Origin of the sequence: Nonomuraea turcica, from assembly GCF_030718205.1 — a bacterium.
Lineage (GTDB): Bacteria > Actinomycetota > Actinomycetes > Streptosporangiales > Streptosporangiaceae > Nonomuraea.
The window spans coordinates 1-57671 of sequence record NZ_JAUZQF010000016.1 but is presented as its reverse complement, the minus strand read 5'-3'; the positions used below and the strand labels follow the sequence as shown (position 1 = coordinate 57671).

Here is a 57671-nt window from a genome sequence, read left to right as displayed (position 1 = left end):
CGCCGGGCCCAGCGGGCGCGCCACGACCGGCGGGGCCATGCATGCCGGGGCCGATCGGCCCGTGTCCAGGACCGCCGACGCCGGGGCCGCCAGGTCCTTGTGCTCCTGGGCCTGCCGGGCGCCCCTGCGCGCCGGGGCCACCCTGCGCGGCGGGGCCACCCTGCGCGCCGGGACCGCCCTGGGCGCCAGGGCCACCGTGGGCGCCCGGCCCGCCCGGCCCGGCGGGGGCCTGGCCGACAGGAGGCTTCGGGGCGGCGAACGGATCGGGCAAAGCAGCCTCCTGCGCCATGAGAGCCTCGGCCGTCAGCGCCGGCATCTCGCTCGTCGGGGTGTCGGCGACCATGCGCAGCAAGGTCTCCGCCTTGGCAGCGTGGAGCCGCTGCCGATAGTCCTTGTTGAGCAGCCCGTTCAGCACGGGCCGCAGCTGCCCCGCCTGCGTGGGCGGATCGGCGCTCTCGGTGAGCAGCGCCGCCAGCGTCTCCGCGATCGTGGACCGCTCGTACGCCGGCCGCCCCTCGACTGCGAAGTACAGCGTCGCGCCGAGCGACCAGATGTCCGACTCCGGCCCGGTGTATTCACCTCTGGCGCGTTCCGGGGCCGTGTAGCCGGGTGAGCCGATCACCATGCCTGTCTTCGTCAGCCGTGAGTCGCCCTCGGCCTTGGCGATCCCGAAGTCGGTCAGCACCACACGGCCGCTCTCGGTGATGAGCACGTTGCCCGGCTTCACGTCGCGGTGCGTGATGCCCTGGGCGTGCGCGGCACGCAGCGCGCCGAGCAGGTCGACGCCGATCTCGGCCACGAGCCGGGGCGGCAGCGGCCCCTCCTCCTCGATGACCTGCTCCAGCGAGCGGGCCTCGATGAGCTCCATGATGATCCACGGGCTGTTGTTCTGGATCAGCACGTCGTGAATGGACGCGACGGAGGGGTGGTTGATCCGCGAGGCGATGCGGCCTTCACGCACCATACGTTCGCGCAGCTCGGACCGCTGTTCCTCGGTGAGTCCCGGGTCCTGGCGGATTTCCTTGACCGCCACCTCGCGCCCGAGCGCGCGGTCGCGGGCTCGCCACACGGTGCCCATGGTTCCCCGACCGAGCGGGGCTATGAGCTCGTAGCGCTCCGCGAGCAGGCGTGTCTGCTGTTCCGGCATGAGAAGAAGATATCGATTCTCGCTTGGGAAGTGCTTTACCCTCGCTTGCGAAGTTCTCTTGGCCAGAACCGCCGAGGAAGGCACAACTTTATCACCGTCGCCTTGAAACGGGCATAAGCGGACGGTGTGGGCCGTGGTTCAACACGCTTCCTGTGCAGGCCCTCGCCGGGCTTACGCTCCTGCCGCGGCACGGGAACGGTCATCGTCGTCATGACGTCGGCCCGGTGCAGCCCGCGATGCGCGGGCCTGCGTGTGAAAGACGGCGGTGTGATCCCCGGTCCAGAACGTGGGGGTTTGCGCGGCGTCAGTGGCTCCTCGGCCGAGCCGCCGGCGGCCACCCTGGCCAGCATGAGCGAAGCGCGTACGGAATCGAGCCTGGTCTGCGGGTCGATCCTGAGCAGCGCGTCAAGCACGGGAGCGAGCGGCCCCGCCTTGGTCATCGGGATGGGCTCGCCACTGGTGAGCGCCGCGAGCGCGGCGGCGGCCGTGCGGCGGCCGTGCAGGCCCCTGCCCTCGACGGCGGTGTAGAGCGTCGCGCCGAGCGACCACAGATCGCCGGCCGGGCTGGCCTTCGAGCCGAGCACCCGCTCCGGGGCGATGTATCCCGCGGACCCCAGGACGATCCCCGCCTGGGTGATGGAAACGTCACCTTCGAGTGCGGCCAGGCCGAAGTCGGTGAGCACCGCCCGGTCCTCGGTCACCAGCACGTTGCTCGGCTTGACGTCGCGGTGCAGGATCCCCTTGGCGTGCACGGCCCGCAGCGCGCCGAGGATCTGCCTGCCGATCTCGGCGACCCTGCGCGGCTCGAGCGCGCCCTCCTCCTGGATGAGCTGCTCCAGCGACTTGGCCCTGAGCAACTCCATCACGATCCACGGCCGGTCGTCCTCGGTGACCACGTCGAAGACGGTGATCACCGATGGGTGCGCGACCATCGCGGTCGCGCGGCCCTCGCGCTCGGTGCGAGCGCACAGCTCGGCACGCAGCTCCTCGTCGAGCACGGTGGGCAGCCGCACCTCCTTGACCGCCACGTGGCGGTTGAGCAGCTCGTCGTGTGCCCGCCAAACGGTGCCCATGCCGCCGCGCCCGACAGGCTCCATGAGCCGATAGCGCGCCGCGAGTAGGTAACCGGAGGGCGCACGCATGCCAGGCAGCTTACCTATTTGTGTAAACCGACCAGTAGAGGCGCGGCCGATAATTTGTTGCGAACTTAAGTCAACCGGTCTGACTCGCCCCGTCAGCAATCGCACGGAGTGCGGCGCGATGTTCACTCCCCGCTGCGATCGTGATCGTGGACGGCGAGCGTGACGGCGGATCGGGCTCCCCGGCGGTCGCCGCCGGGGAGCCGATCAGTTGCTGTGCGTTATCCCAGCTCACGGAGGGTGTGTCGAGCGGCACACATCGGTGGCGCGCAAAGATGCATGATGCCTAGTAGGGGACTTTCATGTACGGGGAAGGCCCGCTGACAGGAACTCAAGAGAGCCGTCAGCGAGTTGTAAGGGTGTCGTAAGGGGGCGGGGGCATGGTTAAGCCATGAGAGAAGGCGATCTCCCAGAGACGGCCGAAAGTGTCAGTGCCGATCGTCACACTGGGAGTGAATCCGGAGCTCGACAACTAACCGCAGACCGTTGAGGGACGTGATGAAGATGCGCCAGACACAGGTTCGCCGCCGGCCGAAGAAGCCGACCGGAGCCGCACTGGACCTTCGCACGCCGTCGGGGCGCAAGCTCCCCTTTTGAAGAGCCGGAATCCGCAGCGCAAGCTGAGAGGTGCGCAATGTGCAGTCACTACCCCCCTTGCCCCAGTGCCGAGGCGCCCGATCGTGAGGCGTCGCACGTGATCTCGGCCCACCCCGACCAGGGCTGGAGCCTGTTGTGCAACGGTGTCGTGCTGTTCGAGGACACTGGTCTGCTGCTGCCCGACGGCACCGTCGTGGCACCGCACCGGGCACCCCTGCAACTGGCCGCCTGATCAACCCCTGGCTCGCCAGACTCCCTAGCTCACCCGACCCGACAACTCACCCGACGCCGGTGCCGAGCGGCGCGAAACACCCGGCACCCTTCGGCGTCGGCAGGCACCCTGCTCAGCGACGCCCGATCGTCAGGACCGGCCCCGTGCGATCGGTGAAGAAGTCTTCGCCCTTGTCGTCGACGACGATGAACGCCGGGAAGTCGACCACCTCGATCTTCCAGACCGCTTCCATGCCCAGTTCGGGATATTCGAGCACCTCCACCTTCTTGATGCAGTCCTGCGCCAGCCTGGCCGCCGGACCGCCGATGGAGCCCAGGTAGAAACCGCCGTACTTCTGGCAGGCCTCCGTGACCTGCTTGGACCTGTTGCCCTTGGCCAGCATCACCATCGAGCCGCCCGCCGCCTGGAAGCGCTCGACGTACGAGTCCATCCGGCCGGCAGTCGTGGGCCCGAACGAGCCGGAGGCGTAGCCCGACGGCGTCTTGGCCGGTCCCGCGTAGTAGACGGCGTGGTCCTTCAGGTATTGCGGCATCTCGCCGCCGTTGTCCAGCAGCTCCGCGATCTTCGCGTGGGCGATGTCGCGGGCGACCACGAGAGGGCCGGTCAGCGACAGCCGGGTCTTGACCGGATATTTCGTCAGCTCGGCGAGGATCTCCGGCATCGGCCGATTGAGGTCAACCTGGACGACATCGTCGGACAGGTGCTCGTCGGTCGTCTCCGGCAGGAAGCGCGCCGGGTCGGTCTCCAACTGCTCCAGGAACACGCCCTCCGGCGTGATCTTCGCCAGTGCCTGGCGGTCGGCCGAGCACGACACGGCGATGGCCACCGGGCAGGACGCCCCGTGCCTGGGCAGGCGGATGACGCGGACGTCGTGGCAGAAGTATTTCCCGCCGAACTGCGCCCCGATGCCCAGCTTCTGCGTCAGCTCGAAGACCTTCGCCTCCATCTCCAGGTCACGGAAGCCGTGCCCGGACGGCGACCCCTCGGTGGGGATCGAGTCGAGGTAGCGGGCGCTGGCGTATTTGGCGGTCTTGAGCGCGTACTCGGCGGAGGTGCCGCCCACGACGACCGCCAGATGGTACGGCGGGCAGGCCGCGGTGCCGAGCGAGCGGATCTTCTCCTCCAGAAAGGCCATCATGCGCTTCTCGTTGAGCACGGCCTTGGTCTCCTGGTAAAGGAACGACTTGTTGGCCGAGCCGCCGCCCTTGGCCATGAACAGCAGCTTGTATTCGTCCGGATGGCCGTGCGGGTCCTCGGCGTAGAGCTCGATCTGGGCCGGCAGGTTGTTGCCGGTGTTCTTCTCCTCCCACATGGTGAGAGGCGCCATCTGCGAGTAGCGGAGATTGAGCCGGGTGTACGCGTCGTACACGCCGTGCGTGAGGTGCTCGGCGTCGCGCCCGTCGGTGAGCACGTGGCGGCCGCGCTTGCCCATGACGATCGCGGTGCCGGTGTCCTGGCACATCGGCAGCACGCCGCCGGCTGAGATGGAGGCGTTCTTCAGCAGGTCGAGCGCGACGAAGCGGTCGTTGCCGCTGGACTCGGGGTCATCGACGATCTTCCTGAGCTGGGCGAGGTGGGAGGCCCGCAGGTAGTGGGAGATGTCGTGGACGGCCGTCTCGGTGAGCAGCCGCAACGCCTCCGGCTCGACCTCGAGGAACGTACGCCCAGCCGCCTCGACCTTCCGCACCCCCTCCGTCGTGATCAGCCGATATTCGGTCTCATCGGCTCCCAGCGGCAGCAGGTCGGTGTAGTCGAACTCGCCCATGTCCATCCTTTCGCGTTGCCTAGAGATTACGCGCTCGCTCTCTCCCTTCGTGCTGCGACCGGGGCCTTCGCCGGCGATCGGCCGGCGGTGAGGCCCACGATGATGCCCGCGATCACCAGTCCCGCCCCGAGCAGGTCGTACGCGGACGGCGTGGCGATTCCCAGCACCACCCCTGTAGAGATCGCGCCCACCGGGATGAGCCCGGCGAACAGCCCGGCCAAGCCGGGACCGAGCTTGGGAAGCGCGGTGTACCAGAGGAAGAAGGCCAGCACCGTGATGACGACGGCCAGATAGGCGAATCCGAGCGCCTCCGCCGCCGTGGGCGTCCTGAACATCGTGGCGCCCTCGGTGAGCAGCCCGACCGCCACCAGCATGGGCACCGACAGCGCCGTCGAGTACGCCGACAGCCTGATCGCCCCCAGCTTCGGCAGCAGCGGGATGGCGAACACGGAGAAGCTCACCTCGCCCACGAGCGCGCCGAGCGCCCAGAGCAGCCCGGGCAGGTTGCCCGTGCCGAGTCCTGTGGCCAGCGTCGCCCCGGCCACCACCACGCTCGCCCCGATCAGCAGCCGGGGTGCGGGACGCCCGCCGGCCAGCGCCAGCCACAGCGGGACGGTCCCGAGGATGGTCCCGACCAGCGCCGGGCCCGAGGCACGCGTGGACTCGATCACGCACACGTTGAAGAACACCAGGCCGAGCAGGGTGAGTCCGCCGAGGTAGAGGCTCTCCCTGAGCGTCAGCCGGACGAACCGGAGGCCGAGAGCTCCCGTTATGAGGAGCAGGATGACCGCTGCGACGAGATACCGGACGGCCTGTCCGCCGTATAGGGGGTATGCGCCGACGAACCCCGACACCCCGGCCAGTGTCCCTACCAGGAACATGGCCGAGGCGGCGCCCAGTATGCCGTTTCTCATGTGAAGGATGCTAGGTAGACAATGGTTCGCACAAACAGTCCAATGTCCGGCCGAAAGACAGGACCAATATGGCTGACCTCCATATCCAGATAAATCGCGATAAGGGGGGCATAGCTGGGCAGATCGCGTCCGAGCTGCGCGACTCCATCCGCGGCGGCCGGCTGGCCCCGGGGACCCGGCTGCCCGCCACCCGCGACCTCGCCACCGACCTCCAGGTCTCCAGAGGCGTGGTGGTGGAGGCGTACGAGCAGCTCGTCGCCGAGGGATTCCTGGTCTCCAGGGTGGGCGTCGGCACCCAGGTCACCCCCAAGAACTCCACGGTGACCACCCGCAGGCCGCCCCGGGCCGCGCCACTGCGGGCCAAGCCGGTGCGCCGCGCCACGGCCAGCCCCTTCTACGGACACCGCCCCACTTCTCCCGACCTCGGCCATTTCCCCAGGGAGCGCTGGCTGGCGGCGGTGCGGCACGTCCTGGCCACCGTGCCATCCGACGCCCTCGACTACGGCGACCCCGGCGGCGTGCCCGAGTTGCGCGAGGAGCTGGCCGGCTACCTCAGGAGGGTCCGGGCGGCCGACGTGCGGCCGGAGAACCTCGTCGTCGTCGGCGGCGTGGCCCAGGGGCTCAGCCTGGTCCTGCACGTGCTGTCCCAGCACCGCGCGCCGCGCCTGGCCGTCGAGGACCCCACCAGTCACCGCCAGCGCCCGCTGCTCAGGCGGGCGGGCGCGCACCTGGTGCCGGTGCCGGTGGACGAGGAGGGCCTGGACGTGCGGCGGCTGAGCGGGGACGCGGTCCTGGTCACGCCGGCGCACCAGTATCCGACCGGCGTGGTCCTGTCCCCGGCGCGCCGCGCCGCCCTGATGGAGTGGGCGGCCGCGGGCAACCGGGTGATCCTGGAGGACGACTACGACGCCGAGTTCCGGTTCGACCGCGACCCCGTCGGCTGCCTGCAGGGCCTGGCCCCCGAACGGGTGGTCCTTTCCGGCAGCGTCAGCAAGGCACTCGCCCCGGGGCTGCGCATGGGCTGGGTGGCGGCCCCCGCCGAGCTGGCCGAGGCGATCCGGCGGGCGCGGGGGGAGCAGGACCTGGGCTCGCCGGTCATCGAGCAGTACGCGCTGGCCCATTTCCTGCGTACCGGCGGCTACGACAAGCATCTGAGGCGGATGCGCAGGGAATACCGTCGCCGCCGGGACGCCCTGGTCGCGGCGCTGGCGGCGGACTTGCCCGAGGTGCAGGTCAAGGGCATCGAGGCGGGCCTGCACGCCTACCTGGAGCTGCCAGGCGGCTGGGACGAGCACCAGGTGGCGCGGATCGCGCAGGCCATCGGCGTGTCCGCCGAGCCGGTGGGGCCCATGCGGGAGTGGCCTGGGCCGCCGGCCGTCGTGGTCGGGTTCGCGCGGTTGCCGGCGCACAAGGCCGCCGAGGCCGTGCGCGGCATCAAGGAGAAACTGCTGACCGAGGGAGAACGCCTCACTTAGCGCGAGGAGTCAGCGGCCTGCTTCGGCTGGAAGCCGGGCGCCAGCGCGATGATGGCGGCGGCCAGCACCAGCGGCGCGACGAACGCCACCCGCATGTCCGTGGCGTCCGCGATGCCGCCCACCAGTGCCGCGCCCACGATGAAGCCGACGTAGTTGAAGAGGTTCACCCGGGCGATGGCCACCCCGGTCCCGGCCGGGTCGAGCCTGCCCGCCGCCGAGAACGACTGCGGCGCGACCACGGCCAGCCCCATCCCCGTGAGGCCGAACGCGACGATGCCGAGCGGCTGACTCGGGGCCAGCACGACACCCAGGAAGCCGAGCGTGGCGATCACACCGCCGATCCTGACGATGGCGGCGGGGCCGTACCGCCTGACCGCGACGTCGCCGCCGAGCCGGACGACCAGCGTCGTGGCCTGGTACGCCGCGTAGGCCAGCGGGATCACCTGCGGTCCCGCCGCCAGGACGTCCTTCATGAACAGGGTGTTGAAGTTGGAGACCGCGGCGTCGCCGATGTACAGGAAGGCCATGGCCAGGCAGAGCGGGAGAATCGGCCGCCACGGGAAGCGGCCCTCGGCCTGGACGGACGTGCTCTCGACCTTCTCCTCCTCGATCGTGCACAGGTTCGGCCCGGCGAAGAGCGAGCCGGCCAGGGCGACGACCATGGGGACCGCCATGACGACCGGCAGCGGCAGGCCTGCGGCGACCGACGCCCACAGCGCCCCGGCCAGGCTGAACACGCTCCACACGCAGTGGAAGCCGTTCAGCACCTGGATGCCGTACCTACGCTCGACCGCGACACCCTGCATGTTCATGCCGGCGTCCACAGCGCCCACCGCCAGCCCGAACACCAGCAGCACCGGCACCAGCAGTGGCACGCTCGGCGCGAGCCCGGTCAGCACCACGGCCGCGGCGACCACCGGCTGGGCGATGCGCAGCAGCAGCTTGCTGCCGAGCCGGGCGGCGAACGCGCCGGCCGCCACGCTGCCGACGCCCGCGAACACGGGCACGATCAGCAACAGCAGCGTCAGCGTGCCCTCGTCGAGCCCGTGTTTGGCCTGCAGATTGGCGACCTGGATGAGCAGCGAGGCGAAGGACAGCCCTTGCACGGCGTAGACCACATACGTGGCGAGGCGGGCCTGGCGATCACGCGGGGACGGCACGGCGGCCTCCTGATTTGGGGGGAGATCAAACGTGAGGCGGGGTCAGGTTAGCGGCACGCCCAGCCGCCACGCCAGCACCAGATAAGGTGCCGGGGTGAAACGGGGAGAGGAGCGCAGGGACCGCATCCTGGCCGCCGCGCTCCTGGAGTTCGCCGAGAACGGCTATCGAGGGGCGTCGCTGGCCCGCATCGCCGAGCGGGTCGAGCTCTCCCAGGCCGGGCTGCTGCACCACTTCAAGAGCAAGGAACGGCTGCTCGTCGCGGTGCTGGACTACCGGGACGAGCTCGACCAACGCAAGGTCGACCTGGCCTCGGCCGGCGGGATCGACGCCCTGCGCGCCCTGGTCGGCGTGGTGGAGCACAATGCGCGGGCGCCCGGGCTGGTGCAGCTGTTCTCCGTGATCAGCGGCGAGGCCGTGACGCCGGACCACCCCGGCCACGAGTGGGCGAGGCGACGCTACCGCCGGCTGCGCGCCGACATGGCCGCGGCGCTGCGGCGGGGCGTGGAGCGCGGCGAGTTCCGCGCGGACCTCGACGCCGAGGCGCACGCCGACCGGCTGATCGCGATGATGGACGGCCTGCAGACGCAGTGGCTGATCGACCCGGACCGGGTGGACATGGCGGCCGTCTTCAGAAGCTACGTGGACGACCTCATCGCCTTGCTACGCCCGCCGATGTGACGGCCACCTCATCGCCTTGCTACGCCCGCCGATGTGACGACCGCCTCATCGCCTTGCTACGCCCGCCGATGTGACGACCACCTCATCGCCCTGCGACGCCTGCTCCGCCCACCGGCGTGACGACCTCGCCGGCTCTCTGGACGGCGTCGTCGCCGTCCCATCGCCGGGCCGCCGCCCACACCCCCAGGGCGAGCAGCGCGGCGACCTCCGTGACCGCGAGACCGCGTTCCACCAGCCCGAGCGGCATGACCCGCCACCACGCCATCCCGGTCTCCGCGGCGACCAGGATCATCGCGCCGATGAACACGACCCACAACACCGAGCAGATCCCGAGCCCGAACGCCACGAGCGTGGCCTTTGACCGCTCCCGATGCCGCCACGGACGGGCGATGATCACGGCTGCCAGCGGCAGGCACACGAACGCGATGATGCTGCCCACGCGATGGATGCTGCCGCTCGTGCTCGGCCCGACCGACCAGTCGTGCTTCTCGAACCAGGCCGTCAGGAACAACCCCACGCTCCACCCCATGAGCGCCACGGTGCCGAAGACGCCGGCGAGCTTCTTGCGTGCCAGCGACACCCCGATGGCCACCGACCCGGCCGCCAGCAGGCCCACCGCGAGCCCGAAGATCCAGCCGTCAGGGCCGAGGCCGTGCTCGCTGATGGTCCTCCTGATCGGGTTCACCTCGTCGAGGCTCGTCAACTCCAGGCCCAGGATCACCGCGACGCCCGCGCCTGCCGCACCAAGTCCCCATCGTGCTGGTTGATGCACGCACACCTCCCTTTGTCTGGATCAACAGGAAGAGTGTGTGCGGAGATTCCAAAAATTTCATGAGAGTGCGCGCCGGATGAGGTCGTCGCTCAGCTCGCGCAGCCGCTTCCTGGCCTCGAGATCGTACGCCTGCGCATCCGCCCGGCTCTCCCGCTGCTGGTCGAAGTAGCGCCCGGTGACGCCGTCGAGCCCGTTCACCAGCCTCAACGTGGCCTCGGCGCCCTGGCCGACGCTGCTGATCGGCGGCACCAGGGCTTCGCGGACCATCGAGGTGTTCATGAACGTCGCCGGGTGCAGGGCGTTGACCGTCACGCCCGTGCCCGCGAGCTCCTCGGCCAGGTCGAACGTGAACATGATCTGCGCCAGCTTGCTCTGACTGTAGGCGCGCTGCCGGCCGTAACCCTTGGTCAGCATCGGGTCGGTGAAGTCGATGGCCTGCTGGCCTACGGAGGCCACGTTCACCACGCGGGCCGGCGCGGAGGCCGTCAGCAGCGGGAGCAGCCGCCGCGTCAGGTGGTATCCGGCCAGGTAGTTCACCGCGAAGCGCAGCTCGATGCCGTCGGCGCTCAGCTGCCGCCCGGAGAACGGCTTGCCGCCCCCGACCCCGGCGTTGTTGACCAGCACGTCCAGCCGGTCGAACCGCTCGCGCACCTCCGCGGCCATCCGCTCGACCTGACGCAGCTCGGCCAGGTCGGCCAGGATGCCCTCGGTCCGGCCGCCGGCCCGCTCGCGGGCCCTGCGTACCCGTTCCGGGTCGCGGCCGTGCACGATCACGCGGTCGCCCGCCGTCGCGAGTCTGCGGGCCAGCTCCCTGCCGAGGCCGTCGGTCGCCCCGGTGATCAGGATCGTCCTCATGTCGCCATCCCCAATACGAGACATCGTGCCTCGAATATAAACGAGGCACGATGTCTTGTAAAGTGAGGCGCCGCGAGGGAGCGCCGGCGGCGTCTGGCGACCGAGCCGCCGAACGGAGTGAGGCTATGAGCATGGTGGGCAGACCACGCAGTGAAGTGGCCAGGAAGGCGATCCTCCGGGCGGCACTCGACCTGTGCGCGCGCGACGGCTACCAGAGCGTGACCATGAAAGGCATCGCCGAGGCCGCCGGCAGCGGCCGCCAGACCGTCTACCGCTGGTGGCAGACCAAGGCCCAGGTGCTGCTCGAAGGACTGACCGAGATCCTGGCCGCGGAGGTCCCGCCGACGCCGGACAGCGGTGACGCGCGGGCCGATCTCGTGGCGTTCCTGCGGCAGACGTTCGAGCTGGCGAGAGGGGTCGCGGGGCAGGTCGTGGTGGGGCTCATGGCCGATGCCCAGTCCGACCGGGAGCTGGCCGCCGAGCTGCGCACCACGATCATCATGCCGCGCCGGCGCGCCCTGCGCTCCGTGCTCGAACGCGGCGCCCTGCCCGACGGCGTGGATCCGGAGCTGGCCGTCGATCTCATTTTCGGGGCCATGTGGTACCGCCTGCTCAACCGCCACGCCGAGGTGAACGACGACCTGGCGGAGGAGATCGCCGGGCTGGTGGCGCGAATCCGTTAGGAGTGGGCCCCTTCGGGACGAGCGAATCGTGCGGGCGCCAGATATCGTCATATGTGTGAACGAACGCGCGGGATCCTGGTTGCCGAAGCTGCAGGAAGTCGGAGAGCGGCTGGCCGAGGAGTTCGTCTCCGCCCGCCGCCTGCCCGCCTCGGGCGAGGTGCCGGCGCCGCACGAGCTACGTGCTTCCGACGCCGACCGTGAGCGCATCGCGCAAGTGCTCCAGGACGCGCACGCCGACGGCCGGCTCACCCTGGAGGAGCTGGAGGAGCGGCTCGGCGTGCTCTACTCCGCGCGCACGCTGGGTGAGCTGGCGCAGCTCACCGGCGACCTGCTGCCCGCCGACCAGCAGCCGCTCAACCTGGACGGCCGGCCCGTGTCGGCCATCTTCAAACAGGAGCAGCGCGGCGGACGCTGGGTCGTCCCCGCCGAACTCACGGTGACGGCCATGTTCGGCACCACCAAGCTGGACCTGCGCGAGGCGATCCTGCAGAACCGGCGGGTCATCATCAACGCCACGCTCGTCTTCGGCGGGCTGGAGATCCACGTGCCCGAGGACCTCGAGGTGATCAGGGTCGCCAAGGGCAAGACCGTCCGGCTGAACAAACAGCCGACCGAGCCGGGCGCGCCCGTGGTCGAGGTCCGCACCACCAACTTCGCCGGCGACGTCAAGGTCAAGGAGCCACCCCGCCGCAAGCGTCGCCGCTGACGGGGCCGGTGGCGGGGCCGCTCACCCGGGCCTCAGCCGGCCGTGTCGAAGTTGATCGCGCTGTACGCGCGCAGCTTCCAGAGCTGGTGCTCGCTCTCGATCTTGCGGATGGTGCCCGAACGGCCGCGCATCACCAGCGACTCCGTCACCGCGGAGCCGGCGCGGAACCGTACGCCCTGCATGAGCTCGCCGTGCGTGATGCCCGTCGCCGCGAAGAACACGTCGTCGGAGCTGACCAGGTCGTTGGTGGTGAGCACCTGGTTGAGATCGTGTCCCGCGTCGAGAGCCTTGCCGCGCTCGGCGTCGTCGCGCGGCCAGAGCTTGCCCTGGATCACCCCGCCGAGGCACTTGAGCGCGCACGCGGCCACGATGCCCTCGGGTGTGCCGCCGATGCCCAGCATCAGGTCGATGCCGGTGCCCGCGCGGGCCGCCATGATCGCGCCGGCCACGTCGCCGTCGGTGATGAACTTGATGCGCGCGCCCGTCTCCCTGATCTCCTTGACCAGCCGCTCGTGCCTGGGCCGGTCGAGCACGACCACCGTCACGTCGGAGGGGGAGCAGTGCTTGGCCCTGGCGACCGCGGTGATGTTGGCGGACACGGGAGCCTCGATGTCGACCACGTCGGCCGCCTCGGGGCCGGTGACCAGCTTCTCCATGTAGAACACGGCCGAGGGGTCGTACATCGAGCCGCGCTCGCTCACCGCGATCACCGACACGGCGTCGGGCATGCCGAGCGCGGTCAGCCGGGTGCCGTCGATGGGATCCACGGCCACGTCGCAGTCCGGGCCGCTGCCGTCGCCCACGCGCTCGCCGTTGTACAACATCGGGGCGTGGTCCTTCTCGCCCTCGCCGATGACCACCACGCCGTTCATCGAGACCGTGCTGATCAGCTGGCGCATGGCGTTCACCGCCGCGCCGTCGGCGCCGTTCTTGTCACCGCGGCCGACCCACCGGGCCGCGGCCATCGCGGCCGCCTCAGTGACGCGGACGAGCTCCAGCGCCAGGTTGCGGTCGGGAGCGTGCTCGCTCGTGGCGAGCGCGGGCGGTACGGAATCGGACATCATTGGCCTCCTCGCAGACAACTCTCTCGATCGTAGTTGCCCTTCTCTTCCCGCCCAGAGGGGGATAACCTGCCGGGTCCGGCTTAGTCCTGTGCCTGCGGTAAGCCGCAGGAGCATCGGTAAGCTCGAGTTGCGAACGGATTTTGCGCCATACCCTGTGCGCGTCAGGGATCATGCCTTCACCATGGAGCATGGCGCCGCGCCGTGGAGGAGGGCGAATGAGCGATGTGGAACACGTGGTGGCTCAGCCGCGCACGTCCGAGCGGGGCGCGGCGACGCGCACCTCGTTGCTCGCCGCCGCGCGGGAGGTCTTCGTCTCGAAGGGCTTCGCCGAGGCGGGCGTGACCGACGTGGTGGCCAGGGCCGACGCCAGCGTGGGCAGCCTCTACCACCACTTCTCCGGCAAGGCGGACCTCTACCTGACACTGTTCGAGGAGTGGCAGGCCAGGCAGACTCAGCGGACCAAGCAGGCGGCCAGAGCGGCCCGCGCCGGCGGCGAGAGCGACCCCATGGGGGTGTTCCTCAGCGCCGCCCGCGCCTACCTTGACGGCTGCATGGAGGAGCGCGAGCTGGCCGCGCTGTTCCTGCGCGGCGACGGCCCGCCCGGCTTCGAGGTCGTCATGCGCGATCGGCTGCGCATGTGGGCGCAGCGCAACGCGGCGCTGTTCGAGGACGAGCCCGCTCTGGTCGTGGTGATCACCGGCGCGCTGGCCGCGGCCGTCTCCGAGGTGGTGCGCACCGGCGACCGCGGCTTGGCCGAGGAGGTCCTCGCCATCATCGGGCAGATCCGCCCGGCCGCGTCCGCGACCGCCCCTTCCAGCGGGTAACCTCGCCAACTGTGCGACGGTTCACCGAGGGTTTCTACGGCTACGCGGTAGCGCTTTTCGTCTGCCTCGCGGGGGCGGGGTTGTTCCTGCTGGCGGCCCCGCAGGGCCGGGAACCGCACATCCCGCGGCGCGACTACTCGATCACCGTCGCCAACTTCGGCCACTCGGTGCCCTATGCGGTGTGGGCTCCGCGGCAGGACCTGCAGGACTGGGTGCCCAACAGCAACAGGATCGCCAAGGGCGAGAACGGCGCCCAGGTTCTCTACCTCGGCTTCGCCACCGCCAAGCGGGCGCACGCGATGTTCGTGCAGAGCAACGAGCAGCCCGCCGCCGGGTTCGCCGCCCGCATGGCCAACTCCGACAAGACCATCGGCACGCAACAGGTCGGCGGGGTCGCGTGGGAGCAGCGCTATCGCGAGGACAAGAAGCAGCGCACGCTGGTCCGCTTCCTGCCCGACGTGACCCTGGTGATCACTGGCACGGCTGACTGGCCCGAGCTGGCCCAGCTGGCAGCCCTCCTGCAGCAGCGCCCCAAGGGTTAGCCCCCACGGCTCGCTCAGACGTTGAAGCGGAACTCGACCACGTCGCCGTCGCGCATCACGTAGTCCTTGCCCTCGACGCGGGCCTTGCCCGCGGCGCGGGCGTTGGCGATCGAGCCGACCTCGACCAGGTCGTCGAAGGAGACGATCTCGGCCTTGATGAAGCCGCGCTGGAAGTCGGTGTGGATCACGCCGGCCGCCTCGGGCGCGGTGGCGCCCTTACGGATCGTCCAGGCTCGCGTCTCCTTCGGCCCGGCCGTCAGGTACGTCTGCAGGCCGAGCGTCTCGAAGCCGACCCTGGCCAGCTGGCGCAGCCCGGACTCCTCCTGGCCGACCGACTGCAGCAGCTCGAGCGCCTCCTCCTCGTCGAGCTCGACCAGCTCGGACTCGATCTTGGCGTCGAGGAAGACCGCCTCGGCCGGGGCGACCAGCGCCGACAGCTGCTCCCTGAGCGCGGTGTCGGTCAGCTCGTCGGCGTCGAGGTTGAACACGTACAGGAACGGCTTGGCCGTCATCAGGTGCAGCTCGCGCAGCTCCTCGCGCTCCAGGCCGCTCTCGAAGATGGTCTTGCCGGTCTCCAGGACCGCCTTGGCGGCCTCGGCGGCCTCCAGCGCCGGCTTCTTGTCCTTGACGGTGCGGGCCTCCTTCTGCAGGCGCGGGATAGCCTTCTCGACCGTCTGCAGGTCGGCCATGACCAGCTCGAAATTGATGGTCTCGATGTCGCGCTTGGGGGAGATCTCGCCGTCCACGTGCGTCACGTCGGGGTCGGTGAAGACCCGGATGACCTGGCAGATCGCGTCCGTGTCGCGGATGTTGGAGAGGAACTGGTTGCCCCTGCCCTGCCCCTCCGACGCTCCCTTGACCAGGCCCGCGATGTCGACGAACTCGACCTTGGCGGGCAGGATGCGGGCCGAGCCGAAGATCCCGGCCAGCACGGGCAGGCGGTCGTCGGGCACGCCCACGATGCCCACGTTGGGCTCGATGGTGGCGAACGGGTAGTTGGCCGCCAGAGCGTTGCCGGTCTTGGTCAGCGCGTTGAACAGCGTGGACTTACCGACGTTGGGCAGGCCGACGATGCCTATGGAGAGACTCACGGATCCCAAGTTTACGTGCTGAGCGTAACGAGCGTGTCGGGCGGGGAACGGCGTGCCGAGTCCTGCAATCATCGATCGAGTGGACGTCGTCTCGCTTCTCATCGGGCTCGCCGTCGGGCTGCTCATCGGGTTCCTGGTCGCCAGGACGCGGGCGGCGGTGCGGGTGGCCGAGGCGGACGCGCGAGCCAAGAGCGCCGCGGAAAAGCTCGTCTACGTCGAAGAGCAGCTGGCCGAGCGATTCCAGGCGCTGTCCACGCGTGCGCTCGACGTCAACAACATCCGCTTCCTGGAGCTGGCCGAGACCAGGCTGGCGGCCAGCCGCGCCGAGGCCGCGGGCGAGCTGGAGCAGCGCAAGCAGGCGGTCGAGCACCTGGTCGAGCCGCTGAAGGACGCGCTGGCGCGGGTCGAGTCGCAGCTGCGGGACACCGAGTCGGGTCAGCGCGCGGCACGGGCCGAGCTGGCCAAGGAGATGGAGTTCGTACGCCAGAGCAACGAGCAGCTGCGCTCCCAGACCAACGCCCTCGTCAGGGCGTTGCAGCGGCCGGAGGCGCGCGGCCGGTGGGGAGAGCTGCAGCTGCGCAGAGTCGCCGAGATCGCCGGCATGCAGCGTCACTGCGACTTCGACGAGCAGGTCACGGAGGGCTCCATGCGGCCCGACATGGTCGTGCGGCTCGCGGGCGGCAAGAACATCGTGGTGGACTCCAAGGTCTCGCTGGCGGCCTATCTGGAGGCCGCTGAGGCGTCGGACGAGTCGCTGGCCACGGTCCGGCTCGACGCCCACGCCAGGCACGTGCGCGAGCACGTCGACCGGCTGGCCGCCAAGGCCTACTGGCAGGCGTTCAATCCGTCGCCGGAGTTCGTGGTGTTGTTCATCCCCGGCGAGGCGTTCCTGGCGCCGGCGCTCGAACGCGACCCCACACTGCTGGAGTACGCCATGGCGCGGCGCGTCCACATCGCCACGCCCACGACGCTGATCACGATGCTGCGCACCGCCCACTACGCCTGGCAGCAGGCCGCGCTGAGCGAAAACGCGCGAGCCGTGTTCGAACTGGGCAAGGAGCTGTACGAGCGGCTCTCGTCGCTGGGCAGGAACGTCGATGCGCTGGGCAAGGCGTTGACCCGGGCCGTGGAGGCCTACAACAAGTCGGTCGGATCGCTCGAAGGCCGCGTCCTGGTCACCGCGCGCAAGCTACACGATCTGGGCGTCGTGGACGGCGAGCTCGACCCTCCCGAGATGCTCGACGGGCTGCCGAGACCCCTGTCATCCCCCGAACTACTCGAAACGTCGCCTCTGCTTTCCAGCTCGAACGGTAAGTTGGCTCACGGGTCGCAGTAAACGGGGCCAAGGGAATGGGGGCGGTCCAGTGGGGGAGAAAGGCAGGCGTTCGGCTGTCAGGTTGACCGCTCGCGGCGCCATCGCGCTCGCCTTGGTCGCCACCCTGGCGGGCTACATCGTGGCGGCGCTGATCGATGTCCAGGAGGTGGTGGGCGCGGCCTTCGTCCTGGCCAGCCTGCTGGGGGTGCTCCTGGTCAACCGACGTGAGCTGTTGTCGCTGGTGGTGACGCCGCCGCTGGTGTTCTTCTGCGCGACGCTGTTCGTGGAGCTGGGGCGGGCATTCGGCTCGGTGTCGATCGTGCAGTCGCTGGCGCTCGGCCTCTACACCTCGATGACGCGGGGCGCGCCGTGGTTGTTCGCCGGGTCGGCCATCGTGCTGGGCGTGGCCTGGCGGCGTGGGCTGCGGGACAACGTACGCGACCTGCGGGCGGAGCTGAAAGCGGGCGCGGAGGTGCCGCGCCCGCGCCAGCCGTTCGTGCCCGAGCCCGAGGGATATTTCGAGCCCAAGGTCTACGGGACGCCACGCGGCGACGATTAGCGGCCGCGTGGCGTGGACGGCGAGGACTACGAGAGGATCCTGAGGTCCTTGCGCAGCTCGTGCGGCAGGGCGAAGCGCATGCTCTCCTGCACCGGCTCGACCTCGGTCACGTCGCCGAACCCGTGCTCGGCCAGGTGCGCGAGCACCTCCTCGACCAGCTCTTCAGGGACCGAGGCGCCGCTGGTCACGCCGACCGTGGTGACGCCCTCCAGCCACTCGTCGCGGATGAACCTCGCGTTGTCGACCAGGTAGGAGGCGTCGGCGCCGTAGTCCTTGGCCACCTCGACCAGGCGCTTGGAGTTGGAGGAGTTTTCCGAGCCGACCACGATCACCAGTTGCGCCTCGGCGGCGATCTCCTTGACCGCGATCTGCCGGTTCTGGGTGGCGTAGCAGATGTCGTCGCTCGGCGGGTCGAGGAGATTGGGGAAACGTTGCTTGAGCTTGGAGACGGTCTCGGTGGTCTCGTCGACCGACAGCGTGGTCTGCGACAACCAGATCAGCTTGCTTGGGTCCTTCACCTGCACCCGGTCGACCGAGTCGAGGCCGTCGACGAGCTGGATGTGCTCGGGGGCCTCTCCGGCGGTGCCCTCGACCTCCTCGTGCCCCTCGTGTCCGATCAGCAGGATCTCGTAGTCCTGTCCCGCGAACCTCTTCGCCTCGTTGTGCACCTTGGTGACCAGCGGGCAGGTGGCGTCGATGGTGCGCAGATTGCGCTGCTTCGCCTCGGCGTGCACGGCCGGCGAGACGCCGTGGGCGGAGAACACCACGATCGCGCCCTCGGGGACCTCCTCGGTCTCCTCGACGAAGATGGCGCCCCTTGCCTCGAGCGTCTTGACGACGTGGGTGTTGTGGACGATCTGCTTGCGTACGTAGATCGGAGCGCCGTACTGCTCCAGAGCCTTCTCGACCGCTACCACGGCTCGATCGACTCCGGCACAGTAGCCCCGTGGCTTGGCTACAAGGACTCGGCGGGAAGTGAGGGTCTGGGGCTCCATACTTTCTATGCTACGTGGAGCGGCCATCAGGCCCGCGCGTGCGTGGTCGCCCGCGGTTTGCCAGACTGGCCGTCCCATACAGACCTCCCAGGGAGACGTCATGTCCCTTAGCGACGTGATACGCAAGATCACCAAGACCGTCACCAATAAGGACGAGCTGAAGGAGAAGGCCAAGGACTTTCCGCTCATGGTCATCCAGTCCACGCTCAGCGCCGCCGGGCAGGCGCTGCTGCTGGTGGACCGGGTGAAAAACTCCATCAAGGGCCTTGGCGCCAAGGAGGAGCGCGAGGAGGAGCAAGTCTCCCGTCCTTCCGCCGCCGACCAGGTGGCCGTGCCCCCGGCCGAGGACAAGCCGGTCAGAAAGGAGCCGGTCATCTTCGCGCCGCGGCCGGGCGCCGCCGAGCCGAACGGCGTCGCCAAGACCAAGCCGGAGCCGGTCATCTTCGCGCCGGCGGGCAAGGAGGAGGCGGTCGCCACCGCCGAGCCCGAGGCCCCCGCCGCCGAGCCCGCCGCCAAGACGGAGACTGTGACCGAGCCCGAGACGGCGCCGAAGCCGGCTGCCAAGACGAAGGCGACTCCCAAGTCCGCCGCTAAGGCGGAGACGAGCCCCAAGCCCGCCGCCGAGACGGAGGCGACGCCGAAGCCCGCCGCCGAAGCGAAGGTCGTGGACGAGCCCGCTCCCGCCGCGGAGCCGAAGGCGGCGCCCGCCGCTCCCAAGGCCGTGGCCGAGCCTGCCGTCGAGGAGCCCGCCGCCCCCAAGGCCGTCGCCGAGCCTGCGGTCGCGGAAGCGCCCGTTGCCGCGCCTGAGCAGGTCGCCAAGCCGGCCGAGCCGCTGCCCGGCTACGACGAGATGACCGTGGCCTCCCTGCGCGCCAGGATGCGCGGCAAGACCGCCGAGCAGATCAGCGACTTCCTGGCCTACGAGCAGGCCACGCAGGGCCGGCCCGAGGTCGTGCGGATGTTCGAGAACCGCCTGGCCAAGCTGCAGGCCGGAGAGTAGTCAGAGCGAGCCCGTAGTCTTCCGCCATGACCGAGAAGACCTCGCCCGAGTCCCCGCTCCCCATCCGCACAGTCCTGCAGATGGTGGGCGGCTGGATCGCCAGGCTCGGCACGGTCTGGGTCGAGGGGCAGATCACCGATCTGAGCGCCCGCGGCGGCACGGTGTTCCTGACCCTGCGCGACCCGGTCGCCAACGTGTCCGCCAGGGTCACCGCTCCGCGTGGCGTCTACGAGGCGGCCGTGCCGCGACCGGCCGACGGCGCCAGGGTCGTCATGCAGGTGAAGCCGGACTTCTGGGTCAACAAAGGCTCGTTCGCCTTCACCGCGTTGGAGATCCGCCCGGTCGGCGTGGGCGAGCTGCTGGCCAGGCTGGAGCGGCTCAGGCAGTTGCTGGCCGCCGAAGGGCTCTTCGGCGCCGAGAGGAAGCGGCGGCTGCCGTTCCTGCCGGGCACGATCGGGCTCATCTGCGGCCGCGACTCCGCGGCCGAGCGCGACGTGCTGGAAAACTCCCGCCGGCGCTGGCCCGCCGTGCGGTTCAAGGTCGAGGAAGTGGCCGTCCAGGGGCCCTACGCGGTGGGCGAGGTGACCGAGGCGCTCCGCAAGCTGGACGTGGACGCCGACGTCGACGTGATCGTCGTCGCCCGCGGCGGCGGCTCTTTGGAGGACCTCCTGCCGTTCTCCGATGAGACGCTCGTCCGCGCGGTGGCCGCCTGCCGCACGCCCGTCGTGAGCGCGATCGGGCACGAGCAGGACAGCCCGCTGCTCGACCTGGTGGCGGACGTGCGCGCGTCCACCCCCACCGACGCCGCCAAGAAGGTCGTGCCCGACGTCGGCGAGCAGCTGACGCTGGTGCGCCAGCTGCGCGACCGGGGCCGCAGGGTGGTGAGCGGCTGGCTCGACCGCGAGATGTCCTGGCTGACGTCCGTACGCTCGCGGCCCTCGCTGGCCGACCCCGTACGCGAGCTCGAGCGCAGGGCCGAGCAGGTCGAGTCCCTGCGTGACCGGGCCAGGCGCTCGTTGTCCGGCTCGCTCGACCGGGCCGCCGACGACCTGGTCCATCTGCGGGCCCGCCTGGTCGCGCTGTCCCCGGCGGCCACGCTGGAGCGGGGATACGCCATCGTCCAGCACCCGTCGGGCGAGGTGGTGCGTCTGGCCAAGGACGTGGCGCCCGGCTCACCGCTGACGATCCGCCTGTCCGACGACAGACTGAGCGTTCGGGTGGAAGACGAGGGCGTGTAGCGGCCTTGCCTCATGACCTGAGCACACGCCCTGGGCGATGACCTGAGCACACGCCCTGGGCGATGACCTGAGCACACGCCCTGGGCGATGACCTGAGCAAGCGCCCTGGGCGATGACCTGGGCGGGCGCCCCTAAGCGCGGGTGACGGCGGCGGCGAGTGCCGTCAGGCCGGACTTGATCTCGTCGATGCTCATGCCGCGCTCCTCGGTCTGCAGGGCGATCAGGCGGGCGTTGATCGGCGCGAGCAGCGCGTCGGCCAGGAACGGCGCGTCGGCGTGCGGACAGGCCTCGGTGAGCAGCGTGGCCAGGTGGATGTGGTGCACCCGGTAGGGCCCGCTGAACCCGCCACTCTTGCCGCCCTGCTCCAGCAGGAGGAACAGCTCCTGCTGCGCCACGATGCGCTCGACGAGCGCGTGCAGGAACGCCGTGATCCGCTCACCGGCCGGGGCGCCGGGCCCGAGCGGCGGGGGGCCGGCGAAGAAGGCCGACTGGAACCGTCGTTCCCGCTCGTCGAGTAGCGCGTAGACCAGCCCGCTCCGGTCGCCGAAGCGCCGGTAGACGGTGCCCACGCCGACACCGGCCACGCGGGCTACTTCGTCGAGCGACAGGTCGGCGGCGCCGCGTTCGGCGACCATCCGGGCCGCCACGTCGATGATCTTCTGACGGTTGCGCGCGGCGTCGGCCCGCTCCGGCTGGGGCTGCCCGACCAGGGGCAACGATCGACGTTCGCACACGGGTGGAGCATACCGCTTGTAACCGGAGAGTTCTCCGATTAGTCTCCCAAGCGGAGATCTCTCCGATTATTGAGGAGCTGAGGATGCCGAACGAGTTCAACCAGCAGATCATCGACGAGTTCCGGGCCAACGAAGGCCGCGTCGGCGGCATGTTCGAAGGCGCACCGCTCGTGCTGCTCACCACCACGGGAGCCAGGAGCGGCAAGCCGGCCACCACCCCGGTGATGTATCTCGAGGACGGCGATCGTTACGTCGTCATCGCGTCCAATGCCGGCGCGGACAACCATCCCGCCTGGTACCACAACTTGCGGGCCACGCCCTCGGCCGCCGTGGAGATCGGAACGGAGACGTTCGAGGCCAAGGCCGTCTTCATCGAGGGAGAGGAGCGCGACCAGCTCTACGCCAGGATGGTGGCGCAGGCGCCGGGTTTCGCCGAGTATGAGGCCAAGACCAGCCGCCGCATCCCCGTAGTGGCCCTGCTGCCCCAGGCCGCCTGAACGTCCCTCGACGTCAGAGCCGCCCTCAGAAAGGCGTGTCGCCGGGGTGGCGTCCCCGGGAGGGCGCATCGTCGGGTGTGGCGCGCTTGGGAGGGTGCGCCGTTGGGTGTGGCGCGATCGGGAGGGTGCGCCGTTGGGTGTGGCGCGATCGGGAGGGCGCGCCGTCGAGCGTGGCGTGATCAGAGGGCCAGGTCGTCGGGCGTGGCGCGATTGGCGGGCCAGGGCGTCGGGGGTGGCGCTCAGAAAGGTGTGTCGTCGGCGCCCGAGGTGGGCTCCGAGCGGCGGGCCATGGCGGCGGCCAGCTTGACCCTGGCCCCCTGGAGCCACTCCTCACAGACCGCCGCGAGCTTCTCCCCGCGCTCCCAAAGCTCGATCGACTGCTCCAGCGTGAGCCCGCCCGTCTCCAGGCGGCGCACCACCTCGGTCAACTCCTCGCGGGCCTGCTCGTATGAGGGCGTCTTCTCGTCTGCTGCCACGGTCACCACCCTAGACGGGCCGGCCGACATCCGCCGCGCAGCGTCAATCCACTCACTTTGAGTGTTCATTCGCTACGCTAAGTCGCCGTCGATGGATGGCGACGATTGCCGGCTGTGGCGTCTGACTTCCAGGAGAGCGCGATGTCTGATCCCGGGACAAATGATGGCGTCAACCACTTTGGGCCCCTGCGCGTCGAATCGTCACGGCGTTCACGCTGACTCGGGAGGCCCTTCATGATCCGTCGCATCATCCGGAAACGACGTCCTGCGCCCACGCTGGCGGGCATCAGCCTCGAGGAGGAGCTCGCCTTGATCAGGGTCGAGCTCATGTATGGCCTGCGCGTCAACCGGGAGGCCTACCTGCGCAGGAAGGTCGACGAGCGCAACGAGATGGCCGGCCGCATGCGCGAGAGCAACACCGCCGACATGCTGGCCGACCTGCGCGGTTCACTCGAGCGGTCGGTACGCCCTACGGTGGTGGACCTCCAGAGCCGGACGACGGTCGTGGACCTGCAGAGCAGGCGGCAGGGACGGTCCACCCAGGACCCGGAGCCCGCCTGACGCCCCCCTCCGCTCGCGTCCCATGCCGAATGCGCAAGGCGTGAGAGTCCATGCCTATTTTGGTCAGGAATCCATGGCTGCCTGGCTAGGCGATTTAGGCGTCTGGCCTGGTCGAAAGCCGATTCAACCGGGAAGTGACAGGAATCGGCACTGGAGCCTGTCATCCTGTCCCGGTTTGCCGTGAGGGCTGTCATGCCTGCAGCATGGGCGTGGCTTTCCTGGAAGAATGGCGGAGACCGGATAGGGTGACTACTTCACCGCGGATGATGGGGATCGGCAACGGACGACACCGCGCCAGCCGGGGGGATCGGCGCGAGCGGAGGCGTGATGGCTCGTAGGTCTACCGTCCAGCACGATCCTCGGATCGCTGACGGGCCCGGGCTTTCCGCAACCCTGGACACCGCTGACTTCGACGCGCCGCCACCCCGTCGGCCGCGCCGTGGCGGCTGGTCCGGTGGCGGCGGGCGGTGGCTGGTGTGGACCGGCCGCATCATTCTCTGGGCGCTTATCGTGGTTATCGTGGTGAATGGGATCCGTGCCCCATTTGAGCGGTTTACCCAGCAAGAAGCAACAACGTCCAATGGTGCCGTGGTGGCGAACAACGGATTCCCGGTGGACCGCGGCATGGCTTTCGCCGCCCAGTTCGCCGGGGTCTATCTCAATTTCAGCCCTGAAGACGACGCCAGCAGGTCACGCAAGCTGGCGGCGTTCCTGCCTGACGCCTCGGATCCGCGCATGGGCTGGGACGGCGTGGGCAAGCTGGCGGCCGTCGCCATCCAGCCGTACGACATCGAGACGGCCGACGCCCACAACGCGGTGGTCAGCGTGGCCTTCCAGTCCGGCGCGCGCAGGCTGATGTTGTCGGTCCCGATCTACTACTCCGGCGACGACGAGGCCAAGAGGTTCGTCGTCTCGGGCCGCCCGGCCATCCTGCCCGCCCCTGCTCCGGCCGAGCTGCCCCAGGTGGCGCCGCCGGAGACCGACGACGCGGCCGCCGCCGAGCTCAAACCGCAATTGGAGGGCTTCTTCAAGGACTACGCGTCCGGCGACGCCGCCGGGCTGCAGCGCTACGTGGCCGCCGGCAAGACCCTGCCGAGCTTCGGTGGCGCCTTCACCTTCGCAGAGCTCAAGAAAGTCGTGGTGCCTGTGGGGGGTGCCACTCGAGAGATCCAGGCGGTCGTCGTGTGGGTCGTGCCGAACGGCGAGGCCCAGGCCACCCCCAACACCACCGACCCCGCTGCGGTCGGCGCGCGCTTGGAGCAGGCCTACCGGCTTACCGTCGAGAAGCAGGGCGACAAGTGGTTCGTCGCCGACATCCGCGGCGCCGGCCGGGTCGTTGACTAGAGGCTCGGCCGCGCTGCCGATCGGTACCCCCCGGGAGGACGAGAAGTGACCTTGAAGACCGTAATGCTCACTTTGATCGAAATGTCGCCGACGCCCACGTCGACCGGCATCGACACCGGAGGGCTCGCCGACTTCCTGCGCGCGTTCTTCGCTCCGCTGTTCCTCGTCGTCGTCTCCGTGGTGGCGCTCTTCTTCCTCTTCACCCGCGAGATCACACGATTCGTGCAGTTCCTGATCCTGGCCGTGGCCATCGGAGTGATCTTCTACGTTCCCAACATCATCGAGGTGACGGCGAAGGCAATCGCGGGCGCACTGGGCATCAGATAAGGGGTTGAGACCGTCCGTCGGCGGTCATACACGAGCGGGTGGAGAGGAGGACCGGGTGGACCTGCCCACGTATACGAACATCTGGCGGATAGAGAAGCGGCTCTACAAGCTGTACGACCTACGGCTGCCGATGCCGCTGCCTATCGTTTGGATCGGCGTCTTCGTCGGCGTGTTCATCCCGTGGTCCCTCCTGCTGATCCTGGTGGGCGTGCCGGTCGCGATGCCGTGGCACGTGCTGTTCCTGGTGCCGCCGGGGATCGTGACGTGGCTGTCGACCCGCCCTGTCATCGAGGGCAAGCGGCTCACCGAGCTCCTCGAGTCCCACCTCCGCTACCTGGGCGAGCCGAAGGCCTGGTGCCGCCTCGCGCCCATGGGCGAACCCGAGACGGTCACCTTCTCCGCGCGCGTGTGGCGCATCGCCCCCGCGCGGGCCAAGTCCAAGCGGCCGGGCAAGAGCCGTCAACCGCGGCGCAGACGCGAGGGCCAGCGGATCGCCGGACCCCGCCAGGTGCGCCCCGCCGTCGCGGCCGCTGCCGCCGCGGCAGGCCAGGCTCCGGTCGCCGAGCCCGCTGCCACAGGCACCGGCTGGGGCGCCCGCCGCGGTGCCGCAGCGCCCGCCCTCAAGGCTCAGGCACGCCAGCCGGCTCCCGGTACGGCATCGCCGCCGCCCCGGCTCGAGCGCGAGTCCGCAGGCCAGAGAGACATCCGAAAGACGGACACCGGCCGGGATGCCGACCGGACGGACACCGGCAGTGACCGCGGCAGGACGGACACCGGCAGGGACCTCGACAGGAAAGACAGCGGTCGCAGGGCCGGCGCGAAGGGGACGAGCGGCTGGCGCCTGTCCACCCGGGAGGGCGCGATCAGGGAGGCCGCGACCCAGCAGGCCGCGCTCCGTGAGGCCGCGCTCCGTGAGATGGCGACGCGTGAGGTGGCGACGCGTGAGGCGGCGACCTCCGAGGTGGCGGCGCGCGACGCGGCGACGCGTGAGGCGGCGACGCGTGAGGCGGCGACCTCCGAGGTGGCGACGCGCGACGCGGCGACCCGTGAGGCGGCGACCCGTGAGGCGGCGACCCGTGAGGCGGCGACCCGTGAGGCGGCGATCCGTGAGGTGGCGACCCGTGAGGCGGCGGCGCGCGAGGCGGCGACATGTGAGGCGGCGGCGCGCGACGTGGTGCGTCGTGAGATCGCCGGCGAGGAGACCTCCGGCCGCGAGACCGTGTGCCCGGCGACCGGGGCTCCCGAGACCGCTGCTCATGCGGGCACGCCGGCTGCGGAGGATGCGGCCACGAGCTCTGTGGCCGAAGTCGGTGCGGTCACTGGTGCTGAGCCTGTGGACGATGTGGCCACGGCTCTTGAGACCGATGACCAGGAGGGCGCGAGCAGCGGGACCCGTTCTCATGAGGACGCCGGGCGGGAAAGCGGGACGGCGCAGAGTGGCAAGCCCGCCGCCGGCAAGCCGATCGACACCGAAGCCCTGCGGCGGCTGAGGAGACTCGCGGCCAGCGCCGATGCGCCGGCCGATGCACCGGCCGATGCACCGGCCGACACGGCGGCCGGCCGTAGGAAGACGGCCGGTCGGGGCGAGGGCGGGCGGCGCGAGGACGAGGTCGCCCGAGACCAGCACAGGAAGGGACAGCCGCCCAGGCTGGGACCGGCGCTGGTGCTGTCGGGCACCCAACGGGTCTGGCCGCCGCTCAACCCGAACGCCAAGCCCTTGCCCCGTCCCGGCGCCTCCAGCGCGCCGGCTGCGGCGGGCGACGCGCCGTCCGAGGGTGCCGAAAGGCGCCGGCCAGGCGTGCCCGCCGACGCACCGGGCGGCCCGTCGGCATCGACCGGGGCAGGCGACCGGCCCAGGCTGACGCCGGTCCCGTCGGATAGCCGCGCCACGGCGGGGGAGACCGCGGCAGGCGATCGGACGGCGGGCCAGGAGCAGGCAGCGCACGGGCAGCCTGCGTCGGCGGGCGAGCAGGCTGCGGTCACGCACGACGCGATCGGTGGCCGGGCCAGGGGCGGGGCCGGGGCGGTCGATGGGCTGGTGGGGCCGGTGCCCAGGCCCGGCGAGACGCGGGTGCGCAGGGTCGAGTCCGTGATCGGGCGCGACTCCGGCGGCTGGCGGCGGATCGCTCAAGTGGTCGTCGGCGGCAACAACGTACGGACCGACGGGTCCGAGATCGACGAGGCCAGGGCCAGGGCCGTGTTCAGCGGCAGCCGCAGGATCGTCGTCCTGGGCTGCACCGGCGGCGCCGGGCAGAGCACCACGGCCCTCATGCTCGGCCACACCTTCGCCACCTACCGCGACGACAGGATCGTGGCCGTCGACGCCAACACCGGCGGCACCACCCTGACCAGCAGGATCCAACCGGAAACCCCGGAAACTCTTACTTCGCTGCTGTCCGGGCTGGACCGGGTCAGCGGTTATCTCACGATGCGCGGATACACCACGCGGACGGCCTCCGGGCTCGAAGTGATCAGCGCGGACACCGACGCGGGCGCCGAGCAGCGCCTCGCGGATCGGTCCTTCTTCTCCGACCACCGGCTGGGCGAGTCCATGCGCCTGCTGGAGCGCCACTACAAGCTGGCCGTGATCGATCCGGCCGCCGCGCTGGCGGCCCGGCTCCTGCCGTACGCGGACCAGCTCGTTCTGGTGGTCCCGGCGAGCGAGGAGGCGCCGGAGGCGGTGGGGATGACGTACGAGTGGCTCGACGGGCACGGCTGCGCGGAGCTGCGCAGGCGTGCGGTCATGGTGGTCAACGGCGTGAGCAGGCGTTCGATGGCCGACGTCGAGCAGGCGGAGTCGGTGGCCAGAGGCAGGTGCCGGGCCATCGTCAGGGTCCCCTGGGAGGACGATCTGGCGCCAGGCGGGGCCGAGATCGTCGATCCCGGGCAGTTGCGCGCGGCCGGGCGGCGGGCCTATCTCGCCCTCGCCGGTGTGGTGGTCGCGGGCTTCGCGGCACAGACCGTACGACCGAGCGAAGAGGAGTTGGCGAGTGACCCCCCGGGCACGAGAATCGGTGAGCGTTAAGTGAACAAGCGAGCAGGCCTGGCCCGTTCATGCGCTGAGGGGGCGGCATGAGCAGGGCGTCCCGAGCGCACCAGCGCCTCGCGGTCCGCTACTTCGACGACCGCATCCTGCTCACAGACACCTGCGCGTGGGCGTACTTCCGCCTCCCGACGGTCAGCTACGAGTTCGTCACGCCCGAGGAGCGTGAGGCGCTGGCCACCAACATCACGATCGCGCTGGCCGCGATCAGGATGCCCGACGCCGAGGTCCACCTGAGGGTCGCGCACCGCACGTACCCTGCGGCGGAGTGGGCCATGGCGCTCAACGCCACGTCCGACGAGGGGCCTGGCTGGCGCGACTACCTGGAGGAGATGTACCGGCACGTCTGGGCCAAGGACTTCTGGAGCAAAGAGGTCTATCTCGGCGTGCGGCTGGGCCCCCGGGGCAAGCAGCTCGGCAGCGGCGTGCTGGCCCAGCTGCTCGGCTTCTACCAGAAGACCGAGAAGGCGCTCGGCATGGATGACGACCACGTACCCGACAGCGAGGTAGGGCGGTGGACCGAACAGGCCGAACGCCTGGGCCGAGCGCTCGCCTCGAGCGCTCTCTACGCCCGGCACGCCACCTCCGTCGAGGTGGCGTGGTTGTTCCAGCACGCGGCCGCGGGCGCGCTCGGCGACCCGCCGCCGTCGGCCAGCCCGCGGCGGCGCTGGGGCAAGGGCGAGATCGAGTCGCTGGTCGAGGGCGAGATCCACAACGGCAGGTCGCTGCTGCGGATCGTGCAGCCGCAGGGCGACTCGTACGTGGCCAACCTGTCGTTCGCCCGCTTCCCGGACCTGATGCCGTTCCCCGACGGCGAGCCGTGGCTGCACTTCGCCGACCAGCTGCCGTTCCCGGTGGAGGTCTCGTCGCGGATGCGGCTGATCCCGCCGGTCAAGGCGTCGAAGGACGTGGCGCGTAAGCTCGCGCACGCCCGCGACATGGACCACCACATCCGCGAGGCCGGCGCGGAGGCGCCGCTGGCGCTGGCCGAGCAGATCGACGCGGCCCGCATGCTGGAGCACGGCATCACGAAGGAGCGGCTGCCCTTCGTGTACGGCTGGCACCGCCTGATCGTGTCGGCCCCGACCGAGGAGATCTGCGTGCAGCGGGTCGAGGCGGTTGTCGAGCACTACCGCGACATGGGCATCGACGTGGTCGCCTCGACAGGCGACCAATTCTCGCTGTTCTGCGAGGCGCTGCCGGGCGAGAGAGTACGCGTCAACGCCTACGCCCAGCGCCAGCCGCTGCGGACGATCGCCGGCGGCATGGCCACTGCCACCGTGGACCTCGGGGACCGGCTGGATGAGGGCAACGAGGGCTGGCTCGGCCCGTACATCGGCGAGACCGTCGGCCGCGCCCGCAGCATCGTGCACTTCGACCCGCTGGTGGCGGCCACCCGCAACCGGCCGACCGCCATCGCGATCACCGGCGAGCCGGGCGGCGGCAAGACCACGCTCGCCCTGCTGATGATCTACCAGATGGCGCTGCGCGGCGTGACGGTCGCGGTGATCGACCCGAAGGGCGACGCCGAGTCCCTTGTGCGGCTGCTGGAGAAGCGGGGCCGCAAGGCCAGGATCATCCCGCTCGGCTCGGCGGCGCCCGGCCTGCTCGACCCGTTCTCGTTCGGCGACGACATCGCGGCGAAGAAGACCATGGCCACCGAGACGCTGCGGCTGCTGCTGCCGCGCATGTCGGAGGAGCGCGAGTCGGCGATGATCCAGGCGGTGGCCGCGGTCTCCAACGCGCCCGATCCGTCGCTCGGCAAGGTCGTGGACCACCTGGAGCAGGCCGAGGACCCGGCGTCGAAGAACCTGGGCGCGGTGCTCCGCTCGATGTCGGAGATGCACCTGGCCAGGCTCTGCTTCGACCCCTCGGGCGGCGACCAGATCGACAGCGAGGGGTGGACGACCGTGTTCACGCTGGGCGGGCTGACGCTGCCCGACGTGGCGACGACCAGGGAGGACTACTCCTACGAGCAGCGGTTGTCGGTGGCCCTGCTCTACCTGGTGTCCCAGTTCGCGCGCCGGCTCATGAACGGGCTCGACCGGCGCACCCCGAAGGCGATCTTCCTGGACGAGGCGTGGGCGATCACCTCGACTCCCGAGGGCGCCAAGCTGGTGCCCGAGGTGAGCCGGATGGGCCGCTCCCGCAACACCGCGCTGGTTCTCGTCTCCCAGAACGCGGGAGACCTGCTGAACGAGCAGGTGACCAACTGTCTGTCGTCCGTCTTCGCGTTCCGGTCCACCGAACGGGTGGAGGTGGACCACGTGATGTCCCTGCTGGGGGTGGAGTCGTCGGAAGAGCACAAGGCCGTGCTGCGCTCACTCGGCAACGGCGAATGCGTATTCCGCGATCTGGATGGCAGAGCGGGCCGGATCGGAGTAGACCTGATCTCCGAGGAACTTCTCCGCTGGCTCGACACGAACCCGACACACGACAAACCCGACGGCACCGGGCATGATGATCTTCAAGGGGGCGTGGGCAGGGCGCAGGAGGTACGGTCATGAAGATCCGGCTATCCCGACGAATCGCGCTGGCTCTCGCGCTGGTCACCGGCATCATCGTGGTGCCGCTGGTCATCGGAGGCATGTCCGCGCCGGCCGCGGCGGCGCCCTGTGACCTGTCGGGCCCGCTCACCCCTGAGGTGGTGGGCGGCGGCACTGACGGCCTGATTCAGCCGCCGATCCCGGCTACCGGGGCGCCCACCACCAACTACGGCCAGTTCGGCATGAGCGGCCAGTTCTGGCACACGCACGAGCTGGGCTGCTCCGAGTACGTCGCCGTGCTCGGCAACATGTGGGCCAACGGCATCTTCACCGCGGCCAAGGCCATCGACCGGCTGACGATCACGACGTACCAGGCGGCGGCGACCGAAGGACCGCTCCAGGCGATCAAGGACGTCGTCGACGACATCGTCACGAGGCTCGCCGACGCCATGTACTGGGACTTCCTCCAGCCGGTCGTGATCCTCGGCGCGATCTGGCTGGCCTGGTACGGACTGATTCGCAAGCGCGCCACCACGACCACCGAGGGCGTGATCTGGATGGTGCTGGCGGTCACCGTGGCGGTCTGGTTCTTCAGCCGTCCCGCCGATTTCACCGGCTTGGGCAAGGTCGTCACCGACAAGACCGGCGAGGTCGTCAACTCGGCCTTCTCCGGCCTGCCCGGTGCGGGCGGCGCCTCCTGCCTACCCCCTCCCGGCACGGCCACGCCGGAGGTGAAGCCCGGCGGGTACGGCCAGATCGGCACGGCAGGCGTCGACCAGAACGCCGACGCGCTATGGTCCACGCTGGTCTGCAAGCCGTGGCTGGTGGGCCTGTTCGGCACCGCCGACCCGCAGCAGCCCATCGTGCGCGACTGGGGCCGCAAGGTGCTGGAGATGCAGTCGATCCCGCCGGCCGTGGCCGGCCAACCGGCCCCTGACGTGGGGGCCCGCCAGCAGGACTACGCCTCGCTGGCCGACAAGCTCAGGAACGACCCCCGCTACACGGTCTTCTCCGGCCGCGACTGGTCCAACCGGCTCGGCGTGGCGGTCGGCGCGTTCATCGCCGCCATCGTGGCCGGCCTGCTCATCTTCCTGGTGGCGGTCTCGCTGCTGGTGCTGAAGGTCGGCTTCCTGCTGCTGCTGATCCTGGGACCGATATTCCTGCTGATCGGCGTGCATCCGGGCAGCGGCCGCATCGTCGCGCTGCGCTGGGTGGAGATGCTCATCGGCACCCTGCTCAGACAGGCCGTGCTGACGATCGTGCTGAGCGTGCTCGTGTACGGGTACGCCCTGATCATCTCCACGGCCATGCCATGGGGCATGCAGGTGTTGTTCATGGCCCTGCTGACGATCGCGGTGTTCTTCTACCGGCGCCCGTTCCAGCACCTGTTCGCATCGATCAACGGGCACACGGTCGCCACCCGCATGCTGGGCGAGGCCGCGAGTTCGTCCGTGCTCGAACGGTCGGCGGGCGCGCTGCCGCCGGTCGCGTCGGCCAGGATCGGCCGGTGGGGGCTGCGCAAGGCCGAGCCCCTCATCAGGGCGGCGACCGCGGCCAACCCGGCCGGAGCGGCGGCCGCGACCGCCGCGGCGACAGGACAGGCCCGGGTACGCGGCGAGGAAGGCGAAGGAGCCGCGTCGGGCACCAGGATCCCGGCCACGGCGGCCCCGCTCGACACCGACCAGCAGGGCGGCAAGGCAGGCAACCGGGCGGCTCCGGAGCCGCGCAGGGGCACTGCGCCGCCACTCAACCTGGGCGGGCGCACCGGCGGTCCGGCCGTCGGGGGGCCCCGGGCGGGCGGCACGGGCGGCCCACGGGTAGGTGGCACCGGCGGCCCACGGGTGGGCGGGACCGGTGGCCCGCGGCTGGGCGGCACCGGCGGCGCTGCGTCGGGCGGCGGCTCGTCGTTGGCGGGCGGATCGTCCTCCGGCGGTGGCTCGTCATCGGGCGGCTGGTTCGGCAGCCGGTCGGGTGGCGGCTGGGCGTCACGCGGCGGCTCCACGGGCGGCTCTTCGGGCGGCTCTTCGGGCGGCTCGCGTACCGGCTCCACGCGCGGGTCGCGGTTCGGCGGCTCGGGAGGCTCGCGTTCGGGCGGCTCCCGGTCACGCGGGTCGGGAGGCGGCGGCCTGTTCGGCGGCTCGGGCGGCGGCGGCTCCCGCTCCGGCGGGGCCAGGCCGAGCGGTGGCGGCTCCAACGGCACCCCCAGGGCGGGCGGACCCCGCATCTTCGGCGGCTCCGACGAGCCTGCCCCGCGCGCGTCCGAGGCGCCGCCGCTGTGGCTGCGCAGCAGCCGTAACGGTGGCTCCGACGACCCGTCCGTGCCCTTCTGGCTCAAACCGAACAAGGACTGAACATGGCGCAGCCAGGTGACAGGCGAGGGCTGGCCTTCGCCGCCATCGTCGTGGTCATCGCCGGCGTCGGCCTCTACCTCATGTGGGCGGACAGGGAGGACCCGGCCCAGCCCGTGCCGCAGGCCACCCGCGCCACCAGCATGGCCGTGGCCTCCAGCACGCCGCTCGCGACCGCGAGCTCCGCGCCGTTCGACGTCTACAACTATCTGCCGATGAAGAAGGAGCAGCTGGCCGCGGCGGCGGACGTGGCCGAACGGTTCACCGCCGAGTACGGCACGTTCAGGTACGACGAGGACCCGGCCGCGTACGCCAACCGGATCAAGGCGTACACCACCCCCGAACTGGGCACCGCACTGACCCGCACGATCACCTCGGCGGGCACCATCGAGCAGAACCGCACCGACGAGATCGTCTCGACGGCCACGGCCAGGCTCAAGGAGATCAGGCAGATCGAGAAGAATTCCATCGTCTTCGTCGTCGTCGGGACCAGGCAGGTCACCGCGAAGAGCGGCGGCAAGCAGCTCACCGAGGAGTACGCGGTCACGGTCAGCCAGTCCGGCGCCGACTGGCGGATCTTCGACATCATGCCGGCGGCCGAGGGCCAGTTCGGAGACCCGGAATGAACGTCTCGCGAACCCGCCTCGCCCTGCTGATCGGCCTGGCAGGGGGGCTACTGCTGGCCCTGGTCGTGGTGTCGCCGATGGTGCTGATCTCGATGCCGTCGTTCCTCAGCGAGGGCCGCACCTCCATCGACTGCGCGGACACGACGCAGGTGGAAGAGGCATCCGACTCCGCCGCCGCCGACATCCCCGCCAAGTACCTGGAGCTGTACAAGGAGCACGGCGACAAGATCGGCGTCCAGTGGAACGTCCTGGCCGCCGTGGGCAAGCGCGAGACCGACCACGGCCGCTCCACGCTGCCCGGCGTCAAAAGCGGCACCAACTCCGCGGGCGCGGCCGGGCCGATGCAGTTCCTGATCTCCACGTGGGGCGGCAAGGCGAGGATCGCGATGTCGTCCACGTTCAACGGGTACGCCTCCGACGGTGACGGGGACGGCGTGGGCGACGTGTACAACCCGGCCGACGCGATTCTCGGCGCCGCGAAGATGCTCAAGCGCAACGGGGCGCCCGAGAACGTGCGGCAGGCGTTGTTCGTCTACAACCGCGCCTGGTGGTACGTCGACCAGGTCGAGGCGATCGCCAGGAATTACGCCAAGTCCGGGGACGTGAAGCTCCCGCCGCAGGCCGAGGACGAGTGCGACGACTCGCTGGTGGAGGCCGCGCCGAGCGACGTCGTGGCCAAGATCCTGCAGTATGCGCTGGCCCAGCGCGGCAAGCCGTACCTGTGGGGTGGCACCGGGCCGGACGCGTACGACTGCTCCGGCGTCATTTACGCCGCCTACCGGTCGGCGGGGCTGACGATCCCGCGCACGACGTTCCTGCAGTGGCCGTTCGGGGTGAAAGTGTTAGAGGGTGAGGAGCAGCCGGGCGACCTGGTGTTCTTCAACGCCGGGCCGGGCACGTCGGCCGACAACCCCGGACACGTCGGGCTGGTGGTGTCGAAGGGCAAGATGCTCGAGGCCAGGTGCCGGCTGTGCGGGCCGATCAAGGTCACCAGCTACGAGGTCCGCGGAAACCGCGTCGGGTTCACCCGCCCCCTGCAGAACCCCGACGTGCTCGAACAGCTGAAGAAGCTGCAAAATCCTTCCCTATGAGGAATCGCAACGCATGAGCGAGGACGTGGTGGTGGTCGTGGCGGCGGTGATCGTCGCCGAGGGCGGCCGGGTGCTGGCCGCCCAGCGCGCGCAGCCGGCGGCGCTCGCCGGTGGCTGGGAGTTTCCCGGCGGCAAAGTGGATCCGGGCGAGGACGAGGTCCAGGCGCTGATCCGGGAATGCCGCGAGGAACTCGGCGTGGAAATCGCGGTGGGCGCGCGGGTGGGCGGTGACTGGCCGCTGTCCAAGGGGTACGTGCTGCGGGTCTGGCTGGCCTCGGTCGCTTCGGGGACGCCGGAGCCCCGGGAGCATCTGGCGTTGCGGTGGCTGGGGCCGGGGGAGTATTTCGACGTGGAGTGGCTGGGGGCCGATCTGCCGATCATGAAGACCGTGGAGAGCCTGATCCCGCCGGACTGAGTATGTCACCCTCTGTGACATAGTGATTACTAGACGTGAGTAACGGGTCATGTGTCGCAGCGGGGGAGTGGGAGTGATGCGTCGTGGCTGGATTCTTGCCGGTGTGCTGATACTGGTGGCGGTGCCATCCGTGCCCATGGCTGCGACCGGGGTCTCGCTGGTGGTGGAGCGGGTGAGCCAGGGCGACGGCGGCCCGGGGAAGTGGGTCAGGACCGGGGACGTGCAGCGGTTCAGGGTGCGGCTGAACGGGATGGCCAAGGGGGCCAGGGTGGCGGTCGCCGCCAGTCCGGTGGAGGCGTTGTCGGAGGTGGCCTGCGTGTCACCGGCCGGCCAGCCCTCCCACCCGGCCCTCAGCTCGCCCCTCGCCGGCCCTCTGGGCTCGTCGTCCGTCGGCGCCGCTCCCCCCGGCTCGGCATCCGTCGGCGCCGCTCCCTTCGCTCCGGAGTACGGCGGTCCTCCGCTCCCCGGCCCGGCGTCCGCCGGCCCTGCTCCCCACGGTGCGGCGTCTGACGGACTTACGACCGCAGACTCGGCGCTTACGGCCGCCGGCCCGCAGACCGACGTCCCCAGGACCGACGTCCCGACGGGCAGCGGCGCGACGGGCAGCGGCGCGGCGGGCGGCGGCGTGACAGGCGGCGGCGTGGCGGGCGGTGGCGTGGCGGGCGGCGGCGTGGCGGGCGGCGGCGCCACGGGCAGCGCCACGGCCAGCGGTGCGATGCCTGGCGGCGTGACAGCCGATGGCGTGACGGGCGGTGGCGTGGCGGGCAGCGGTGCGATGCCTGGTGGCGTGACGGGCGATGGCGTGACGGGCGGTGGCGTGGCGGGCAGCGGTGCGATGCCTGGCGGTGTGACGGGCAGCGGTGCGATGCCTGGCGGTGCGACGGGCGGCGGCGCGACGACGGGCGCGCCGATGACCCTCGAGTCGGGTGAGGACGGGCTGAGCGCGCCGACGGCCGGCGGTGGGCAAGGTCCCGTCCCGGGTTGGCCTCCCGCGACGGGGGCCGCGACAGCAGGAGCGTCCCCCGTCCCGGCGCTCCCCGCGCGCGTGCTGGCGACGCGGGCGCTGGCCGCCATAGGGACGCCGGCTCTCCCGTACGGGTCCCTGCTGGGGGCGCACGTGTGCAGGCTGGGGAAGGTCGACGGCGAACGATCCGTCGACGTGACGCTCACGACGCCCGAGGGCGCCAGGAAGGTGGTGCTGGCGGCGGTGGCCGAGATGCGGGCCGAGCCGGACGACGGTCGGACGACCATGCGCAGATCCGTCGCCATGCGGGTCATCGGCACCGCACCGCCGATCAGCGGCGACGCCGCCAAGCTCGCCGACCCGCAGGCGCGCCGGACGGCCGAGGCCGAGGTGCCGGATGTCGAGCTGACCCTGCGGCAGGTCGCACCGCAGCAGACGCTTCGCCACATGTCCGCACCAGCGTCTCCCCGCACGCCGGCCCAGAGCGTTCCCGCCGCGTCCGGGGGAGCCGTCGCGAGCTCGTCCATCGAGAGCGTTCCCGCCGCGTCCGGGAAGGCGGTCGCGAGCTCGTCCACCCAGGGCGTCTCCCTCGATCAGGCGCTTCCGGACGTACTCCAGCAAGGCCTTGCCGACGTGCCAACGGTCGGCGCATCGCCCGCGCCCGGCACCACCCCGTCTCCCCAGATCGCCGCGCTCTCCGGGACGGAGGCCGCGCCCCTGCCGTGGGAAATGGCCGCCGCCACGAAGCGGGCCCGGCCGACCGGACAGGGCAATCCGCTGAAGGGGCCCATGGGGCATGCCATGGTCGTCGGCGGCATCGGGACGCTGCTGGGGGCTCTCTGGCTCATTGTCACGGTACAAAAGCACCGGAGGCGTAGAATGGTGTTGTAATCCGGTCTTTACTGTTACTTTGACCCGACTAGTATTCCCTTGACCATGGTTCCGGGATGACGGCGGAGGGCACCGGTGGCACGCAGACGAGCGACGGCCGTGTCTGCGATCGTCCTGGCGCTGGGACTGGCCGGCGCCGGAGCGACGCCTTTCATCGTGCAGAGCGCGAGCGCGTCCGTGACGGCCTACGACCCTCCCGTTGAGCCCTGCGACGTCGCCGACCCGGCGTGCCAGTCCGACCCCCAGACCACGGTCACGGTGACCACCACCTTAGGCACCCCGACGCCCGAGGGGGACCCGGAGACGACGGTCACCACGACCGTCACCGCGTCTCCGAAGAAGACCAGCAAGACGCCGACGCCGACGAAGTCCAGCACGCCCCCGGCCACCCCGCCGCAGACCACCCCCACGCAGAACCTGGAGCCGCTGCCTTCGCAGAACGTCGAGCCCCCGCCGACCTCCACGTCGAGCACCCCTGACGCGACCGTCGAGATGCCGACGGTCGGCACGCCGACGACGAGCGCCCCCGTGCTCCCCACGGAGACGCAGTCCGCCGCCTCCGAAGAGGTGCCGCTGGAGTTGCGTGGCGCGGCGCCGGAGTTCGACCAGCGGACGCTCACGCAGAAGCTCAGCATCCCGGCGCTGGTCCTGGTCCTGCTCGCGCTCTTCGCGGTGCTGATCTTCGAGGGCAGGCTGCGCCGCATGGCCCACGCGGCCGCCGTACGCAAGGCGGGACCGCAGATGGGCGGGCGTCCGGACATGCCGCCCGGCGGTTACCCGGCCGGTCCGGGATACGCCGCGGCGGGGTTCCCGCCCGCCGGCTACCCGGGTGGCACGGCGTACGCGCCGATCATCAGCTTCGTGCCGGTGCAGACGTACCCGAGCGGTCAGGTCTACCAGGACGTCGGACACCCGTACCCGCCGCAGGGCTACGCGCAGGAGCCGCCGCCCGCGGCGCCTTCCGAGCCGCCGCCCGTGGTGCTGCACCCTGATGAGTTCCACTCCTACAACTACGAGCCGCCCAAGCCCAAGGAATACCGCGACCCGTTCGAGCCGCTGGTTCCCCCGGCCGACATCCCGACGGGCGGTGGCACCCCGTTCGAGGACGGCCACGAGCATCCGCTCGGCTCGGCCTCCGCGGCGGAGTCCGGTGACTCCGAGCCGTGGCAGCAGGGCACGTCCCTGTTCGAGCCGCCGCAGCGGCCCGGGCAGGAGTACGAGCCGCCGCCGTACCTGCCCGCCGACGAGGACGTGACGGCCGTGCAGCCGCTGCCGCAGCAGGAGCCGACCAAGGAGATGCCGGACTCCGAGCGCGAGCGTTTCCGCCGCTCCGAGTAGCCGCTGGACAACGATGAGGGGGCTGGACACCGTCCAGCCCCCTCATCCGTGTGACGGCCTACTTGGCGCGCTTGAAGATCTTGCTGCCCAGCCACACCAGCGGGTCGTACTTGCGGTCCACCACGCGCTCCTTCATCGGGATCAGCGCGTTGTCGGTGATCTTGATGTGCTCGGGGCAGACCTCGGTGCAGCACTTGGTGATGTTGCAGTAGCCCAGCCCGTGCTCCTCCTGGGCCGCCTCCTGCCGGTCCGCCACGTCATACGGGTGCATGTCCAGCTCGGCGATCCGCATGAGGAACCGGGGACCGGAGAAGTTGGTCTTGTTCTCCTCGTGGTCGCGGATCACGTGGCAGACGTTGTTACACATGAAGCATTCGATGCACTTGCGGAACTCCTGGGACCGCTCGACGTCGACCTGCTTCATCCGGTATTCGCCTGGCCGCACCTCGGCCGGCGGCGTGAAGGAGGGGACCTCCCTGGCCTTCTGGTAGTTGTACGAGACGTCGGTGACGAGGTCCTTGATGACGGGAAAGGTCCGCATCGGCGTGACCGTGATGGTCTGGTCCTCCTCGAAGGTGGACATGCGGGTCATACAGCCCAGCCGCGGCTTGCCGTTGATCTCCATGCTGCACGAGCCGCACTTGCCCGCCTTGCAGTTCCAGCGCACCGCCAGATCGGGCGCCTGTGTGGCCTGCAGCCGGTGGATGATGTCGAGGACGACCTCGCCCTCGTTGACCTCCACGGTGAAGTCCTCGAGCTTGCCCTCGCCGCCCTCACCACGCCAGACCTTGAACTTTGCCTTGTAGCTCATGCCTTCGCTATCCCGTCGAACTCGGTCATCTCTTCGTCGGTGAGGTATTTGCTCAGCTCGCCGCGGTCGAACAGGGTGATCAGGTCCTCGCGCATACGCGGCTGGACCTTCTCCTCGACCCCGATCGTCGAGCCGTCCTCGGTGGAGCAGACGAGCAGCTTGCGGCGCCAGTCCGGGTTCATCCCCGGGAAGTCGTCGCGGGTGTGCCCACCGCGGCTCTCCTCGCGTAGCAACGCGGCCTTGGCCACGCACTCCGACACCAGCACCATGTTGCGCAGGTCGATCGCGAGGTGCCAGCCGGGGTTGTAGATGCGCGAGCCGGCCGCCCCGACCATGCGCACGCGTTCCTTGATCTTCTCCACGACCTGAAGGGCCTCGGAGACCTCCTCGGCCTTGCGGATGATGCCGACCAGGTCGTTCATCGTGCGCTGGAGCTCGTGGTGGACTTCGTAGGGGTTTTCGCCGTTGCGGCCCAGCGGCGCGATCGCCTCCCCGTGGGCCTCGTCGACCTGCTCGGGAGCGACCTTGGGCCGGCTCTTGAGCCCGTCCACGTACGCCGCCGCGCCCGCGCCCGCCCGGCGCCCGAACACCAGCAGGTCGGACAGCGAGTTGCCGCCGAGCCGGTTGGAGCCGTGCATGCCGCCGGACACCTCGCCGGCCGCGAACAGCCCCGGTACGGCCGCCGCGCCGGTGTCGGCGTCCACCTCGACGCCGCCCATGATGTAGTGGCAGGTCGGGCCCACCTGCATGGGCTCGGCGGTGATGTCGACGTCGGCCAGTTCCTTGAACTGGTGGTGCATCGACGGCAGCCGCTTCTTGATCTCCTCGGCCGGGAGCCGGGTGGAGACGTCGAGGAACACGCCGCCCTGCGGGGATCCGCGCCCGGCCTTCACCTCGGCGTTGATCGCGCGGGCCACCTCGTCACGCGGCAGCAGCTCCGGCGGGCGCCGGTTGTTGGCCTGGTCGGTGTACCAGCGGTCGCCCTCCTCCTCGGTGGTGGCGTACTTGTCCTTGAACACCTCGGGGATGTAGTCGAACATGAAGCGCTTGCCCTCGGAGTTGCGCAGCACGCCGCCGTCACCGCGGACGGACTCGGTGACGAGGATGCCGCGCACGGACGGCGGCCAGACCATCCCGGTGGGGTGGAACTGGATGAACTCCATGTTGATCAGCTTCGCGCCGGCCAGCAGGGCCAGGGCGTGGCCGTCACCGGTGTACTCCCAGGAGTTGGAGGTGACGACGTAGGACTTGCCGATGCCGCCGGTGGCCAGCACCACGGCCGGCGCGTCGAAGAGGATGAAGTTTCCGGTCTCGCGCCAGTAGCCGTACGCGCCGGAGATCCGGTCGCCGTCCTTGAGCAGCCGGGTGACCGTGCACTCGGCGAAGACCTTGATGTAGGCCTCGTAGTCGCCGTGGTTCTCGTAGTCCTCCTGCTGGAGCGCGACGACGCGCTGCTGCAGCGTGCGGATCAGCTCCAGCCCGGTACGGTCGCCCACGTGTGCGAGCCGCGGGTACTCGTGCCCGCCGAAGTTCCGCTGGCTGATCTTGCCGTCCTTGGTGCGGTCGAACAGCGCGCCCCAGGCCTCCAGCTCCCACACCCGGTCGGGAGCCTCCTTGGCGTGCAACTCGGCCATCCGCCAGTTGTTGAGGAACTTGCCGCCCCGCATGGTGTCGCGGAAGTGCACCATCCAGTTGTCGTCGGAGTTGACGTTGCCCATCGCGGCGGCCGCGCCGCCCTCGGCCATGACCGTGTGCGCCTTGCCGAACAGCGACTTGCAGACGATGGCCGTCCGCTTGCCCTGCTGGCGGGCCTCGATCGCGGCGCGAAGCCCCGCGCCGCCGGCGCCGATGACGACGACGTCGTATTCGTGACGCTCTGTGTTAAGCGAGTTGTCCACTGAAAGCTGTCCTTACGCGTACGGGAAGGCGATGATGCCCTTGGCCACCAGGCGGACATAGAGGTCGGCGCCCATGACGGAGAACATCGAGGCCCACGCGAGGGGTTGGTGCTTGGCGTTGAGCTTGGAGACGAACGTCCAAGCCCGGTAACGCAGCGGGTGACGGGAGAAGTGGTTGAGCCGGCCCGCCGTGATGTGCCGGCAGGAGTGGCACGAAAGCGAGTAGAGGTTGATCAGGACGGCGTTGGCGATCAGGATCCAGGTGCCCAGGCCGAGCGGCTTGTGGACGAGCGCCAGAACGGCGTCGTAGGCCAGGATGAGGCCGATCACGATGGCCCCGTAGAAGAAGTACCTGTGCACGTTCTGCAGGATCAGCGGGAAGCGCCGCTCACCGGTGTACTTGCCGTGCGGCTCCTGCACCGCGCACGCGGGCGGCGACAACCAGAACGAGCGGTAGTACGACTTGCGGTAGTAATAGCACGTCAACCGGAATCCGCCCGGCAGGCCGAGAATGAGCAGCCCCGGCGGAAGGACCCACCAGTCGCCGATGGGCGCCCACCCGAACAGCCTCGCGCCGTCACAGACCTCCTGGGTCGTCAGACACGGCGAGGCGAACGGGGCGACATACGGCTCGACGAAGTTGCTCGTGTCGATGATCGCCCACACACCGTACACAAGGAACGAGCTCAGCCCGAGGAATGTGAGCAGCGGGACCAGCCACCATCTGTCGGTGCGCAGGGTGCGCACCTTGACTTGCGCACGCTGCCTTCGCAGTGGGGCTTCGGGCGTCGTCTGGGTCATCGCGGACCTCTCCACCTCCCGCGGACCCTTTCGCGCAGGGGGTCCGTGGTTCGTTTCGCTGGGCGCGCGTAGGGGCGGTATCCGCTCAAGCGCGCGTTGGTGGGGGATACGTTACGACGACCGCATCGACATTTGTGAGCGGGGTCACTCACTTTTTCGATGACCGGCTGTGATTCCTGTCACGTACGCCCGTCAGGGCGCTGCCCCTGCGTGGGCAACTTAACCACAGTCACGAAGAAATCATCGATCTGCCGGACAACCCGGATAAATTGCTCAAAGTCCACCGGTTTCGACACATAGGCGTTGGCGTGCAGCCGGTAACTGTGGAGGATGTCCTCCTCGGCTTCCGACGTCGTCAGGATCACCACGGGGATCGTCGCCAGGTCGGTGTCGGCCTTGACCTCGCTCAGCACCTCCATGCCGCTCATCCGTGGCAGGTTGAGGTCCAGCAGGATGAGATCCGGGCGTGGCGCGTCGGCGTAGCCGTCCTCTTGACGCAGGTAAGCCATCGCCTGCTCGCCGTCGTTCACCACGTTGAGGCGGTTGCGCACCTTGTTGAAGTCGAAGGCCTCCTTGGTCAGCAAGATGTCCCCTTGGTCGTCCTCCACCAGGAGGACCTCGATCGGGCGCCAATCAGTCATCGTCGTCTCCAGCCGCGGGTAGCGTCCAGCGGAACGTCGCACCCTGGCCCTCCGCACTCTTGTCGAGCCACATTTGTCCGCCGTGGTATTCGACGATCTTGCGGCACAGTGCCAGGCCGATGCCAGTCCCTGGATACACGTCCCGGGGGTGGAGACGCTGGAAGATGAGGAAGATGCGGTCGGCGTACTTGGACTCGACCCCGATGCCGTTGTCCGAGCAGCTGAACTCCCACATGTCGCCGGACCGCTTCACCCCGATGTGGATGCGCGGGGGCGCCTCGGAGCGGAACTTGATCGCGTTCTCGATCAGATTCTGGAACAGCTGGGTCAGCTGCAGCCGGTTGCCCTTGACCTTGGGCAGGTCGTCCCTGGTGACCGTGGTCTCGGTGTCCTCCAGGGTGGCCGACAGGTTCTCCAGCGCCTGGTTCAGCGCCTCGCCCGAGTCGGTCACGGTGCGCTCGCCAGTGGCCCGTCCGACTCTGGAGAAGTCCAGCAGGTCGTTGATCAGCAGTTGCATCCGTTTCGCGCCGTCCACCGCGTAGTGGATGTACTGCCTGGCCCGCTCGTCGAGCTGCTCGCTGTAACGCTGCTCCAGCATCTGGGTGAAGCTGGCCACCTTGCGCAGCGGCTCCTGCAGGTCGTGGCTGGCCACGTACGCGAACTGCTCCAGCTCGCCGTTGGATCTGCGGAGTTCCTCGGCCTGGTCGGAGGCCATCCGCCAGGCCGACACGACGCGATCGCGCATGGCGTCGAGGTGGCTGGACAGCTCGGCCAGCTCCGCCGGACGGTCCACCTGCAGGGTGTGGTCGAAGTCGCCGGCGGCGACCTTGCGCACCTGGTCGGTGAGCTGGTCGATGGGCTTCAGCACGGCGTAGCGCACGATGATGGCCAATCCGACTCCGCAGGCGAGCAACACCGCGAACAGCACGATCAACGCCGCGTTCAGCCGCCCGATCTGCGCGGCCACCTCCGCCTTCGGGTCCAGCGCTTGTGCCTGGGCGAGCATCAGCATGGTGACCACGACCCCGGCCGCGAAGGCCACGCCGGCCACCGCGCCGATGAACATGAACCAGCGGGCGACCGGCAGCCTGCCCAGTCCCACCGGCTCCTTGGGCGGCGGCAGCGGATGGATGCTCATGCTCTCCTCCTGCTCACCAGGACCACGGCCAGGTCGTCGCTCAGTGTGCCCACATGCCTGATCAGCCGGTCGAGGTCGATCGCGCCGTGCTCGCGTACCAGGTCGATCAGGCCCTCCACGCCCAGCAGCTCGTTACGCTCGCCCACGGCCGCCTCGATCAGGCCGTCGGTGTAGAGCATCATCGACCACGTCTCGCCCAGCGGCACGTCGATCACCGGCCATTCCGCGTCCGGGAAGATCCCGAGCGGCGGGCCGGACGGGGCGCCTTCGACCACCTCGACGGCGCCGTCGCGCACGAGCACCGGCGGCGGGTGCCCGACCACGCGCATCCTGGCGTGCTGCAGGTCGGGGGTGATCGTCGCCATGCAGAGTGTCGTGAAGATCTCCGGCGCCTTGCGCTCGGCCCGCAGCAGGGCGTCGAGCGTGCGCAGCAACGTGTCGTCGGTCCGCCCGGCCAATACCAACGTACGCCAGGCGATGCGCAGCGCCACGCCGAGCGCGGCCTCGTCGGGGCCGTGCCCGCACACGTCGCCCACCACGAGGTGCACCGCGCCGTCCGGCGTCTGCACCGCGTCCAGGAAGTCCCCGGCCAGCGTGCCGCCGCTGCCCGGCAGGTAACGCGTCGTGTGCTCGATCGCGTCGGTGCGCAGGAGCGCGACGGGGAGCAGGCCCCGCTGCATCCTGGCGTTCTCCTTGGCGATCAGCTCCGCCTGCACGAGCCTGAGCTGGGTCTGGTCGGCCCGCTTGCGCTCCATGGCGTACCTGATGGCCCTGGCCAGCAGCCGCGCGTCGATGTCCTGCTTGACCAGGTAATCCTGCGCCCCCGCCTGCACGGCGGCGACGCCCACGTGGACGTCACGCAGCCCGGTGAGCACCAGCACGGCCGCGTGCGGCGCCAGCGCCAGCACCTCCTCCAGCGCCTCCAGCCGGGAGGCGTCGGGTAGCGAGAGGTCGACGAGCACACACTGGATCTTGGAGGTCAGCTTGGTCTTGGCCTCCTGGAGGCTCCGCGCCCGGAAGATCTTCGGCGGCGCGACCGCCTGCTGGAGCAACTCCTCGACGAGGAACGCGTCGCCGTCATCATCCTCGAGGAGGAGCAGCGTCAGCGTTTCGGAGAGATTTGCTGTCACCAAATCGCCTCACCGGGACATTGGAGATGTTGCTGCTCATTCTGCGATGAGCTCTACCCCTTGTGGAAGCGTGCCTTCATGTCCAGCTTCCACCACAAAGGTGAGCAGGGTCTCCCGGAACGCCTGCGCGGCCGTGGTCGGCTCGACATCCTTGCGGTGGGCCAGCGCGATCGTCCGGCTGAGCCCCGGCGGCGCGAGCGGCGTGCCGGAAAGCCCGGGCCGCCCGTCGAGCACCATGGAGGGCACCACGGCCACCCCCAGCCCCGCCTCCACGAACCGCAGCACCGCGTCCATCTCGCCGCCCTGCACCGCGAACCTCGGCTCGAACCCGGCCTGCCGGCACGCGGCCAGCGTCGCCTCCCGCAGGTCGTAGCCGCGCCGGAACATCACCATCGGCCGCCCGCGCAGGTCCTCGATCTCGATGTACGGGCGCCGGGATGCCTCATGGGAATGCGAGACCACCACGAGGTTCTCCCGCAGGATCTCCTCGGTCACCAGCGAAGGATCGTCGCTCTGCAGCGGCATGATGATCAGCGACAGGTCGAGCTGACCGCGCGCCAGCGCCCTGATCAGGTCCCGTGAGCCGCCCTCCTCGACCAGCAGCTCGATCCCCGGGTACGCGCGATGGAAGCGGGCCAGCGCGTCCGCCAGCAGCCCCGCGCACAGCGACGGCGTGGCCCCGAGCCGCACCCTGCCCCTTCTGAGCCCCGCCAGCTGGGCCACCTCCTGCCTGGCGGTGTCGGCGTCGGCGAGGATGCGGCGCGCGAGCGGCAGCAGTGCCTCCCCGGCCGGGGTCAGCGTGACGTTGCCGCGCGCCCGGGAGAACAGGGCCGCCCCGAGGTCGCTCTCCAGCGCCTTGATCTGCTTGCTGAGCGACGGCTGCGCGACCCGCATGCGCTCGGCGGCCTGGGTGAAATGCCTGGTCTCGGCGACGGCCACGAAGGAGGCCAGTTGCTGCAGCTGCATGTGATTTTCCTCGCATCGGCCCGCCTGATCGTCCGGAAAAGGCCGCACATACCAGCATCATAGCTTCCGGCTATGGAAACCAGGCCCGTGATGACTTGGACGGATCATCGCTGCGTACTTAGCGTCTGAAGACGTGACTGCGACGATTGAGCGCGGTGCCGCGACCGCGCCGGTTCCCGCTCCCAAGAGCACTCCAACGCGTAAGAAGGCCGGCGGGTTCCTCGGCTCGTCGAACGGCAAGAAGGCCGTGATGGCCGTCACCGGTGCCGTGATGGTGCTCTTCCTCCTCCTCCACATGCTCGGGAACCTCAAGATCTTCCTGGGCAAGGACTCCTTCAACGACTACGCGCACGCATTGCGCACTCTGCTGGAGCCGCTGCTGCCGTACCGGACGCTGCTGACGATCCTGGAGGTCGTTCTCGTCGCGTCGGTCGTCCTGCACATGTGGGCCGCGATCTCCCTCTCCCGGCGGGCCGGCAAGGCCAGGCCGGTCAAGTACGTCGCCAAGAAGCCGCAGGCGAACGGCTACGCCACGCACATCATGCGGTGGGGCGGACTGACGATCGCGCTCTTCGTCGTCTGGCACCTGCTCGACCTGACCTTCGGCGTCGTCAACCCCAAGGGCTTCGACGCCGCCCCGGCCGACCGGATGGTCGCCGGCTTCGAGCCGTCCCGCTGGTGGGTGACGCTGATCTACTTCGTGGCCGTCGTCATGGTGGGCCTGCACCTGCGGCACGGCATCTGGAGCGCCGCGCAGACGCTCGGCTGGGCCAACCGCAACCGCTACCGGGTTCTGAAGGCTTCGGCCGCCCTGGTCTCCGCGGTCCTGGTGATCGGCTTCCTGGCGCCGCCCCTCGCGATCACGTTCGGAGTTGTGAAGTGAAGTACACCGAAGGTTCGGAGATCCACGACACCAAGGCTCCTGCCGGCCCCATCGAGGAGCGGTGGGAGAAGCGGAAGTTCTCCGCGAAGCTGGTCAACCCGGCCAACAAGCGCAAGCTCACCGTGATCGTGGTCGGCACCGGCCTCGCGGGCGGCTCGGCCGCGGCGACGCTGGGCGAGCTGGGCTACAACGTCAAGTCGTTCTGCTACCAGGACACCCCGCGCCGCGCCCACTCCATCGCCGCGCAGGGCGGCATCAACGCCGCCAAGAACTACCGCGGCGACGGCGACAGCATCTACCGGCTCTTCTACGACACCGTGAAGGGCGGCGACTTCCGCGCCCGCGAGTCGAACGTCTACCGCCTGGCCCAGGTGTCGGTGAACATCATCGACCAGGCGGTCGCACAGGGCGTGCCGTTCGCCCGCGAGTACGGCGGCCTGCTCGACACCCGCTCCTTCGGCGGCGCCCAGGTGTCCCGTACGTTCTACGCCCGCGGCCAGACGGGCCAGCAGCTGCTGCTGGGCGCCTACCAGGCGCTGGAGCGGCAGATCGCGGCCGGGACCGTGACCATGCACACGCGGCACGAGATGCTCGACGTGATCGTCGCCGACGGCCGGGCGCGCGGCATCATCGTGCGCGACATGGTGACCGGCGAGATCGAGCGGCACCTGGCCGACGCCGTGGTGCTGGCCACCGGCGGCTACGGCAACGTGTTCTTCCTGTCCACGAACGCCAAGGGCTGCAACACGACAGCGATCTGGCGGGCGCACGAGCGCGGGGCGTACTTCGCCAATCCCTGCTACACGCAGATCCACCCGACCTGCATCCCGGTGTCGGGCGAGTACCAGTCGAAGCTGACGCTGATGTCGGAGTCGCTGCGTAACGACGGGCGGGTGTGGGTGCCGCTGCGCAAGAACGATACCCGCGCCCCCGGGGACATCCCGGACGACGAGCGCGACTACTACCTGGAGCGGATTTATCCCGCCTTCGGGAACCTCGTCCCCCGCGACATCGCCTCCCGCGCCGCCAAGAACGTCTGCGACGAGGGCCGCGGCGTCGGCCCCGGTGGCCTGGGCGTCTACCTGGACTTCCGTGACGCCATCAACCGCCTCGGCCGCGACGCCGTCGAGAAGAAGTACGGCAACCTCTTCGAGATGTACGAGCGCATCACCGGCGAGAACCCGTACGACGTGCCGATGCGCATCTACCCGGCGGTCCACTACACCATGGGCGGCCTGTGGGTGGACTACGACCTGCAGTCCACGATCCCCGGCCTGTTCGTCATCGGCGAGGCCAACTTCTCCGACCACGGCGCCAACCGCCTCGGCGCGTCCGCGCTGATGCAGGGCCTGGCCGACGGATATTTCGTCCTTCCGACCACCATCGGCGACTATCTGGCCGCCGGCCCGTTCGGCGACGTCGACGACGCGGCCATTGCCGAAGCCGAGGTCAAGGTCAGGAACAAGATCGACCGTCTCCTGTCCGTGAACGGCACCCGCACCCCGGACTCCTTCCACCGCGAGCTGGGCAAGCTCATGTGGGACTACTGCGGCATGGAGCGCACCGAGGAGTCGCTGCGCAAGGCCCTGGAGCGCATCCCTGAGCTGCGCGAGGAGTTCTGGCAGAACGTCAAGGTCACCGGCACCGCCGAGGAGCTGAACCAGGTGCTGGAGCGCGCCGGCCGCGTCGCCGACTTCTTCGACCTGGCCGAGCTCATGTGCCTGGACGCGTTGATCCGCACGGAGTCCTGCGGCGGCCACTTCCGCGCCGAGTCCCAGGACGCCGACGGCGAGGCCCTGCGTGACGACGAGCACTTCGCGCACGTCTCCGCCTGGGAGTTCTCCCCTTCCGGTGAGCCGGTGCTGCACAAGGAACCGCTCGAGTACGAGTACGTCAAGATGACCCAGCGGAGTTACAAGTGAACCTGACCCTGCGCGTTTGGCGTCAGAGCGGCCCTTCCGACGACGGCCGGATGGTGACGTACAAGGTGGAGGACGTGTCCCCGGACATGTCCTTCCTGGAGATGCTCGACGTCCTCAACGAGCGTCTCATCCTCGAGGGCGACGACCCGATCGCCTTCGACCACGACTGCCGCGAGGGCATCTGCGGCATGTGCGGCATGGTCATCAACGGCGTCGCCCACGGTGAGCAGCGCGCCACGACGACCTGCCAGCTCCACATGCGCCACTTCGAGGACGGCGCCACGATCACCATCGAGCCGTGGCGGGCGGCACCGTTCCCGGTCGTCAAGGACCTGGTCGTGGACCGCAGCGCCTTCGACCGCATCATCCAGGCCGGCGGCTTCGTCTCGGTCCCCGCCGGCTCGGCCCCGGACGCGCACAGCGTCCCGGTACGCAAGGAAGACGCCGACGCCGCCTTCGACGCGGCCACCTGCATTGGCTGCGGCGCCTGCGTGGCGGCCTGCCCGAACGGCTCGGCCTCCCTGTTCACCGCCGCCAAGATCACCCACCTGAGCCTGCTCCCGCAGGGCCAGCCGGAGCGCCTGTCGCGCGCCAAGGCCATGGTGGACCAGATGGACGCGGAGGGCTTCGGCGGCTGCACGAACACGGGCGAATGCACGGCCGTGTGCCCGAAGGGGATTCCGCTGGAGACGATCGCGCGCATGAACAGCGACTATCTGAAGGCGAACGCCAAGTAGGAGGCCGCCGCCGGCCCGGGAGATCAACCCGGGCCGGGCAGCCGGTTCAATGAGCGCCCACCAGGGTCTTGAGGGCGATGATGGCCAGTCCCAGCACGAGGTTGGCGACCCCGGAAAGGACCATGGCTCGCGCGGAGAAGCGGGCCGAGGCGGCGGATGCGACCGCCCAGGCGACCTGGCTCGCCACCGCGACGACCAACGCCACCCAGGTGGCTCCCATGTCGGACAGGCCCAGCGCCGAGGCGAAGGCGGCCCCGATGGCAGGCGGGAACGAGGCCTGGGCCACCGGCCAGTCCTGACGAGCGACTACGCGCAGGCGCCGCCAGGTCAGGGCGTCGGTTCCGTGGGACACCACCAAGGCGTAGACGTGGGTGAGCCAGAACACCACACCGGTGCAGATCAACACCACCACGAGGTTGCCCGCTGACAGCGGCGTGCCGTCCACCGCGCTGCCGGCCACGACCGAGGCCGCCAGCAGCGAGCCGTACACAGCCCCCGCGAACTCGGCCCGTTCCGGTCTTCCCTTGGTGTCACGCACGTCCACATCGGGAGCCTTCCCGGCTCGATGGGTTGGCGTGCGGGATGATGTCTAGTTTTGGGCTGTTCGGGGATCAGGAACACTCCCGCATGATGCGTGCCAGCTCATCAGGCGTCATAGGTGGCTCCGGCAGCGGATGAGCCGCCGAAGCCCGGAACCCGTCCAGTATCAGAGCCAAATGCCGTCGCCACGCCAGCGGCCGCACCGCCCCCGTTGCCTCCACCGTGCGGGCGATCCCCCAGGTCACGAACGCCATGTCCTCCAGCGTGCAGTCCTCCCGCAGCACGCCGGCCTCTCGCGCTCGCCGGACGATCCGCTGCATCAGCTCGTAGCCCCGCGCATGGTTCTCTGAAGGGGGCGCGACCTGCGGGACCCGGCGCGAGACGAGGTCGTTGTAGCCGCGATCGGCGGCCTGCAGCTCGCACACCCGCTCCAGGAAGTGCACCAGTCCGGCCCATGGGTCCGCCATCGACAGGGCGTGCTCGGCGATCCGCGCCACTGTGGCCGTCCGGTCGGCGAAGACGGCGTCGATGAGGTCGTTGCGGCTCGGGAAGTGGTTGTAGAGGGTTCCGTTGCTGACCCCGGCCGTACGGGCGATCTCGTCCAGGGCCACGTCCAGGCCCCGTGTGGCGAACAGGTCGCGGGCGGCCGCCACCAGCAGGTCCCGGTTTCGCTGTGCGTCCCTGCGCAGGGGCTTGGCGTGCGTCGGCATGCTGGCATCGTACCGAACTTGAGAACAGTCCCAACTTATGGCTAGGCTGCAAGCGGGAGAAAGTTGGGACTGTCCCCAACTTCGCTGGATCGATTAAGGAAGGATTTGCCATGCCTAAAACGCTGGCCATCTTCGGCGCCGGTCCCGTCCTGGGCCTGTCTGTCGCCCGCCGCTTCGGGCGCGAGGGCTTCCGCGTCGCGCTCGTCGCCCGTACCAGGAAGAACCTCGACCACCTCGTCGCCGAGCTCGCTCGCGACGGCATCGAGGCGGCCGGCTTCACCGCCGACGTCTACGACCGCGGCCAGATCGCGAACGCCGTGACGGCGATCAAGGAGCGGTACGGGCGGATCGACGTCGCGGAGTTCAGCCCCGGCGGCGGGGATCTAGGGGACGGGATCGTGTCGACCCTGGACGTCGACGTCGAGAACACGCAGCTCATCCTGGACCGCTTCCTGCTATCCGCGATCGCCCTGGTGCGCCAGACCCTCCCCGACATGGTCGAGCACGGTGACGGCGCCATCCTCTTCACGGCCGGACAGTCCGGCATCCACCCGGTCCCGTTCCTCGGGAACGCGGGCATGGCTCAGGCCGCGCTGCGCAACTACTTCCACACACTCAACGCCGTCCTTGCCGGCAAGGGCGTCCATGTCGGGGCGGTCAACGTCGGCGCGCTGATCGAGGGGAGTGTGCCGCACCAGGCCATCGCGTCGTCCCAGGAGCCGCTCGGGTTCGAGCCGGAGGTCATCCATCCGGACGTTTTCGCGGAGAGCTTCTGGGAGCTGTACTCCAAGCGCGACCGGGTTGAGGCTCTGGTGGGGAACTTCGGCCGATAGCGAGGACGGAGGGGCGGCATGGCTCCGCTACACCAAGGTGAACATCTGGGAGGACCCTGGAGCGGCGGCCCTCGTGCGCTCGGTCGCCGACGGGAACGAGACCGTGCCGACCGTGACGGTGGCGGGCAGGGCAATGGTCAATCCGTCGAAGCGGCAGGTGATGGAGGCGGTGGCGAAGTACGCCCCGCACCTCTTGCCTGGCCACGTGGAGTAGCAGGCACGTGGTGCCGTGGCCCTGGCCGCCGCTGCCCAGCGTGACCTTGCCACTACAAATGTTAGGGGAGGGCTGATCGCTTCTGCGCGCTACTTCTCGCCCTTTATGCACGGTACGCGTGGCGGGCCTGTTCTCGTCGATCCTGTGGCGCCCGCGCATGACGACACAGGATGGGTCGCGCCGACTGGCGGGGCGTGGCTCTCGGTCGGATCCCGCCTGACGGCTTGAGCCGCACCGCGGGTGTTGGCTAATTAGTATGTTGCAACGCATACTAATTAAGTGACACCAATAACGAAGCCTTCCCGAGTGCTGTCTCGTGATGCCGAGTGGGCGGCCCTCGCGCAGTTCGTACGGCATCCGGATCCCCATCTCCGACTGGGCGTCGTGTCGGGCCGGCGCCGGGTCGGGAAGAGTTTTCTGCTTCGTGCGCTTGCCGAGGCCACCGACGGCCTCTACGTCTCGGCTGTGGCAGAGGAGAGCGTTGTCGCGGCGCGACGCCGATTGGCCGCGGAGATAGCACGCTATGCGGGTATCGGCCCAGAGTTGATAGCCGATGCGAGCTGGGAATCTCTGCTGTCCACCGCGATCGAGCTGACGGCGCGCCGCCGCGCAGGAGTGTTCGTCATTGACGAGTTGCCTTACTGGATGGCGCATTCCCCGGAACTGCCTGGTCTGCTCCAGTTGTTGTACGACCAGTCTCAGGCCGGACAGGGTGTGACGGGTGGACGAGTGATCGTCTGCGGCTCGGCCATGTCGGTGATGAACAATCTGCTTTCCGGTACGAAGGCGCTGCGTGGGCGGGCGGCGATCGATCTTTGTCTCCACCCCTTCGACCTGGCCACCACGGCACGACACTGGGGGATCGGCGACCCGGGGGCCGCTCTGCGGGTGCATGCCATTCTCGGCGGAGCCCCGGGCTATCGCAATCTCGCCAATGTGGACCCTCCCCAGTCGACCGACGAGTTGGACGACTGGGCCCCTGCCACCGTGCTGGATCCCCGGCAGGCGCTCTTCTCCGGTAGCGAAGCGGAATACCTGCTGCGGGAGGATCCCAAGTTCACGGGGAGTGCCTTGCACTACGCGATCATCAATGCGGTCGCGAATGGCGCCACCAGCCCGGCGAAGATCGGCGGATTGCTGGAGCAGCCGCGCTCGTCGTTGACCCGGCCCATTGAAGCCCTGGTGAGCGCGGGGTACCTGTCGTACGACACCGATCCGCTGTGGGAAAGGCGGCCAGTGATCACGGTGGCTGATCCAATCGTGCGGTTCCACAATCTGATCACTGTGCCGCAGCGCGACCTCGTGGAGACGGGGCAGTCTACGGAGGCATGGCGGCGGTCGCGACCGACATTCGTCGCTCGCGTTCTGGGACCTCACTTCGAGAGCTGTGCCAGAGCGTGGCTCCGTGGACAGGCAGACCCGGCTCTGCGAGGACACGCCAGCGTTGTGACGGGAACCGTCGTCAACGACCGGAAGGGACAGGCCAAGAACGAGATCGACGTCGTGGCACTGGACAAGCGGGCGGGAAGGGCGGAGATCCGGCTCATCGGAGAGGCGAAGGCAACGGTGACCCGGCGGAGTGCGGCCGATCTCGACCGTCTCGACAGGCTCAAAGAGTTGCTGGCCGAGCACGGGCACGACACCGGGTCGGCGGTCCTGGCCCTGTTCTCGATGGAGGGTTTCCAGCCGGACCTGGTCAGCACGGCACGGCGCAGAGGGGATGTCCTGCTGGTCGGCTTGCCCGCCCTCGTCGAAGCCGGCGATCCCGTGGTCGTTCCTGGCGCTCGATGAATGGAGAAGCGGCGTAACAACGAGGGGGCTCAGACCACTTCCTGGTGTCAGAAGAACGCATCCGGAACGAAGGGGCTGGGCGGTGGCGGATGATGCGGACCGGTTCACCGGCATGTACGACGAATGCCGACAACGTGTGTGGGCCTACGTGGTCAGTCGCGCGGGGCGGCAGGTCGCGGACGAGGTGGTGAGCGAGACGTTCGCGATCGCCTGGCGGCGGCTCGACGACGTGCCCGAGCCTGCTCTGCCGTGGTTGCTCGGCGTGGCCAGGAACATCCTGCGCGACAACGTACGGGCCGAGGCACGCAGGGAGGCGCTGGCCGCCGAGTTGCGGGCCTGGACCGAGGGCGACGTTGCCGACCAGGTGACCGAGCGGATCGGGGTGTTGCGGGCGCTGGCCGCGTTGCCGGAGGACGATCGGGAGATCCTCCTCCTGGTCGCCTGGCACGGGCTGTCGCCGAAGGAGGCCGCACGGGTCGTCGGGTGCTCGTCCGCGGCGTTCCGGGTCCGGTTGCATCGGGCTCGCAAACGGCTCAAGCAGGCGATGAACGAGGCCGCGGAGTCGGCAGCGGTCCACCTGCGCGCTCGCCCCCAGGCGCGCCCGTCCCTGCCTCACGTCCGGAGCTACAACGAGGAGTTGTCATGAACCCCATCGACGAACTCAGGGCCGCCAGGCCTGCTCATCTCGGTGACGACCCGGTGGACGAGCGCACCAGGGCCGCCGAGCTGTCCTACGCCATGTCCCAGCCGAGGCAGGCGCGGCGGCGGCGCAAGGTCGTGCGGCCGGTCTGGGGACTGGGGCTGGCCGGGGCCGCGGCGGCCGTGACGGCGGTAGCGGTGGTCCTGGCGGGGAATGGGGCGGCGCCGACCCCACGGGCGCCGGACGGCGGCGGCCGGATCGCCACCGCCACGGATGTCCCGGACGGTGCCGGCTCGACGGTGAACCCGGATGGCAGCGGCTCGACGGCGAGTCCGGGCGGGACCGCCGCGCCCCGCGTCACGTTGTCGGCGCGGGACGTGCTGCTGGCCGCCGCGGAGAAGGCCGACCGGCAGCCCGAGCGCACCGGGGACTACTGGCACACCGCGTCGGTGAGCCGGACGTTGTCCACCGTGGCGGAGGGTGGCTACGAAATGGCGACGGAGAGCCGGGACGAGATGTGGACGCCCAGCGCAACCGGTGGCGAGCAGTGGAGCCGTAGCCAGTCGCTCGGGACGCGACCGGCCACCGCGGAGGACAGGAAGGCGTGGGAGGCGGCCGGGTCGCCGGAGAAGGTCGAGGTGGCGGTGCCGGGCAAGGGCGGTTCGCTGGTCCTGGAGACGGGGACGGCGCCGGGCAAGGTACGCACCAGTCACAGCCCGCTGGTGGACGGGGACAAGGTGTTCTGGCTCGGCCGGAACGTGACCATGAAGGATCTGCGCGGGCTGCCGAGCGACCCGGACGACCTCAAGAAGTGGCTGCTGCGCTCGTACGAGGGGCATGATACGGAGTCCTCGAGCACGCCGATGGCCTCGGGTGTCTGGCTGTTCAAGGTGAGCGCGGGCCTGATCACGGACATGCCGGTGACGCCGCAGGTTCGAGGTGCGGCCTTCCGCATGCTGGCCGAGCTCGACACCGTCAAGGTCATCGAGAACGTCACCGACGCCCAAGGCCGCCAGGGCACCGCGGTCTCGATCGAGGAGCGCATCAAGAGCGGCGCCGTCCTGGAGAACCGGCTGATCTTCGACGAGTCGACCGGCCGGGCCCTCGCCAACGAGAACGTCGTGGTGAAGCCCGGGGGGTTGCAGGCGGCGTTCGAGCCCGGAGAGGTGTTCAGCTCCACCGCGGTGCTCGAGGCCGGCTGGACCGACGACAAGCCGTGACGGCAGGGCCCGGCCGGCCGACTCGGCGCTGATTGGGGTGCCGGTAAGAATCGTGTCATGAGCCCCAAACGGCGTTGATCTTGCTGTGACTTGCCTGGTCAATGCTGGGCGGTCATGAAACACCCCCCGATGCACATCGACGAGTTGGTCGAGCACTGGACGATCCTGGACGAAGAGCGCGAGCTGATCGCCGGAAAGCGCGACGCCACGCGACTCGGCTTCGCGATCTTGCTGAAGTTCTACACGCAGCACGGCCGGTTCCCGCGCGGTCGTTCAGAATTGCCGGACGATGTGGTGGAGCATGTGGCTAAGCAGGTCCAGGTTCCCGCCTCAGAGCTCGGCTTCTACGAGTGGTCCGGCTCCACGATCGAGTACCACCGCAGTCAGATCCGCACGCACCTGGGCTTTCGCGCCTGCACGACGGCGGACGCGTCGAAGCTGGCGGTGTGGTTGGCCGAGAACGTCGCGCACGCCGAGCGGCGGCCCGAGCGGGTCCGGGAGGAGTTGCTCAAGCATCTGCGTGAGGAGCGGATCGAACCGCCGACGCCTGGACGGATCTCCCGGATCGTGGCCTCGGCGCTACACAACGCGGAGGTCACCTGGTCGGTGCGGATCACCTCACGGTTGAGCTCCGAGACCACCCAGCGCATCTGCGCGCTGGTCGGCATCGACGATGCCAGCCGCGCGGGAGCCGTGGCGGCCGGCGACCGCCAGGAGCCAGCCAGCGAGACGGCTGCAGAAGACGACGATGAGGACTTCGACGTGCTGGCGTTGATCAAGTCCGCGCCGGGCAACGTGAGCCTGGAGTTGATGATGACCGAGATCCGCAAGCTGGCGGCGGTCCGCTCGATCGAGCTGCCGCCCGGGTTGTTCGCCGACGTGGCGCCCAAGGTGCTGGCGTCCTGGCGGGCACGGGCGGGGGTGGAGGCTCCCTCGCACATGCGCACGCACCCGCGCGAGCTGACCGTCCTGCTGCTGGCGGTGCTGGTCCACGAGCGGGAGCGGGAGATTACCGACACGCTGGTGGAGTTGCTCATCGCCACGGTGCATCGGATCAAGGCGCGGGCCGACAGCAAGGTGACCAAGGAGCTGATCAACGCGTTCAAGCGGGTCACCGGCAAGGAGAACATCCTGTTCAAGGTCGCCGACGCCGCCCTGGGTCACCCCGACGATCCGGTCCGCCAGGTCATCTTCCCCGCCGTCAGCGGTGGCGAGCAGACGCTGCGCGACCTGGTACACGAGTTCAAGACCAAGGGCCCGGCCTACCGGACCACAGTGCAGACCACGCTGCGCGCCTCCTACACCAACCACTACCGGCGCGGCCTGATCGCGCTGCTGGACACCCTGGAGTTCAAGAGCAACAACACCGCCTACCAGCCGGTGATCGAGGCGCTGAAGCTGATCCGCCGCTACGCCAAGGCGGGCAACACCACCTACTACCCGCGCGGCGAGGTGGTGCCCGAGCACCGCGGCACCGCCGGCGACTGGGAGAACCTGGTCTTCAAGAACGACAAGCGCGGCCGTCGGCGAGTGGTGCGGATGGTGTATGAGATCGTCACCTTCCAGGCGCTGCGCGACGCGCTGCGGTGCAAGGAGATCTGGGTGGTCGGCGCCCACTCCTTCCGCGATCCGGAGGAGGATCTGCCCAAGGATTTTGCCGCTCGCCGCGTGGAGAACTATGCCGAGCTGCGCAAGCCGCTGGACCCCAAGAATTTCATCGCCGAGTTGAAGGCCGAGATGCGCGCGGAACTGGAGGCGCTCGACACCGCGCTGCCGAAGCTGGACTGGGTGGCTATCTCCGAGCGTAAGTCCGGCGCGATCAAGCTGACGAAGATCGGCCCGGCGGAGGAGCCGAGGAACCTACGCAAGATCAAGAACGAGGTGAGTCGACGCTGGGGCTCGGTCCCGCTGATCGACATGCTGAAGGAGGCGGTGCTGCGCACCGGCTGCCTGAACGCTGTCACCTCGGTGGCGGGCACCTCCAGCCTCAAGCCCGAGGTCCTGGCCGAGCGCCTGATGCTGGCGATCTTCGGGTACGGCACCAACACCGGGATCCGGGCGGTGGCCTCCGGTGGCCACGCCCACAGCGAGGATGACATCCGCTACGTGCGGCGCCGCTATCTGACCCCGCAGATCGCCACCGATATCGCGATCGCCATCGCGAACGCGACCTTCACCGCCCGGGACGTGGAGTTGTGGGGTGAGGGCACGACCACCGTCGCCTCCGACTCCACGCACGTACGTGCCTACGATCAAAATATTTTCACCGAGTGGCACTCCAGGTATGGAGGTCGCGGCATCCTCATCTACTGGCACATCGAGCGCGGCTCCATGGTCGTGCACTCCCAGACCCTGCGCGCCTCGGCCTCAGAGGTGCACGCGATGATCGAGGGCGCGGTCCGGCACGGCACCACCATGAAGGTCGAAGGGAACTATGTCGACTCCCACGGCCAGACGGAAATCGGGTTCGGCGTGACCAGGCTTTTGGGCTTTGACCTGCTGCCGCGCATCAAGCAGATCAACAAGGTCAAGCTGTATCGGGTGGAGAGCGGTGAAAGCGACCTGTACCCGCGGCTGACGCCGGCGATGACCCGGCCGATCCGCTGGGATCTGATCGAGCAGAACTACGACCAGATGATCAAGTACGCGACCGCGATCAAGCAGGGCACCGCCTCCACCGAGGCGATCCTGCGCCGGTTCACCGAGTCCGCCTCGCACCCGACCTACCAGGCCATGCTGGAGGTCGGCCGCGCGCAGAAGACCATCTTCGTAGCGCTTATGTGGAATCTGGTTTGTCAAGCCGCGTCGATTAGTCTGGTCAGTAGGGTGCCGGATCTCCGAGCAGGACGACCTTGCTGACAACGGGGTCGAAGCCGAGGACCGGGTGTTCTTGGCTTCCGCCT

Annotated in this window: 53 protein-coding genes (1 of these 53 running past the window's edge); 32 read left to right on the top strand and 21 right to left on the bottom strand. The window is 69.6% G+C overall.

The features are described from left to right. Both Q9G87_RS35725 and Q9G87_RS35720 read right to left on the bottom strand, forming a co-directional pair. Positions 1-1147: the 5' portion of a serine/threonine-protein kinase gene (locus Q9G87_RS35725; protein WP_305920982.1), read on the bottom strand. It extends 1073 nt beyond the left edge of the window; only the first 1147 of its 2220 coding nucleotides appear in the window; it begins with the start codon at positions 1145-1147; its stop codon lies off the left edge, out of view. A 35-nt stretch (positions 1148-1182) separates the two neighbouring features. After that, a complete protein-coding gene (locus Q9G87_RS35720; protein ID WP_305920981.1) occupies positions 1183-2289 on the bottom strand; it encodes a serine/threonine-protein kinase in 1107 nt (368 codons plus the stop codon). 631 nt (positions 2290-2920) lie between these two features. Here Q9G87_RS35720 and Q9G87_RS35715 point away from each other — a divergent pair. Further along, on the top strand, positions 2921-3115 hold the full coding sequence (locus Q9G87_RS35715) for a DUF5999 family protein (RefSeq protein ID WP_305920980.1): 195 nt from the start codon (positions 2921-2923) through the stop codon (positions 3113-3115). A gap of 112 nt (positions 3116-3227) precedes the next feature. Here Q9G87_RS35715 and Q9G87_RS35710 read toward each other — a convergent pair whose 3' ends face one another. Next, positions 3228-4880, bottom strand: a complete 1653-nt coding sequence (locus Q9G87_RS35710; RefSeq protein WP_305920979.1) for a fumarate hydratase — start codon at positions 4878-4880, stop codon at positions 3228-3230. Positions 4881-4906: 26 nt separating this feature from the next. Then, positions 4907-5794 carry a DMT family transporter gene (locus tag Q9G87_RS35705; RefSeq protein WP_305920978.1) on the bottom strand — a complete coding sequence of 296 codons (888 nt, stop codon included), beginning with the start codon at positions 5792-5794 and terminating at the stop codon, positions 4907-4909. A 68-nt stretch (positions 5795-5862) separates the two neighbouring features. Here Q9G87_RS35705 and pdxR point away from each other — a divergent pair, with 68 nt between their 5' ends. Then, positions 5863-7269 carry a MocR-like pyridoxine biosynthesis transcription factor PdxR gene (gene pdxR / locus Q9G87_RS35700; RefSeq protein WP_305920977.1) on the top strand — a complete coding sequence of 469 codons (1407 nt, stop codon included), beginning with the start codon at positions 5863-5865 and terminating at the stop codon, positions 7267-7269. On the opposite strand, the gene Q9G87_RS35695 is transcribed toward pdxR, so the two are convergent. Further along, positions 7266-8429, bottom strand: coding sequence for an MFS transporter (locus Q9G87_RS35695; RefSeq protein WP_305920976.1), 1164 nt, complete (start codon positions 8427-8429; stop codon positions 7266-7268). The genes pdxR and Q9G87_RS35695 overlap by 4 nt on opposite strands. A gap of 94 nt (positions 8430-8523) precedes the next feature. Here Q9G87_RS35695 and Q9G87_RS35690 point away from each other — a divergent pair, with 94 nt between their 5' ends. Beyond that, entirely contained in the window at positions 8524-9108 is a 585-nt protein-coding gene (locus Q9G87_RS35690; protein ID WP_305920975.1) for a TetR/AcrR family transcriptional regulator, read from the top strand. Between the two features lie 82 nt (positions 9109-9190). Here the strand turns inward: Q9G87_RS35690 and Q9G87_RS35685 are convergent, their stop codons facing one another. Then, a complete protein-coding gene (locus Q9G87_RS35685; protein ID WP_305920974.1) occupies positions 9191-9880 on the bottom strand; it encodes a DUF998 domain-containing protein in 690 nt (229 codons plus the stop codon). 57 nt (positions 9881-9937) lie between these two features. Next, a complete protein-coding gene (locus Q9G87_RS35680; RefSeq protein ID WP_305920973.1) occupies positions 9938-10735 on the bottom strand; it encodes an SDR family NAD(P)-dependent oxidoreductase in 798 nt (265 codons plus the stop codon). A gap of 125 nt (positions 10736-10860) precedes the next feature. On the opposite strand from Q9G87_RS35680, the gene Q9G87_RS35675 reads away from it, so the two are divergent. Then, positions 10861-11418, top strand: coding sequence for a TetR/AcrR family transcriptional regulator (locus tag Q9G87_RS35675; RefSeq protein ID WP_305920972.1), 558 nt, complete (start codon positions 10861-10863; stop codon positions 11416-11418). A 55-nt stretch (positions 11419-11473) separates the two neighbouring features. Beyond that, positions 11474-12124 (top strand): DUF1707 SHOCT-like domain-containing protein, encoded by a 651-nt coding sequence (locus Q9G87_RS35670; protein WP_305920971.1) that lies wholly within the window; start codon positions 11474-11476, stop codon positions 12122-12124. 32 nt (positions 12125-12156) lie between these two features. Here the strand turns inward: Q9G87_RS35670 and glpX are convergent, their stop codons facing one another. Beyond that, positions 12157-13185 (bottom strand): class II fructose-bisphosphatase, encoded by a 1029-nt coding sequence (gene glpX / locus Q9G87_RS35665; protein WP_305920970.1) that lies wholly within the window; start codon positions 13183-13185, stop codon positions 12157-12159. 218 nt (positions 13186-13403) lie between these two features. On the opposite strand from glpX, the gene Q9G87_RS35660 reads away from it, so the two are divergent. Together Q9G87_RS35660 and Q9G87_RS35655 are read left to right on the top strand one after the other, a co-directional pair. Further along, a complete protein-coding gene (locus Q9G87_RS35660; RefSeq protein ID WP_305920969.1) occupies positions 13404-14012 on the top strand; it encodes a TetR/AcrR family transcriptional regulator in 609 nt (202 codons plus the stop codon). A gap of 11 nt (positions 14013-14023) precedes the next feature. Then, a complete protein-coding gene (locus Q9G87_RS35655; protein WP_305920968.1) occupies positions 14024-14554 on the top strand; it encodes a DUF4245 domain-containing protein in 531 nt (176 codons plus the stop codon). 14 nt (positions 14555-14568) lie between these two features. On the opposite strand, the gene ychF is transcribed toward Q9G87_RS35655, so the two are convergent. Then, on the bottom strand, positions 14569-15645 hold the full coding sequence (gene ychF / locus Q9G87_RS35650) for a redox-regulated ATPase YchF (protein WP_305920967.1): 1077 nt from the start codon (positions 15643-15645) through the stop codon (positions 14569-14571). 79 nt (positions 15646-15724) lie between these two features. Here ychF and rmuC point away from each other — a divergent pair, with 79 nt between their 5' ends. Beyond that, on the top strand, positions 15725-16981 hold the full coding sequence (gene rmuC, locus Q9G87_RS35645; protein WP_371825872.1) for a DNA recombination protein RmuC: 1257 nt from the start codon (positions 15725-15727) through the stop codon (positions 16979-16981). Positions 16982-17042: 61 nt separating this feature from the next. Continuing rightward, a complete protein-coding gene (locus tag Q9G87_RS35640) occupies positions 17043-17519 on the top strand; it encodes a DUF6542 domain-containing protein (protein WP_305920966.1) in 477 nt (158 codons plus the stop codon). Between the two features lie 26 nt (positions 17520-17545). Here Q9G87_RS35640 and Q9G87_RS35635 read toward each other — a convergent pair whose 3' ends face one another. Then, positions 17546-18514, bottom strand: coding sequence for a 4-hydroxy-3-methylbut-2-enyl diphosphate reductase (locus tag Q9G87_RS35635; protein WP_305920965.1), 969 nt, complete (start codon positions 18512-18514; stop codon positions 17546-17548). Between the two features lie 100 nt (positions 18515-18614). Here Q9G87_RS35635 and Q9G87_RS35630 point away from each other — a divergent pair, with 100 nt between their 5' ends. Together Q9G87_RS35630 and xseA are read left to right on the top strand one after the other, a co-directional pair. After that, complete coding sequence (locus Q9G87_RS35630) at positions 18615-19514, top strand: hypothetical protein (protein WP_305920964.1); 900 nt, start codon at positions 18615-18617, stop codon at positions 19512-19514. A 26-nt stretch (positions 19515-19540) separates the two neighbouring features. Further along, complete coding sequence (gene xseA / locus Q9G87_RS35625; protein ID WP_305920963.1) at positions 19541-20752, top strand: exodeoxyribonuclease VII large subunit; 1212 nt, start codon at positions 19541-19543, stop codon at positions 20750-20752. A 131-nt stretch (positions 20753-20883) separates the two neighbouring features. On the opposite strand, the gene Q9G87_RS35620 is transcribed toward xseA, so the two are convergent. Then, a complete protein-coding gene (locus Q9G87_RS35620) occupies positions 20884-21486 on the bottom strand; it encodes a TetR/AcrR family transcriptional regulator (protein WP_305920962.1) in 603 nt (200 codons plus the stop codon). Between the two features lie 83 nt (positions 21487-21569). On the opposite strand from Q9G87_RS35620, the gene Q9G87_RS35615 reads away from it, so the two are divergent. Continuing rightward, positions 21570-21983, top strand: a complete 414-nt coding sequence (locus Q9G87_RS35615; protein ID WP_305920961.1) for a nitroreductase family deazaflavin-dependent oxidoreductase — start codon at positions 21570-21572, stop codon at positions 21981-21983. Positions 21984-22222: 239 nt separating this feature from the next. Here Q9G87_RS35615 and Q9G87_RS35610 read toward each other — a convergent pair whose 3' ends face one another. Further along, positions 22223-22489 (bottom strand): exodeoxyribonuclease VII small subunit, encoded by a 267-nt coding sequence (locus Q9G87_RS35610; RefSeq protein ID WP_305920960.1) that lies wholly within the window; start codon positions 22487-22489, stop codon positions 22223-22225. 204 nt (positions 22490-22693) lie between these two features. On the opposite strand from Q9G87_RS35610, the gene Q9G87_RS35605 reads away from it, so the two are divergent. The 11 genes from Q9G87_RS35605 to Q9G87_RS35555 all read left to right on the top strand — a co-directional run bounded on the left by Q9G87_RS35605 (position 22694) and on the right by Q9G87_RS35555 (position 37893). After that, positions 22694-23020 (top strand): hypothetical protein, encoded by a 327-nt coding sequence (locus tag Q9G87_RS35605; RefSeq protein ID WP_305920959.1) that lies wholly within the window; start codon positions 22694-22696, stop codon positions 23018-23020. 591 nt (positions 23021-23611) lie between these two features. Next, positions 23612-24364 carry a conjugal transfer protein gene (locus tag Q9G87_RS35600; RefSeq protein WP_305920958.1) on the top strand — a complete coding sequence of 251 codons (753 nt, stop codon included), beginning with the start codon at positions 23612-23614 and terminating at the stop codon, positions 24362-24364. Between the two features lie 63 nt (positions 24365-24427). Beyond that, positions 24428-24691 carry a hypothetical protein gene (locus Q9G87_RS35595; protein WP_138665184.1) on the top strand — a complete coding sequence of 88 codons (264 nt, stop codon included), beginning with the start codon at positions 24428-24430 and terminating at the stop codon, positions 24689-24691. A gap of 55 nt (positions 24692-24746) precedes the next feature. After that, a complete protein-coding gene (locus Q9G87_RS35590; RefSeq protein ID WP_305920957.1) occupies positions 24747-27716 on the top strand; it encodes a TcpE family conjugal transfer membrane protein in 2970 nt (989 codons plus the stop codon). A 47-nt stretch (positions 27717-27763) separates the two neighbouring features. Continuing rightward, positions 27764-30241 carry an ATP-binding protein gene (locus Q9G87_RS35585; protein WP_305920956.1) on the top strand — a complete coding sequence of 826 codons (2478 nt, stop codon included), beginning with the start codon at positions 27764-27766 and terminating at the stop codon, positions 30239-30241. After that, positions 30238-32571 (top strand): type IV secretion system protein, encoded by a 2334-nt coding sequence (locus Q9G87_RS35580; protein ID WP_305920955.1) that lies wholly within the window; start codon positions 30238-30240, stop codon positions 32569-32571. The genes Q9G87_RS35585 and Q9G87_RS35580 overlap by 4 nt, the downstream gene beginning before the upstream one ends. Before the next feature lie 2 nt (positions 32572-32573). Then, the gene (locus Q9G87_RS35575) at positions 32574-33194 is read left to right on the top strand and encodes a hypothetical protein (protein WP_305920954.1); all 621 of its coding nucleotides are present in this window, start codon (positions 32574-32576) and stop codon (positions 33192-33194) included. Continuing rightward, positions 33191-34285: a C40 family peptidase gene (locus tag Q9G87_RS35570; protein ID WP_305920953.1), complete on the top strand. Its 1095-nt coding sequence runs from the start codon at positions 33191-33193 to the stop codon at positions 34283-34285. The genes Q9G87_RS35575 and Q9G87_RS35570 overlap by 4 nt, the downstream gene beginning before the upstream one ends. A 13-nt stretch (positions 34286-34298) precedes the next feature. Further along, positions 34299-34700, top strand: a complete 402-nt coding sequence (locus tag Q9G87_RS35565; RefSeq protein WP_305920952.1) for a (deoxy)nucleoside triphosphate pyrophosphohydrolase — start codon at positions 34299-34301, stop codon at positions 34698-34700. Positions 34701-34836: 136 nt separating this feature from the next. Continuing rightward, the gene (locus tag Q9G87_RS35560) at positions 34837-36555 is read left to right on the top strand and encodes a hypothetical protein (protein WP_305920951.1); all 1719 of its coding nucleotides are present in this window, start codon (positions 34837-34839) and stop codon (positions 36553-36555) included. A gap of 99 nt (positions 36556-36654) precedes the next feature. After that, positions 36655-37893, top strand: a complete 1239-nt coding sequence (locus Q9G87_RS35555) for a hypothetical protein (RefSeq protein WP_305920950.1) — start codon at positions 36655-36657, stop codon at positions 37891-37893. A 58-nt stretch (positions 37894-37951) separates the two neighbouring features. On the opposite strand, the gene Q9G87_RS35550 is transcribed toward Q9G87_RS35555, so the two are convergent. From Q9G87_RS35550 to Q9G87_RS35520, 7 genes are all read right to left on the bottom strand, one after another. Next, entirely contained in the window at positions 37952-38704 is a 753-nt protein-coding gene (locus tag Q9G87_RS35550) for a succinate dehydrogenase/fumarate reductase iron-sulfur subunit (protein ID WP_305920949.1), read from the bottom strand. Next, positions 38701-40602: a fumarate reductase/succinate dehydrogenase flavoprotein subunit gene (locus tag Q9G87_RS35545; protein ID WP_305920948.1), complete on the bottom strand. Its 1902-nt coding sequence runs from the start codon at positions 40600-40602 to the stop codon at positions 38701-38703. Before Q9G87_RS35545 ends, Q9G87_RS35550 begins: the two co-directional genes overlap by 4 nt. A 12-nt stretch (positions 40603-40614) precedes the next feature. Beyond that, complete coding sequence (locus Q9G87_RS35540) at positions 40615-41403, bottom strand: hypothetical protein (RefSeq protein ID WP_305920947.1); 789 nt, start codon at positions 41401-41403, stop codon at positions 40615-40617. A 179-nt stretch (positions 41404-41582) separates the two neighbouring features. After that, positions 41583-42044 carry a response regulator gene (locus tag Q9G87_RS35535; RefSeq protein WP_305920946.1) on the bottom strand — a complete coding sequence of 154 codons (462 nt, stop codon included), beginning with the start codon at positions 42042-42044 and terminating at the stop codon, positions 41583-41585. Next, complete coding sequence (locus Q9G87_RS35530; RefSeq protein WP_305920945.1) at positions 42037-43182, bottom strand: sensor histidine kinase; 1146 nt, start codon at positions 43180-43182, stop codon at positions 42037-42039. Before Q9G87_RS35530 ends, Q9G87_RS35535 begins: the two co-directional genes overlap by 8 nt. Next, positions 43179-44312 carry a PP2C family protein-serine/threonine phosphatase gene (locus Q9G87_RS35525; RefSeq protein ID WP_305920944.1) on the bottom strand — a complete coding sequence of 378 codons (1134 nt, stop codon included), beginning with the start codon at positions 44310-44312 and terminating at the stop codon, positions 43179-43181. The genes Q9G87_RS35530 and Q9G87_RS35525 overlap by 4 nt, the downstream gene beginning before the upstream one ends. Positions 44313-44348: 36 nt before the next feature. Then, entirely contained in the window at positions 44349-45278 is a 930-nt protein-coding gene (locus tag Q9G87_RS35520) for a LysR family transcriptional regulator (protein ID WP_305920943.1), read from the bottom strand. Positions 45279-45528: 250 nt separating this feature from the next. Between Q9G87_RS35520 and Q9G87_RS35515 the strand changes: the two genes are divergently transcribed. The 3 genes from Q9G87_RS35515 to Q9G87_RS35505 are packed head-to-tail and all read left to right on the top strand — an operon-like array spanning position 45529 to position 48820. Beyond that, a complete protein-coding gene (locus Q9G87_RS35515) occupies positions 45529-46161 on the top strand; it encodes a succinate dehydrogenase cytochrome b subunit (protein WP_371825878.1) in 633 nt (210 codons plus the stop codon). Beyond that, entirely contained in the window at positions 46158-48083 is a 1926-nt protein-coding gene (locus Q9G87_RS35510) for a fumarate reductase/succinate dehydrogenase flavoprotein subunit (RefSeq protein ID WP_305920941.1), read from the top strand. Before Q9G87_RS35515 ends, Q9G87_RS35510 begins: the two co-directional genes overlap by 4 nt. Then, a complete protein-coding gene (locus tag Q9G87_RS35505) occupies positions 48080-48820 on the top strand; it encodes a succinate dehydrogenase/fumarate reductase iron-sulfur subunit (protein ID WP_305920940.1) in 741 nt (246 codons plus the stop codon). Before Q9G87_RS35510 ends, Q9G87_RS35505 begins: the two co-directional genes overlap by 4 nt. 46 nt (positions 48821-48866) lie before the next feature. Here Q9G87_RS35505 and Q9G87_RS35500 read toward each other — a convergent pair whose 3' ends face one another. After that, a complete protein-coding gene (locus Q9G87_RS35500) occupies positions 48867-49358 on the bottom strand; it encodes a hypothetical protein (RefSeq protein WP_305920939.1) in 492 nt (163 codons plus the stop codon). Positions 49359-49431: 73 nt separating this feature from the next. Further along, positions 49432-50070: a TetR/AcrR family transcriptional regulator gene (locus tag Q9G87_RS35495; RefSeq protein ID WP_305920938.1), complete on the bottom strand. Its 639-nt coding sequence runs from the start codon at positions 50068-50070 to the stop codon at positions 49432-49434. Between the two features lie 110 nt (positions 50071-50180). On the opposite strand from Q9G87_RS35495, the gene Q9G87_RS35490 reads away from it, so the two are divergent. The 6 genes from Q9G87_RS35490 to Q9G87_RS35465 all read left to right on the top strand — a co-directional run bounded on the left by Q9G87_RS35490 (position 50181) and on the right by Q9G87_RS35465 (position 57627). After that, a complete protein-coding gene (locus tag Q9G87_RS35490) occupies positions 50181-50903 on the top strand; it encodes an SDR family NAD(P)-dependent oxidoreductase (RefSeq protein WP_305920937.1) in 723 nt (240 codons plus the stop codon). 37 nt (positions 50904-50940) lie between these two features. After that, a complete protein-coding gene (locus Q9G87_RS35485; RefSeq protein WP_305920936.1) occupies positions 50941-51117 on the top strand; it encodes a thioredoxin domain-containing protein in 177 nt (58 codons plus the stop codon). A 306-nt stretch (positions 51118-51423) separates the two neighbouring features. Further along, positions 51424-52908, top strand: coding sequence for an AAA family ATPase (locus tag Q9G87_RS35480; protein WP_305920935.1), 1485 nt, complete (start codon positions 51424-51426; stop codon positions 52906-52908). An 82-nt stretch (positions 52909-52990) separates the two neighbouring features. Then, the gene (locus Q9G87_RS35475; RefSeq protein ID WP_305920934.1) at positions 52991-53554 is read left to right on the top strand and encodes an RNA polymerase sigma factor; all 564 of its coding nucleotides are present in this window, start codon (positions 52991-52993) and stop codon (positions 53552-53554) included. Continuing rightward, positions 53551-54768, top strand: coding sequence for a CU044_5270 family protein (locus tag Q9G87_RS35470; RefSeq protein WP_305920933.1), 1218 nt, complete (start codon positions 53551-53553; stop codon positions 54766-54768). The genes Q9G87_RS35475 and Q9G87_RS35470 overlap by 4 nt, the downstream gene beginning before the upstream one ends. A gap of 114 nt (positions 54769-54882) precedes the next feature. Further along, entirely contained in the window at positions 54883-57627 is a 2745-nt protein-coding gene (locus tag Q9G87_RS35465) for a Tn3 family transposase (RefSeq protein ID WP_305920932.1), read from the top strand. Positions 57628-57671 lie beyond the last annotated feature (44 nt).

Coding starts and splice junctions, on each gene's coding strand:
- Q9G87_RS35595 (WP_138665184.1), top strand. CDS start 24,428: ATGCTCACTTTGATCGAAATGTCGCCGACGCCCACGTCGACCGGCATC.
- Q9G87_RS35560 (WP_305920951.1), top strand. CDS start 34,837: ATGGCTGCGACCGGGGTCTCGCTGGTGGTGGAGCGGGTGAGCCAGGGC.
- Q9G87_RS35520 (WP_305920943.1), bottom strand. CDS start 45,278: ATGCAGCTGCAGCAACTGGCCTCCTTCGTGGCCGTCGCCGAGACCAGG.
- Q9G87_RS35580 (WP_305920955.1), top strand. CDS start 30,238: ATGAAGATCCGGCTATCCCGACGAATCGCGCTGGCTCTCGCGCTGGTC.
- Q9G87_RS35710 (WP_305920979.1), bottom strand. CDS start 4,880: ATGGGCGAGTTCGACTACACCGACCTGCTGCCGCTGGGAGCCGATGAG.
- Q9G87_RS35530 (WP_305920945.1), bottom strand. CDS start 43,182: ATGAGCATCCATCCGCTGCCGCCGCCCAAGGAGCCGGTGGGACTGGGC.
- Q9G87_RS35495 (WP_305920938.1), bottom strand. CDS start 50,070: ATGCCGACGCACGCCAAGCCCCTGCGCAGGGACGCACAGCGAAACCGG.
- Q9G87_RS35630 (WP_305920964.1), top strand. CDS start 18,615: ATGTCCCTTAGCGACGTGATACGCAAGATCACCAAGACCGTCACCAAT.
- Q9G87_RS35675 (WP_305920972.1), top strand. CDS start 10,861: ATGAGCATGGTGGGCAGACCACGCAGTGAAGTGGCCAGGAAGGCGATC.
- Q9G87_RS35535 (WP_305920946.1), bottom strand. CDS start 42,044: ATGACTGATTGGCGCCCGATCGAGGTCCTCCTGGTGGAGGACGACCAA.
- Q9G87_RS35660 (WP_305920969.1), top strand. CDS start 13,404: ATGAGCGATGTGGAACACGTGGTGGCTCAGCCGCGCACGTCCGAGCGG.
- Q9G87_RS35570 (WP_305920953.1), top strand. CDS start 33,191: ATGAACGTCTCGCGAACCCGCCTCGCCCTGCTGATCGGCCTGGCAGGG.
- Q9G87_RS35565 (WP_305920952.1), top strand. CDS start 34,299: ATGAGCGAGGACGTGGTGGTGGTCGTGGCGGCGGTGATCGTCGCCGAG.
- Q9G87_RS35680 (WP_305920973.1), bottom strand. CDS start 10,735: ATGAGGACGATCCTGATCACCGGGGCGACCGACGGCCTCGGCAGGGAG.
- pdxR (WP_305920977.1), top strand. CDS start 5,863: ATGGCTGACCTCCATATCCAGATAAATCGCGATAAGGGGGGCATAGCT.
- Q9G87_RS35575 (WP_305920954.1), top strand. CDS start 32,574: ATGGCGCAGCCAGGTGACAGGCGAGGGCTGGCCTTCGCCGCCATCGTC.
- Q9G87_RS35615 (WP_305920961.1), top strand. CDS start 21,570: ATGCCGAACGAGTTCAACCAGCAGATCATCGACGAGTTCCGGGCCAAC.
- Q9G87_RS35720 (WP_305920981.1), bottom strand. CDS start 2,289: ATGCGTGCGCCCTCCGGTTACCTACTCGCGGCGCGCTATCGGCTCATG.
- Q9G87_RS35610 (WP_305920960.1), bottom strand. CDS start 22,489: ATGTCGGCCGGCCCGTCTAGGGTGGTGACCGTGGCAGCAGACGAGAAG.
- Q9G87_RS35540 (WP_305920947.1), bottom strand. CDS start 41,403: ATGACCCAGACGACGCCCGAAGCCCCACTGCGAAGGCAGCGTGCGCAA.
- Q9G87_RS35465 (WP_305920932.1), top strand. CDS start 54,883: ATGAAACACCCCCCGATGCACATCGACGAGTTGGTCGAGCACTGGACG.
- Q9G87_RS35550 (WP_305920949.1), bottom strand. CDS start 38,704: ATGAGCTACAAGGCAAAGTTCAAGGTCTGGCGTGGTGAGGGCGGCGAG.
- Q9G87_RS35585 (WP_305920956.1), top strand. CDS start 27,764: ATGAGCAGGGCGTCCCGAGCGCACCAGCGCCTCGCGGTCCGCTACTTC.
- Q9G87_RS35515 (WP_371825878.1), top strand. CDS start 45,529: ATGGCCGTCACCGGTGCCGTGATGGTGCTCTTCCTCCTCCTCCACATG.
- Q9G87_RS35705 (WP_305920978.1), bottom strand. CDS start 5,794: ATGAGAAACGGCATACTGGGCGCCGCCTCGGCCATGTTCCTGGTAGGG.
- glpX (WP_305920970.1), bottom strand. CDS start 13,185: ATGTCCGATTCCGTACCGCCCGCGCTCGCCACGAGCGAGCACGCTCCC.
- xseA (WP_305920963.1), top strand. CDS start 19,541: ATGACCGAGAAGACCTCGCCCGAGTCCCCGCTCCCCATCCGCACAGTC.
- Q9G87_RS35715 (WP_305920980.1), top strand. CDS start 2,921: ATGTGCAGTCACTACCCCCCTTGCCCCAGTGCCGAGGCGCCCGATCGT.
- Q9G87_RS35605 (WP_305920959.1), top strand. CDS start 22,694: ATGATCCGTCGCATCATCCGGAAACGACGTCCTGCGCCCACGCTGGCG.
- Q9G87_RS35470 (WP_305920933.1), top strand. CDS start 53,551: ATGAACCCCATCGACGAACTCAGGGCCGCCAGGCCTGCTCATCTCGGT.
- Q9G87_RS35635 (WP_305920965.1), bottom strand. CDS start 18,514: ATGGAGCCCCAGACCCTCACTTCCCGCCGAGTCCTTGTAGCCAAGCCA.
- Q9G87_RS35490 (WP_305920937.1), top strand. CDS start 50,181: ATGCCTAAAACGCTGGCCATCTTCGGCGCCGGTCCCGTCCTGGGCCTG.